64 protein-coding genes and 1 pseudogene are annotated in these 53714 nt (G+C 64.4%); 15 read left to right on the forward strand and 50 right to left on the reverse strand.

Features of this window, described 5'->3' with window-relative positions; translation table 11 throughout:
- Positions 1–346: 346 nt before the first annotated feature.
- Positions 347–694, reverse strand: a complete 348-nt coding sequence (locus ACFFWD_RS09130) for a hypothetical protein (RefSeq protein ID WP_376963921.1) — start codon at positions 692–694, stop codon at positions 347–349.
- A 433-nt stretch (positions 695–1127) separates the two neighbouring features.
- Here ACFFWD_RS09130 and ACFFWD_RS09135 point away from each other — a divergent pair, with 433 nt between their 5' ends.
- The 3 genes from ACFFWD_RS09135 (at position 1128) to ACFFWD_RS09145 (ending at position 2653) form a co-directional block, all read left to right on the forward strand.
- Positions 1128–1370 (forward strand): hypothetical protein, encoded by a 243-nt coding sequence (locus ACFFWD_RS09135; RefSeq protein WP_376963924.1) that lies wholly within the window; start codon positions 1128–1130, stop codon positions 1368–1370.
- Between the two features lie 208 nt (positions 1371–1578).
- The gene (locus tag ACFFWD_RS09140; RefSeq protein WP_376963926.1) at positions 1579–2040 is read left to right on the forward strand and encodes a VOC family protein; all 462 of its coding nucleotides are present in this window, start codon (positions 1579–1581) and stop codon (positions 2038–2040) included.
- 262 nt (positions 2041–2302) lie between these two features.
- Positions 2303–2653: a cupin domain-containing protein gene (locus tag ACFFWD_RS09145; RefSeq protein ID WP_376963929.1), complete on the forward strand. Its 351-nt coding sequence runs from the start codon at positions 2303–2305 to the stop codon at positions 2651–2653.
- Positions 2654–2765: 112 nt separating this feature from the next.
- Here ACFFWD_RS09145 and ACFFWD_RS09150 read toward each other — a convergent pair whose 3' ends face one another.
- Positions 2766–4298, reverse strand: coding sequence for an acyl-CoA carboxylase subunit beta (locus tag ACFFWD_RS09150; protein WP_376963932.1), 1533 nt, complete (start codon positions 4296–4298; stop codon positions 2766–2768).
- A gap of 141 nt (positions 4299–4439) precedes the next feature.
- Between ACFFWD_RS09150 and ACFFWD_RS09155 the strand changes: the two genes are divergently transcribed.
- Positions 4440–4841 (forward strand): DUF4260 domain-containing protein, encoded by a 402-nt coding sequence (locus ACFFWD_RS09155; RefSeq protein ID WP_376963934.1) that lies wholly within the window; start codon positions 4440–4442, stop codon positions 4839–4841.
- Here ACFFWD_RS09155 and ACFFWD_RS09160 read toward each other — a convergent pair.
- Both ACFFWD_RS09160 and ACFFWD_RS09165 read right to left on the reverse strand, forming a co-directional pair.
- On the reverse strand, positions 4834–4959 hold the full coding sequence (locus ACFFWD_RS09160) for a hypothetical protein (RefSeq protein WP_376963937.1): 126 nt from the start codon (positions 4957–4959) through the stop codon (positions 4834–4836). The genes ACFFWD_RS09155 and ACFFWD_RS09160 overlap by 8 nt on opposite strands.
- A 21-nt stretch (positions 4960–4980) precedes the next feature.
- Positions 4981–5850 carry a DMT family transporter gene (locus tag ACFFWD_RS09165; protein ID WP_376963939.1) on the reverse strand — a complete coding sequence of 290 codons (870 nt, stop codon included), beginning with the start codon at positions 5848–5850 and terminating at the stop codon, positions 4981–4983.
- A 121-nt stretch (positions 5851–5971) separates the two neighbouring features.
- Between ACFFWD_RS09165 and ACFFWD_RS09170 the strand changes: the two genes are divergently transcribed.
- Together ACFFWD_RS09170 and ACFFWD_RS09175 are read left to right on the forward strand one after the other, a co-directional pair.
- Positions 5972–7372, forward strand: a complete 1401-nt coding sequence (locus ACFFWD_RS09170; RefSeq protein ID WP_376963942.1) for an aminotransferase-like domain-containing protein — start codon at positions 5972–5974, stop codon at positions 7370–7372.
- A gap of 159 nt (positions 7373–7531) precedes the next feature.
- The gene (locus tag ACFFWD_RS09175; protein ID WP_376963945.1) at positions 7532–8020 is read left to right on the forward strand and encodes a hypothetical protein; all 489 of its coding nucleotides are present in this window, start codon (positions 7532–7534) and stop codon (positions 8018–8020) included.
- Positions 8021–8106: 86 nt separating this feature from the next.
- On the opposite strand, the gene ACFFWD_RS09180 is transcribed toward ACFFWD_RS09175, so the two are convergent.
- The 5 genes from ACFFWD_RS09180 to ACFFWD_RS09200 all read right to left on the reverse strand — a co-directional run bounded on the left by ACFFWD_RS09180 (position 8107) and on the right by ACFFWD_RS09200 (position 12452).
- Positions 8107–8763 (reverse strand): carboxymuconolactone decarboxylase family protein, encoded by a 657-nt coding sequence (locus ACFFWD_RS09180; protein ID WP_376963948.1) that lies wholly within the window; start codon positions 8761–8763, stop codon positions 8107–8109.
- A gap of 85 nt (positions 8764–8848) precedes the next feature.
- Positions 8849–9661, reverse strand: a complete 813-nt coding sequence (blaOXA, locus tag ACFFWD_RS09185; protein WP_376963950.1) for a class D beta-lactamase — start codon at positions 9659–9661, stop codon at positions 8849–8851.
- Between the two features lie 84 nt (positions 9662–9745).
- Positions 9746–10009 carry an EscU/YscU/HrcU family type III secretion system export apparatus switch protein gene (locus tag ACFFWD_RS09190; protein ID WP_376963953.1) on the reverse strand — a complete coding sequence of 88 codons (264 nt, stop codon included), beginning with the start codon at positions 10007–10009 and terminating at the stop codon, positions 9746–9748.
- Entirely contained in the window at positions 10006–11604 is a 1599-nt protein-coding gene (gene fliK, locus ACFFWD_RS09195; protein ID WP_376963956.1) for a flagellar hook-length control protein FliK, read from the reverse strand. Before fliK ends, ACFFWD_RS09190 begins: the two co-directional genes overlap by 4 nt.
- A 62-nt stretch (positions 11605–11666) precedes the next feature.
- A complete protein-coding gene (locus ACFFWD_RS09200; protein WP_376963959.1) occupies positions 11667–12452 on the reverse strand; it encodes an ATP12 family chaperone protein in 786 nt (261 codons plus the stop codon).
- Positions 12453–12522: 70 nt separating this feature from the next.
- On the opposite strand from ACFFWD_RS09200, the gene ACFFWD_RS09205 reads away from it, so the two are divergent.
- On the forward strand, positions 12523–12978 hold the full coding sequence (locus ACFFWD_RS09205; protein WP_376963962.1) for a hypothetical protein: 456 nt from the start codon (positions 12523–12525) through the stop codon (positions 12976–12978).
- A gap of 103 nt (positions 12979–13081) precedes the next feature.
- Positions 13082–14140, forward strand: a complete 1059-nt coding sequence (locus ACFFWD_RS09210; protein WP_376963965.1) for an MBL fold metallo-hydrolase — start codon at positions 13082–13084, stop codon at positions 14138–14140.
- A gap of 43 nt (positions 14141–14183) precedes the next feature.
- Here the strand turns inward: ACFFWD_RS09210 and ACFFWD_RS09215 are convergent, their stop codons facing one another.
- The 3 genes from ACFFWD_RS09215 to ACFFWD_RS09225 all read right to left on the reverse strand — a co-directional run bounded on the left by ACFFWD_RS09215 (position 14184) and on the right by ACFFWD_RS09225 (position 17153).
- Positions 14184–14498, reverse strand: coding sequence for a hypothetical protein (locus tag ACFFWD_RS09215; RefSeq protein WP_376963968.1), 315 nt, complete (start codon positions 14496–14498; stop codon positions 14184–14186).
- 86 nt (positions 14499–14584) lie between these two features.
- Positions 14585–15805: an amidohydrolase family protein gene (locus tag ACFFWD_RS09220; protein ID WP_376963971.1), complete on the reverse strand. Its 1221-nt coding sequence runs from the start codon at positions 15803–15805 to the stop codon at positions 14585–14587.
- A gap of 133 nt (positions 15806–15938) precedes the next feature.
- Positions 15939–17153 carry an RluA family pseudouridine synthase gene (locus tag ACFFWD_RS09225; RefSeq protein WP_376963974.1) on the reverse strand — a complete coding sequence of 405 codons (1215 nt, stop codon included), beginning with the start codon at positions 17151–17153 and terminating at the stop codon, positions 15939–15941.
- A gap of 136 nt (positions 17154–17289) precedes the next feature.
- On the opposite strand from ACFFWD_RS09225, the gene ACFFWD_RS09230 reads away from it, so the two are divergent.
- The gene (locus ACFFWD_RS09230) at positions 17290–18231 is read left to right on the forward strand and encodes an alpha/beta hydrolase (RefSeq protein ID WP_376963977.1); all 942 of its coding nucleotides are present in this window, start codon (positions 17290–17292) and stop codon (positions 18229–18231) included.
- Positions 18232–18252: 21 nt separating this feature from the next.
- Here ACFFWD_RS09230 and ACFFWD_RS09235 read toward each other — a convergent pair whose 3' ends face one another.
- The 3 genes from ACFFWD_RS09235 to ACFFWD_RS09245 are packed head-to-tail and all read right to left on the reverse strand — an operon-like array spanning position 18253 to position 21722.
- Positions 18253–18918, reverse strand: coding sequence for a hypothetical protein (locus tag ACFFWD_RS09235; RefSeq protein WP_376963980.1), 666 nt, complete (start codon positions 18916–18918; stop codon positions 18253–18255).
- 51 nt (positions 18919–18969) lie between these two features.
- Positions 18970–20304: a replication-associated recombination protein A gene (locus tag ACFFWD_RS09240; RefSeq protein WP_376963983.1), complete on the reverse strand. Its 1335-nt coding sequence runs from the start codon at positions 20302–20304 to the stop codon at positions 18970–18972.
- On the reverse strand, positions 20301–21722 hold the full coding sequence (locus ACFFWD_RS09245; protein WP_376963986.1) for a DegQ family serine endoprotease: 1422 nt from the start codon (positions 21720–21722) through the stop codon (positions 20301–20303). The genes ACFFWD_RS09240 and ACFFWD_RS09245 overlap by 4 nt, the downstream gene beginning before the upstream one ends.
- A gap of 311 nt (positions 21723–22033) precedes the next feature.
- Here ACFFWD_RS09245 and ACFFWD_RS09250 point away from each other — a divergent pair, with 311 nt between their 5' ends.
- Positions 22034–23644, forward strand: a complete 1611-nt coding sequence (locus ACFFWD_RS09250; protein ID WP_376963989.1) for an OprO/OprP family phosphate-selective porin — start codon at positions 22034–22036, stop codon at positions 23642–23644.
- A 105-nt stretch (positions 23645–23749) separates the two neighbouring features.
- On the opposite strand, the gene ACFFWD_RS09255 is transcribed toward ACFFWD_RS09250, so the two are convergent.
- Positions 23750–24127 (reverse strand): winged helix-turn-helix transcriptional regulator, encoded by a 378-nt coding sequence (locus ACFFWD_RS09255; RefSeq protein WP_376963992.1) that lies wholly within the window; start codon positions 24125–24127, stop codon positions 23750–23752.
- Between the two features lie 122 nt (positions 24128–24249).
- Here ACFFWD_RS09255 and ACFFWD_RS09260 point away from each other — a divergent pair, with 122 nt between their 5' ends.
- From ACFFWD_RS09260 to ACFFWD_RS09270, 3 genes are all read left to right on the forward strand, one after another.
- A complete protein-coding gene (locus tag ACFFWD_RS09260; protein ID WP_376963995.1) occupies positions 24250–25263 on the forward strand; it encodes a zinc-binding alcohol dehydrogenase family protein in 1014 nt (337 codons plus the stop codon).
- Positions 25264–25480: 217 nt separating this feature from the next.
- Complete coding sequence (locus ACFFWD_RS09265) at positions 25481–26560, forward strand: phosphotransferase (RefSeq protein WP_376963998.1); 1080 nt, start codon at positions 25481–25483, stop codon at positions 26558–26560.
- A gap of 123 nt (positions 26561–26683) precedes the next feature.
- A complete protein-coding gene (locus ACFFWD_RS09270; RefSeq protein WP_376964001.1) occupies positions 26684–27814 on the forward strand; it encodes an Rv3169 family protein in 1131 nt (376 codons plus the stop codon).
- A 51-nt stretch (positions 27815–27865) separates the two neighbouring features.
- On the opposite strand, the gene ACFFWD_RS09275 is transcribed toward ACFFWD_RS09270, so the two are convergent.
- Entirely contained in the window at positions 27866–28162 is a 297-nt protein-coding gene (locus tag ACFFWD_RS09275; RefSeq protein WP_376964004.1) for a DUF1330 domain-containing protein, read from the reverse strand.
- A 10-nt stretch (positions 28163–28172) separates the two neighbouring features.
- Positions 28173–28286: pseudogene (locus ACFFWD_RS09280) on the reverse strand (oxidoreductase); the annotation flags it as partial.
- Between the two features lie 469 nt (positions 28287–28755).
- Here ACFFWD_RS09280 and ACFFWD_RS09285 point away from each other — a divergent pair.
- A complete protein-coding gene (locus ACFFWD_RS09285) occupies positions 28756–30741 on the forward strand; it encodes a methyl-accepting chemotaxis protein (RefSeq protein ID WP_376964007.1) in 1986 nt (661 codons plus the stop codon).
- A gap of 63 nt (positions 30742–30804) precedes the next feature.
- Here the strand turns inward: ACFFWD_RS09285 and rplQ are convergent, their stop codons facing one another.
- The 31 genes from rplQ to rpsL all read right to left on the reverse strand — a co-directional run bounded on the left by rplQ (position 30805) and on the right by rpsL (position 49789).
- Positions 30805–31221 carry a 50S ribosomal protein L17 gene (gene rplQ, locus ACFFWD_RS09290; RefSeq protein ID WP_376964010.1) on the reverse strand — a complete coding sequence of 139 codons (417 nt, stop codon included), beginning with the start codon at positions 31219–31221 and terminating at the stop codon, positions 30805–30807.
- Between the two features lie 114 nt (positions 31222–31335).
- Complete coding sequence (locus ACFFWD_RS09295; protein ID WP_376964013.1) at positions 31336–32367, reverse strand: DNA-directed RNA polymerase subunit alpha; 1032 nt, start codon at positions 32365–32367, stop codon at positions 31336–31338.
- A 114-nt stretch (positions 32368–32481) separates the two neighbouring features.
- A complete protein-coding gene (gene rpsK / locus ACFFWD_RS09300; RefSeq protein ID WP_006021048.1) occupies positions 32482–32871 on the reverse strand; it encodes a 30S ribosomal protein S11 in 390 nt (129 codons plus the stop codon).
- Positions 32872–32994: 123 nt separating this feature from the next.
- On the reverse strand, positions 32995–33363 hold the full coding sequence (gene rpsM / locus ACFFWD_RS09305) for a 30S ribosomal protein S13 (protein WP_376964021.1): 369 nt from the start codon (positions 33361–33363) through the stop codon (positions 32995–32997).
- Positions 33364–33551: 188 nt separating this feature from the next.
- Complete coding sequence (locus ACFFWD_RS09310) at positions 33552–34397, reverse strand: adenylate kinase (protein WP_376964024.1); 846 nt, start codon at positions 34395–34397, stop codon at positions 33552–33554.
- Positions 34398–34473: 76 nt separating this feature from the next.
- Positions 34474–35805 (reverse strand): preprotein translocase subunit SecY, encoded by a 1332-nt coding sequence (secY, locus tag ACFFWD_RS09315; RefSeq protein WP_376964027.1) that lies wholly within the window; start codon positions 35803–35805, stop codon positions 34474–34476.
- Positions 35806–35952: 147 nt separating this feature from the next.
- Complete coding sequence (rplO, locus tag ACFFWD_RS09320; RefSeq protein WP_376964030.1) at positions 35953–36441, reverse strand: 50S ribosomal protein L15; 489 nt, start codon at positions 36439–36441, stop codon at positions 35953–35955.
- Between the two features lie 21 nt (positions 36442–36462).
- Positions 36463–36654 carry a 50S ribosomal protein L30 gene (rpmD, locus tag ACFFWD_RS09325; protein ID WP_376964033.1) on the reverse strand — a complete coding sequence of 64 codons (192 nt, stop codon included), beginning with the start codon at positions 36652–36654 and terminating at the stop codon, positions 36463–36465.
- 39 nt (positions 36655–36693) lie between these two features.
- Entirely contained in the window at positions 36694–37269 is a 576-nt protein-coding gene (gene rpsE / locus ACFFWD_RS09330) for a 30S ribosomal protein S5 (protein WP_016843761.1), read from the reverse strand.
- Positions 37270–37341: 72 nt separating this feature from the next.
- On the reverse strand, positions 37342–37701 hold the full coding sequence (rplR, locus tag ACFFWD_RS09335; RefSeq protein ID WP_376964036.1) for a 50S ribosomal protein L18: 360 nt from the start codon (positions 37699–37701) through the stop codon (positions 37342–37344).
- A gap of 11 nt (positions 37702–37712) precedes the next feature.
- Positions 37713–38246 (reverse strand): 50S ribosomal protein L6, encoded by a 534-nt coding sequence (gene rplF, locus ACFFWD_RS09340; protein WP_376964039.1) that lies wholly within the window; start codon positions 38244–38246, stop codon positions 37713–37715.
- A 14-nt stretch (positions 38247–38260) separates the two neighbouring features.
- A complete protein-coding gene (gene rpsH, locus ACFFWD_RS09345; protein WP_376964042.1) occupies positions 38261–38659 on the reverse strand; it encodes a 30S ribosomal protein S8 in 399 nt (132 codons plus the stop codon).
- Between the two features lie 16 nt (positions 38660–38675).
- Positions 38676–38981 carry a 30S ribosomal protein S14 gene (gene rpsN, locus ACFFWD_RS09350; RefSeq protein WP_376964045.1) on the reverse strand — a complete coding sequence of 102 codons (306 nt, stop codon included), beginning with the start codon at positions 38979–38981 and terminating at the stop codon, positions 38676–38678.
- A gap of 45 nt (positions 38982–39026) precedes the next feature.
- Positions 39027–39584, reverse strand: a complete 558-nt coding sequence (gene rplE, locus ACFFWD_RS09355; RefSeq protein WP_376964048.1) for a 50S ribosomal protein L5 — start codon at positions 39582–39584, stop codon at positions 39027–39029.
- Positions 39577–39891 (reverse strand): 50S ribosomal protein L24, encoded by a 315-nt coding sequence (rplX, locus tag ACFFWD_RS09360; RefSeq protein ID WP_376964051.1) that lies wholly within the window; start codon positions 39889–39891, stop codon positions 39577–39579. Before rplX ends, rplE begins: the two co-directional genes overlap by 8 nt.
- Positions 39891–40259 (reverse strand): 50S ribosomal protein L14, encoded by a 369-nt coding sequence (rplN, locus tag ACFFWD_RS09365; protein ID WP_011473865.1) that lies wholly within the window; start codon positions 40257–40259, stop codon positions 39891–39893. Before rplN ends, rplX begins: the two co-directional genes overlap by 1 nt.
- A 75-nt stretch (positions 40260–40334) precedes the next feature.
- Positions 40335–40583 carry a 30S ribosomal protein S17 gene (gene rpsQ, locus ACFFWD_RS09370; protein ID WP_066499426.1) on the reverse strand — a complete coding sequence of 83 codons (249 nt, stop codon included), beginning with the start codon at positions 40581–40583 and terminating at the stop codon, positions 40335–40337.
- A 10-nt stretch (positions 40584–40593) separates the two neighbouring features.
- Positions 40594–40800: a 50S ribosomal protein L29 gene (gene rpmC, locus ACFFWD_RS09375; RefSeq protein WP_376964057.1), complete on the reverse strand. Its 207-nt coding sequence runs from the start codon at positions 40798–40800 to the stop codon at positions 40594–40596.
- A 5-nt stretch (positions 40801–40805) separates the two neighbouring features.
- Positions 40806–41219 carry a 50S ribosomal protein L16 gene (gene rplP, locus ACFFWD_RS09380; protein WP_376964060.1) on the reverse strand — a complete coding sequence of 138 codons (414 nt, stop codon included), beginning with the start codon at positions 41217–41219 and terminating at the stop codon, positions 40806–40808.
- A 30-nt stretch (positions 41220–41249) separates the two neighbouring features.
- On the reverse strand, positions 41250–41948 hold the full coding sequence (gene rpsC / locus ACFFWD_RS09385; protein ID WP_212397861.1) for a 30S ribosomal protein S3: 699 nt from the start codon (positions 41946–41948) through the stop codon (positions 41250–41252).
- Positions 41949–41968: 20 nt separating this feature from the next.
- Positions 41969–42355: a 50S ribosomal protein L22 gene (gene rplV / locus ACFFWD_RS09390; RefSeq protein WP_376964063.1), complete on the reverse strand. Its 387-nt coding sequence runs from the start codon at positions 42353–42355 to the stop codon at positions 41969–41971.
- A gap of 10 nt (positions 42356–42365) precedes the next feature.
- Entirely contained in the window at positions 42366–42644 is a 279-nt protein-coding gene (gene rpsS / locus ACFFWD_RS09395) for a 30S ribosomal protein S19 (protein ID WP_008136357.1), read from the reverse strand.
- Between the two features lie 12 nt (positions 42645–42656).
- A complete protein-coding gene (rplB, locus tag ACFFWD_RS09400) occupies positions 42657–43490 on the reverse strand; it encodes a 50S ribosomal protein L2 (RefSeq protein WP_376964077.1) in 834 nt (277 codons plus the stop codon).
- A 12-nt stretch (positions 43491–43502) separates the two neighbouring features.
- Positions 43503–43802, reverse strand: coding sequence for a 50S ribosomal protein L23 (locus ACFFWD_RS09405; RefSeq protein ID WP_376964080.1), 300 nt, complete (start codon positions 43800–43802; stop codon positions 43503–43505).
- Entirely contained in the window at positions 43799–44419 is a 621-nt protein-coding gene (gene rplD / locus ACFFWD_RS09410) for a 50S ribosomal protein L4 (RefSeq protein WP_376964083.1), read from the reverse strand. Before rplD ends, ACFFWD_RS09405 begins: the two co-directional genes overlap by 4 nt.
- A gap of 1 nt (position 44420) precedes the next feature.
- Positions 44421–45140 (reverse strand): 50S ribosomal protein L3, encoded by a 720-nt coding sequence (rplC, locus tag ACFFWD_RS09415; RefSeq protein ID WP_376964086.1) that lies wholly within the window; start codon positions 45138–45140, stop codon positions 44421–44423.
- A 53-nt stretch (positions 45141–45193) separates the two neighbouring features.
- Entirely contained in the window at positions 45194–45502 is a 309-nt protein-coding gene (gene rpsJ / locus ACFFWD_RS09420) for a 30S ribosomal protein S10 (RefSeq protein ID WP_002712302.1), read from the reverse strand.
- A 95-nt stretch (positions 45503–45597) separates the two neighbouring features.
- Complete coding sequence (gene tuf / locus ACFFWD_RS09425; RefSeq protein WP_376964096.1) at positions 45598–46788, reverse strand: elongation factor Tu; 1191 nt, start codon at positions 46786–46788, stop codon at positions 45598–45600.
- Between the two features lie 40 nt (positions 46789–46828).
- The gene (fusA, locus tag ACFFWD_RS09430) at positions 46829–48901 is read right to left on the reverse strand and encodes an elongation factor G (protein ID WP_376964099.1); all 2073 of its coding nucleotides are present in this window, start codon (positions 48899–48901) and stop codon (positions 46829–46831) included.
- Positions 48902–48931: 30 nt separating this feature from the next.
- Entirely contained in the window at positions 48932–49402 is a 471-nt protein-coding gene (rpsG, locus tag ACFFWD_RS09435; protein ID WP_376964102.1) for a 30S ribosomal protein S7, read from the reverse strand.
- A 15-nt stretch (positions 49403–49417) separates the two neighbouring features.
- The gene (gene rpsL, locus ACFFWD_RS09440; RefSeq protein WP_006611834.1) at positions 49418–49789 is read right to left on the reverse strand and encodes a 30S ribosomal protein S12; all 372 of its coding nucleotides are present in this window, start codon (positions 49787–49789) and stop codon (positions 49418–49420) included.
- Between the two features lie 687 nt (positions 49790–50476).
- Here rpsL and ACFFWD_RS09445 point away from each other — a divergent pair.
- Positions 50477–51688: an FAD-dependent monooxygenase gene (locus ACFFWD_RS09445; RefSeq protein ID WP_376964105.1), complete on the forward strand. Its 1212-nt coding sequence runs from the start codon at positions 50477–50479 to the stop codon at positions 51686–51688.
- Here the strand turns inward: ACFFWD_RS09445 and ACFFWD_RS09450 are convergent.
- Positions 51643–53670: an ABC transporter ATP-binding protein gene (locus ACFFWD_RS09450; protein ID WP_376964108.1), complete on the reverse strand. Its 2028-nt coding sequence runs from the start codon at positions 53668–53670 to the stop codon at positions 51643–51645. The two genes, ACFFWD_RS09445 and ACFFWD_RS09450, sit on opposite strands and share 46 nt — an antisense overlap.
- Positions 53671–53714: the final 44 nt, after the last annotated feature.

Here is a 53714-nt window from a genome sequence, read left to right on the forward strand (position 1 = left end):
TTTTGCCACCGTCGTTCGCAAGACGCGTTGGCCTCCTGCGAAGAGACACCAGCCACTGGGGCGTCAGGACCACACGACTTTACCGTCCGCATCGCTCGCGCTTCGTCGTTTCGCGCACTTTGCGTCCACCGCATCTCACACCACGTTCGTGACGATCGCGAGCCGCCCCTCATCCGGGTGAGACCGCGGAGTCCTAGTGCTGATTTGCCCGACGAGGGAAGCGGAATATTTTCTTGCAACGGGCTTGACGGGTTTTAGGTGATTTGCCCGTCGGGTTGATGTGTCGCAGGCGGCTCAGCCGGATTTGACTTGCCTGAGCGGCGAGTCAGTCACATCGCCCCGCCCGTCACATCAGCTTCAGCGGTGCATCGTGAACCACGCGAAGGTCGATCCTGCCGATCAGCTCCGAACGGCGCATCTCGGCGGCGCTGATCGCGGCCTCGGTCTGCCGCAACGTGCTGACATTCGATCCAAGCGACACGATCCCGCCGAGCACCAGCGCAATCGATCCGAGTGCGGCGACCTGACCCGCGCCAAACAGGCCGAACAGCGTGATGAGCAACAATGCAAAACCGCCGACGATCGCTGCCTTCGAACCCAGAATGATCCTCCGGCATCGTTCGGCGCTCTCGGCAAGCTCCTTGATGCGCTCTTCGATGTCTGAAATCTCGTCGGCCGCGTCGTCTTCGGTCATCAGATTCGAGTCCCGCAGGGCTGTTCAGGTGCAGCGCAAACCGCCACCGGCCACTCTTTAGACCGAAATTTGCCAAACTGCTGTTGGTTTCTCAGTCCGGGGGCAGGATCTTCAGTTTGGAGCCCTGCATGTTCAAACGAGTATTTGTTGCGTCTTTTTTTTTGTCACCGGATCCGTTGCTTCTGACGCGCGCCCCTTCCGCATTACCCAAAGTCCAGAATGCAATGTGACCATGCCCTGCGACCTGCCGCTTTCGCAAGCGCGCCGCGAGAGGGTTTCGCAGCAACCACGACAGCCGCAGCCTCTGGAGCGACGCGCGCCATTGGACAGCTATAACGCACTGGTCGAGACGAATGTCCCTCGTGCTCAGACTGTCGGCGGCCGACCGACCGGTTGCCCTCGGTCGTTCTGCGGTTGTGGCGCGGCGATACGGGTGTTTGGTCGCATCGTACCGGAATTGAATCTCGCGGCGAACTGGCTGCGCTTTCCGCGGACGTCGCCCGCACCTGGAATGGTTGCAGCAAGACACGGCCACGTCTTCGTCCTGGAACAGCACCTTGAGGGCGACATGTGGATGGCCTACGACGCCAACTCAGGCGGGCGCGCCACGCGAATTCACGCGCGCTCGCTGCGGGGTTATGCGGTCGTCAACCCGCACGGTGCTCGCAATTCGTGACGTGATCTACCCCACCCTGCTCTCCCGGATATGGGAAGCCGGAAGCCCTCGGCAGCGGACAAGCATTGACGCTCCCGGGTTGCACCGCAATGCGCGGGACGGCCGTCATACTTTGTACAAAGAACCGGTCGAACATCTCAGAACAAGACAAAAGCGGGCTGGGTCGTCCTGCATGGATCAAAATCCATCAAACCGGAGGAACAAAGCCATGGCAACAAAAGTAAAGCCGATTCCCGAGGGATACCACACCGTCACGCCCTACCTCGTCGTCGATGGCGCCGAGCGGGTCATCCGCTTCATCAAAGAGGCCTTCGGAGCCCAACCGGTCTTCGAGACGATGATGCGGCCTGACGGCAAAGTCATGCATGCGGAGTTCAAAATCGGAAACTCCATCGTGATGATTGCCGACACCTCGGAGCGGGCACAGGCAACATCCACCATGCTGTATGTCTACGTGCCCAATGTCGACGCGGTCTATCAGATGGCGCTCAAGGCCGGCGCCACCTCGTTGATGGAGCCCGCGGATCAGTTCTACGGCGACCGCAGCGGCGGCGTGAAGGATCCGGCCGGCAATCGCTGGCACATCGGCACCCACGTCGAGGATGTATCGCCGACCGAACTGAAGAAGCGCGCCGCTGATTTCATGAAGCAGCAGAACAAGGCGGCGTAGGCCAACGCGTGGTCTACGCGGGCGGGCTCAGCGCTGGCGCAATCCGCCCCAGTGTCCCTCGACCGGCAGCGGATTAGCTTCGCTAACCCGCCGTGCACGCTAGCTCCAGATCGTCATTGCGAGCGAAGCGAAGCAATCCATAGCGCCACAAGCTGAGATATGGATTGCTTCGTCGCTTCGCTCCTCGCAATGACGGCGGAAGACGGTTAGCCTGCTGCCGCCCGACCACGCGATCGGGCCAAAAACTCCGAGGGAGGTCGACATGAAGCAAGGGCAGCCGGTCCGGGATGCAAGTCACCTTTACGACGTCGAGCGTCGCGCCGAGCACGCCACCCGCCCCGGCTTCCGCATCACGGAGTTGCAGCTTTCACCGACGCAGAAGGTGCCGTGGCACACCCACAGCAATATCTCCGATACGTTTTACGTGCTCGAAGGTCAGATGAGGCTGTTCCTGCAGGAGCCCAAAGAGGACGTGCATCTGAAGCCCGGCGAAGTCTATGTCGTCCGGCCGACGCGACCGCACCTCGTGACTAACGGCGGCACGACATCGCTCACCTTCCTGGTTCTGCAAGGTGTCGGCGAATACGATTTCGTTCCGCTGGCGTCCCGTTAGGTGGCCGCCCCGCTTAAGGTCCGTAGGGTGGGTTAGGCGAAGCCGTAACCCACCGCGGATCGCGCGGAACGAGGGTGGTGGGTTACGCTTCGCTAACCCACCTACGACACTTCTACAACGGCAAATTGTCGTGCTTCTTCGCGGGGATCTCGACCTTCTTGTCCCTGAGCATCGACAGCGCACGCGCGATCCGGCGGCGGGTCGAATGCGGCATGATGACGTCGTCGATGTAGCCGCGTTCGGCGGCGATGAAGGGAGAGAGGAAGCGGTCTTCGTATTCCTTGGTACGCGCGGCGATCTTGTCGGGGTCGCCGATGTCAGAGCGGAAGATGATTTCCACCGCACCCTTGGCGCCCATAACCGCGATCTGCGCGGTCGGCCAGGCGTAGTTCATGTCGGCGCCGATCTCCTTGGAGGCCATGACGTCGAAGGCGCCGCCATAGGCCTTGCGGGTGATGACGGTGACGAGCGGTACCGTGCACTGCGAATAGGCGAACAGGAGCTTGGCGCCGTGCTTGATCAGGCCGCCATATTCCTGCGCGGTGCCCGGCAGGAAGCCCGGTACGTCGACGAAGGTGACGATCGGGATGTTGAAGGCGTCGCAGAAGCGGACGAAGCGCGCCGCTTTTCTTGACGCATCGCTGTCGAGCACGCCGGCCAGCACCATCGGCTGGTTGGCGACGAAGCCGACGGTGCGCCCGGCAATGCGGCCGAAGCCGGTGACGATGTTCTTGGCGAAGGCTTCCGAAATCTCGAAGAAGTCGCCCTCGTCCACGACCTTCAGGATCAATTCCTTCATGTCGTAGGGCTTGTTCGGATTGTCGGGGATCAGCGTGTCCAGCGATTCGTCGATGCGCTCGATCGAATCGAAGCTCGGCCATTCCGGCACGCCGTCGGTGTTGTTCGACGGCAGGAAGTCGATCAGCCGGCGCATCTGCAATAGCGCATCGACGTCGTTCTCGAACGCGCCGTCGGCGATCGAGGAGCGCGTCGCGTGTACCGAGGCGCCGCCGAGCTCTTCGGCGGTCACAACTTCATTAGTGACGGTCTTCACCACGTCGGGGCCGGTGACGAACATGTAGCTCGTGTTCTTCACCATGAAGATGAAGTCGGTCATCGCCGGCGAATAGACGTCGCCGCCGGCACAGGGGCCCATGATGACGGAGATCTGCGGGATCACGCCGGAGGCCTGCACGTTGCGGCGGAACACGTAGGAATAGCCCGCGAGCGCGGCGACGCCTTCCTGGATGCGCGCGCCGCCGGCGTCGTAGAGGCCGATGATCGGCGCCCGCGCCTTCATCGCCATGTCCTGCAGTTTTGTGATCTTGAGCGCGTGGGTCTCGGAGAGCGAGCCGCCGAACACCGTGAAGTCCTTGGCAAAGACGAAGGTCTTGCGGCCATTGACGGTGCCCCAGCCGGTGACGACGCCGTCGCCGGGGACCTTGGACTTCTCCATGCCGAATTCGGTCGAGCGGTGCTCGACAAACATGTCGAATTCCTCGAAGGAGCCCTTGTCGAGCAGCAGCTCGATTCGTTCACGCGCGGTGAGCTTGCCACGGGCGTGCTGCGCCTCGATGCGCTTTTCGCCGCCGCCAAGCCTGGCCCCGGCGCGCCGTTCTTCGAGAGTGTCGAGGATCTCTTTCATTTGCTCCCGCCCGTATTAGCTACTGTTCCGCGTAAAGGATTGGGCCGGGTTCTAACACGGCCGTTTCCGATCCGGAAACCGGGTTCTGGGCGGCCCGGGGCGCAAAAACGGTAGTATTTTCTGACTTTTGGGGAGACGACGATGACCGACACGACCACGCCAGAGACCGGCGCACCGACCGGCGGGGTGCGCACCCTGCTCCGCCTCGAGGGGCTTGGGCTGTTCCTCGGCATGACCCTGCTCTACGGCGTGTGGGACGGATCGTGGCTCGTCTATGCGTTGCTGTTCCTGGTGCCGGATCTGAGCTTTGCCGCCTATCTGGCCGGCCCCCGCGTCGGCGCCTTCGTCTATAACGCCGCCCACGCCTATCTGGCGCCGATGGCGCTGATGACGCTCGGATTTGCCACCTCGGCGCCGCTGGTGCTCTCGATCGCGATGATCTGGCTCGCCCATATCGGGATCGACCGCGCGCTCGGATACGGGCTGAAATATTCGGCCGGATTCGGCTTCACCCATCTCGGGCGAATCGGGAAGTTCAGCTGAACTGAACGCCGATCCGGCTCTTCCTGCGCCACACCACGCGGCAGCGCCGCTCGGTCGTTTCCATCTCCAGCACCAGGCGGAAGCTGTCGGGGATGGCCGCCAGGTTGCCCGCCTCCACCGCGGCGCAGCGCCGTCGCGCTCACGCGAATCTGCGGGCGAACACCACGCAGGCCACCACGAGGCCGGTGGCGGCGATCATCGTCCAGGGCACCTGCTCGTGCAGCAAGAGGCCCGCGAGCCCGAGGCCGAAGAACGGCTGCAGCAATTGCAGCTGGCCGACGCTCGCGATGCCGCCGAGCGCCAGCCCGCGGTACCAGAACACGAAGCCGACCAGCATGCTGAAGACCGAGACATAGGAGAGCCCAAGCCAGGCCGGCGCGCCGATGTCCTGCCACGACACCGGCAGCGTCATGATCGTCAGCAGCAGCACCACCGGCGCCGCGAGCACCAGCGCCCAGGAGATGACCTGCCAGCCGCCGAGCCGTCGCGACAGGATCGCGCCCTCGGCATAGCCGAGGCCGCAGACGATGATGGAAGCGACCATCAGGAGGTCGCCGGTCGGGGACGCCGAGCCGCCGTTGAACAGGGCAAAGGCCGCGACCGTCGCGCTGCCGAGCGACGAGAACACCCAGAACGGCGGCTTTGGCCGCTCGCCGGCGCGCAGCACGGCGAAGATCGCGGTCGATAGCGGCAACAGGCCGATGAAGACGATCGAATGCGCCGAGGTGATGTGCTGAAGCGCGAGCGCCGTCAGTAGCGGAAAGCCGATCACGACACCGAATGCAACGATCACGAGCGACACCAAATCGCCCCGATCGGGCCGCGCCTGCCGCAACAGCAGGAGCAGCGCCGCCCCGAGCAGTGCCGCGATGATCGCGCGCGCCGAAGTCAGGAACAGCGGCGAGAAGCCCGCGACCGCAACCCGCGTCGCCGGCAGCGAGCCACTGAAGATGATGACGCCGAGCAGGCCGCTGCCCCAGCCGTCGATTGAAGCCTTCACGTCGTTCATCGCACCTTGCCTTCCCGAGTCGGGACGATAGCCGGCGACGGCTGGCCAAGGCAGCAACAGATCAGTACAATATGACCAAACTGTATGGATACAGATCAGCATACACTTGAGGCACGCGGCGATGGAACAGTCCGACAGGGGCAACACGACGCGGACCGCCCACGTGATGAAGGCGATCCGGGCCAGGATCGCGAGCCGGGCGCTCGCCGACGACGACCGGCTGCCGTCGATCCGCAGCTTCGCTGCCACGATGGGCGTCTCGCCCTCCACGGTGGTCGAAGCCTATGACCGGCTGGTCGCCGAGGGCCTGATCCGGGCACGGCCCGGCTCCGGCTTCTACGTCTCGTCGACCGCCCTGCCCCCGCTGGCGCTCGCCAAGGACCAGCCGCAGCGCGATCGCGCGGTCGATCCGTTCTGGGTGTCGCGCCAGTCGCTCGACGCCGACGCAAGCGCGCTGAAGCCGGGCTGCGGCTGGCTGCCGGCCGACTGGATGCCGACCGAGGCGCTGCGCCGCGCCTTTCGAAGCCTCGCGCGCGCCGAAGGCGCCGCACTTTCCGACTACGGCAGCACGCGCGGCTCGCCGGCGCTGCGCCGGATCCTGATGGCGCGCTTTGCCGACGAGGGCCTGGAGCTTGCCCGCGACCAGCTGATGCTGACCACATCAGGCACCCAGGCCATCGACCTCGTCTGCCGCTTCCTGCTGCGCGCAGGCGACACCGTGCTGGTCGACGACCCCTGCTATTTCAACTTCCGTGCGCTGTTACGCGCGCATCAGGTGAAGATCGTCAGCGTACCCTACACGCCGTCGGGCCCCGACGTCACAGCCTTCGAGGCGATCCTCGAAGCCGAGCGCCCGCGCCTCTACGTCACCAATTCGGCGCTGCATAATCCGACGGGTGCGACGCTCTCGGCGCAAACCGCGCACCGCCTGCTGAATGCGGCGACGACATACGACTTGACGATCGTCGAGGACGACATCTTCGCCGATTTCGAACCGGAGCCGTCGGCGCGGCTCGCCGCGCTCGACGGGCTCAACCGCGTCATCCGCATCGGCAGCTTCTCCAAGACGCTGTCGGCGTCAGTGCGCTGCGGCTACATCGCCGCGCGGGTGGACTGGATCGAGGACCTCGCCGATCTCCAGGTCGCAACCGGCTTCGGCGGGCCGAGCGCGGTCGCAACCGAGGTGATCGCAAGCGTGCTGGCCGGCGGCAGCTATCGCAAGCACATCGAGGAACTGCGCCGGCGGCTGACCCGCGCCCGCCGCGACATGGCCGAGAAGCTCGAGCGCCTCGGGATCGAGCCGTGGCTGATGCCGCGCGGCGGCTTCTATCTGTGGTGCCGCCTGCCCGCGGCGTGCGACTCCGCCGACGTGGCACGGTCAGCGCTTGCGGCGAATGTCGTGCTCGCGCCCGGCAACGTCTTCAGCGCGTCGCAATCGGCCGCCGCCTTCATGCGCTTCAACGTCGCGCAAAGCCGCGATCCCAGGGTGATGTCGACCTTGCAAAAGGCGATCAAGGCATAGACGCGGCGCGTGACGCCGGTCACGGCCCGGCGTATCGGCGCATCGCTTCGTTGTGCATCACGGCATGAACGTATTAGCATTTTGCGCGCCGCGGCGCGCAGGCGCGAGAACCTTCACAACCGTCACGCGTTGACTAGCGATAGACCATAGGAGGCCAAGATGTCTGGATCCCATCTCGCGAGGACCGGCCTCGTGCTGTTGTCGCTTGGCGTGTTCGCATCGCCCTTGCAGGCCGTGCCGGCGTCGCCCTTCCTCGCCATGGCAGGCTCGTGGACAGGTGGCGGTACGCTGACCACGTCAGACGGAATGCAGGAACGGCTGCGCTGCCGCGCGACCTACAACGTCGCCGGGGCCGGCGAGCAGCTTCGCCTGTCGCTGAAATGCGCGAGCCAAAGCTACACCTTCGACCTGGCGGGCGAGATCCAGTATCAGGGCGGCGCGATCTCCGGCGCATGGACCGAAAGCAACCGCAACGCGTCCGGGACGATCACCGGCCGCGGCGCCGGCGATCACGTCGAGGCGGCCGCGCGCGGCAACAATTTCTCCGCCAACCTCTCGCTGACGACGCGCGGCAGCCGGCAGAGCGTGTCGATCCGCCCGCAAGCGAGCAACGTGACGGCGGTAACGCTCGCGCTCGAACGGCGCTAGCGCATTAGCACAGACGGCCGTCCGCGGCGTGATGACGCTCCTGTGGCGATCATCACGCCGATCGCCGACGCGGCGACATACCTTGGCTACTTCTCGCCTGTCTTGAACGGCTCCTCCTTGCCCGGCGGCACGTTCTCCTCCGCCATCGCGAGGATCATCGCAACCATCACGTAGTTGCCGGCGACCGCGGTGAGATCGACGATCTGCTGGTCGCTGAAGATCTTCTTCGCCCGCGCATAGGTCTCGTCGGAAACCTTCTTGGTCGTGGTGAGCTCGGTGACGAAATCGTACACGACGACTTCATCCTCAGCCATCTTCGACGGGCGATTGCCGGCCTTCAGCTCGGCGACGACCTCAGCCGACAATCCGGCCTTCACCGCGAGCGGCGCATGCGCGAACCATTCGACCTGCGAGCGCCACTGCCGGCCGATGATCAGGATCGCGAACTCGTTGAGCCTGGTCGGCACCGAGGTCTGCCAACGCAGATAATAGAACAGATCGTACAGCCGCTGGCCGAGCACGGGGCTGCGGATCATCGGATTGTAGGGCCCGCCGAGGCCAACGCTCGACACCTTCATGATCTGCTCGCCGAGCGGCTTCTGCTGCTCGTTGAGCTGATCCATGGTGAGCTGCGGAAAGCGCGGCTCCTTGCTGGTGGCGGGTGCCGTGAACATCGTGGCCGCGAACCAGCCGCCGGCGGCCGCAAGCGCGAGCGACGACAACCAGACTGACGCTGAATGCATGGTCTCCTCCGCATCTGTTCTTATCGGAGAGATGCTAATCGAGCCGCGCGCCGCCTGCCAGCCGCGGCGCGCGCAGATCAGCCCGTCACATCGCGACGATGTCGGTCAGGCATTGCTGCGTCACGGGCATCCGCGCGTCGACCAGCTCTTTTGTCTTGCAGTCCATGTTCATCGCGAACACGGTGACTGCGCTGCCCTTCTCGAGCCAGCCGACCAGCCAGCCGAGCGAGCCGTGTTCCTTGTCTGTCAAGCCGGTCTTGGCGCGGATGACGGCGTCGCCGGCTTTTGTGACCGGGAGGATGTCGCGCACCAGCTCCTGGCTGCGCTTGCCGACCGGCAGCACGCCACGCCGCAGGCGGTCGACGAAATCGACCTGCTGGACCGGATCGATCCGCAAGTGACCCGACACCCAGAAGGTGTCGATGCCGCCACCGATATCGCGGTTGCCGTAGTCGAGCATGTCGACATACTTTTGCATCCGTTCCGCGCCGATGCGGCGGGCGACCTCCTGAAACACCGGGAAGGCCGACACCGCCATCGCCGAGCGTAGCGTGTGATCTTTGTTCCAGCCCTCGATGCTGCGCGTCACGCCGTCCCATTTGAAGACGTCCTTGTCGGGATCCTGGACGACGCCGGTCTCGAGCGCGATCAGCGCGTTCGGAATCTTGAAGGTCGAGGCCGGCAGCCTGCCCTCGCCTGAGCGGTTCTTGTCGCTCGCAATGATCAAATAGTCGTCGACCTTGTAGCCGACAAAGGTGCCCTCGGTGCCGAGCGCGAAGAAGCGTTTTGAAAGGTCGTCGCGAAACTCGCTGCGCTGGTAGGAGACGTTGGCAAGGGCGCGAGACGGCAGGATTCCGGCTGCAGCAAGCAGACCGAGCGCATGGCGGCGATTGATCACGGCGGGACCTGAACTGGTTCTCGAGGCGGGCAACGATGCTGATGCCATCATGGTGAAACGATGGCAACCGGCTTCGCCGCAATGCTAGCGCACCCGGCCCGACAGCCGCAGCACGAAGATCAGGACCTCGGCGACCGCCTTGTAGAGTTCGGCCGGAATCTCGTCGCCGAGTTCGACATTGGAGAGTGCGCCGGCCAGCACCTCGTTCTCCTCGATCGGGATGTCGTTGGCCTTGGCGATCTCGATGATCTTGGCGCCGATCGTGCCCTTGCCTTTTGCCACCACGCGCGGCGCGCCGAGATGGTCGTAGTGCAGCGCGACGGCAAGCTGGGTCTTGGTCTCGCTCATAGCGCGCGGTCCAGGAAATGGCCGGCGCGTGCCGGCGACGCTTGCGGCGGCGCGCCGTCGCGGATGTCGATCTCGCCGGGTATAAGCTCGGCGCTCGCCAGCGCCTGGCTCAGTTGCGCGGCGCCGGCGCGCAGCTGGGCTGCCGTCGCCGGCCGCTCCGCCCACATCCGCACCGTAGTACGCTCGCCTGTCAGCGCGACCAGCGCATGCACCGGGCCGGCCGGCTCGACATCCAACGTAAAGCGCGCCTTCCACACCCGCTTCGCCGCTTCGACCTCTTGCCCGCCATCGTCGCGGGAAATCTCGAACTGCGCCATCGCCGTGCCCAGCGGCGTCAGGAACGGAATCTCGAAATTCCAGCGTGGCGTCGTGACGTCGATCTGCGGGCTTGTGGTGTCGATGCGGTCGGGCAGCGAGGCGACCTGCAGCAGCGTCTGCCGCGCCAGCGCCGCATCGGTGTTTTCGAGCAAATGATGCGCGGCGGTCGCAAGCGGCGCGCCTGACACGATCGAGGCTTGCGCGACGGCCTGCGCAGCCGGCAACGATCCGCGAAAGGGCGGCGGCGGCACGTTGCTGTGCGCGAGAGCGTCGCCGTTCGGCAGCTCACGCGGCGCGACGCCTTGCCGTGCGGGGCCGGGACTGCCGAGCTCCTGCAGCGCCTCCTGAATCAAATTGAGCGCGCCGCCGGACGACGGGCCAGCGTCGAGCGCATTGGCGAGCGCGCCGGCGAGATGTGCGCCGGGGCTCCTGACATCGTCGGCCAACGCCAGGCGCGCCTGCGGCAACAAAATCTCTTGCACGTCGAAATCGGCCGGGCCCGATGGCACGAGGCTTGGCGCCGCGCCGGCGTGCGGCAGCTCCGCCTGCTGCGTCGACGCCACGGGCACTGCCTTGGCTGCATCGGTCGTGCCGAGCGAGGATTGCAGCGCCTGCCGCAGCACGATCAGCGCGGCCTTGAGATCGGGCACGCCGCCTGACGGCGTGGCGCCCGACGCCAGCGATGCTTCGAGGAACAGACCGGATTTCTGGAACGCCGCCTTGACGTCATCGCCGCCGAGCGTTGGGTCGAGGCTGGTCTGCTGGGCCAGCACCTGCGCGATCGCGGCCTGCAGCTTCGGCGGCAGATTGGCCGACGAGGCCACCGCGCCGAGATTGGCGAACAGCGGCGCCTGGCTGCCCTGCACCGTCGCGGCACCCTGCGCCGCGGCCGTGATCACGACGCGCTCCTGCGGCGTCAGCACGGCCTTGGGCGCCGTCGCGGCAGTCTGCAAGTTGGCCGCGACATCGACCGCCGCATCCGGCGCGAGCGTCACCGCATCGCCGAGCGCCCCGGCGCCCTGCCCGACCAGTTGCAGGCGGATGCCGTCCTGGGTCTGCGAGACCGCGAGTTGTAGCGTCTGCCCCTGCTGCAACGGCACTTCGGACTGCACGTCGATCGAGAGGCTCGCAATCGCGATCCGCACAAGGTCGGCGGACAACACCTTCAACACCTGCGCGGTGACGACGCTGCCAAGCTGCAGCGCGAGCTCAGGCGAGACGCTGCCCGTCTCTCGGGCGGCAACCACCGGCAATACGGGATTGACTGATATCGGCATGTCAGGGGTCTCGGCCAGGCCGCAACAAGCCGCAACGCTAACCCGGCGTCGTAAACCCGGCGTTAACCGACCTCGGACTTCAGCCCCTTCAGGACGCCCGCGGCGGCCTTGAAATCGACCAATCGGGCCGCACGGCGCGATGCGACCTCCTCGTCGACGCCCCATTTCTCGATGTTCCAGTCCTCGTCCACATGCGCGGCCGCCCAGACCTGATCCTCGTCGCGGAAGCCGTGCGCCAGCGCCAGCGCGAGCAGCGCCGATCCGGTAAGCGTCGTCACCACATGCAGCGCCGCGACCGACCACGGATCGGTCGGAAACGCCGCGCGCGCCGCACGGATCGCGGCGTCGGGCTGGCCGACATGCATGATCCCCTCGGCGAGGATGAAACGGGCGCCGAGCACATCGGCCGCCCAGAACAGGATCGGGTCCCAATGCTGCGCCTCGCGCGCGACCAGCGCCTCGGGATGGCCGGCGCGATAGAACAGCAGGTCGCTGCCGAGGAATTTTGCGGCGTCCGCGGCGACCTCGTCGACGCGATCGACCACACCCTCGACGACGCTGTTGGCGAGGCGCGTCAGCGGCATGGTCACAGGATCGATGCTCTCGGCCTGCGCCTCCCACTCCGCCGCGATCGCTTCGGCGATGGCGCGCATCGGCACGACGATCGGCTTGCCTGACGGCGAGCGGATCGGCCGGCCATCCAGCGTGACGGAGAAGCCGCCGTCGGCATCCGCGACGCCGGCGCCGGCATAGAAGCGCTTGCGCAGGGGCGCGCGCGTCTGGCGTCGCACCGCCTCCTGCGGATCGAGCTGGGATTGTCCAGCGACTTCATCGAAGAGTTCACGCATCGCGACGGCCGGCTTTCGTTCGGAAGGATTTGCCTGCAAGATATGTCAGGGATCACGGCAAATAAAGCTGATGCGACACGCCAAAATCCGGGCAGGCCTTTCGCTTGTGATGGCCGGTTTCGCGGTGGCCCCGGCCAGCGCCGGGTTCCGCTCGCCGGAATCGGTGGTCCGCAACGTCTACGCCCACTACGGCCAGGGCAGCGCCGACCTGTCGAACGGCCTGCCGCGCGACGCCGGCACCGCGCGGCAATTCTTCGATCCAAGCCTCCGTGGCGCGTGGAGCGCGCCGCACGATGCGCCCTATGATTTCCTGGTGCAGAGCCCATCCTGGCGGATCGGCCCGGTCGCGATCACAGTTGTGCGCCGGCAGTTCGACAAGACCTACGTGGCGGCAAGCTTCGACAATCAGGGCCGTGCGATCACGCTCAACTTCATCGTCGTCAACGGGCCCGAGGGCTGGGTGATCTCTGACGTCGAGAGCCCGCACGATTCCTTGCGGATGTTCCTGGCCGAGTTCAGACGCTAGTTTCGCGATCACAACATCTCGATGTGGTGCGGCCGAGCGCTTGTCGCGCGGCGCGGAGTTAGGCAGTCTCGGCGATCATCGGAACGACATCGGAGCCGACTGCATGCGGCGCTACTTTCTTCCGACGGCCTTGCTGGCCGCCATCTGGCTCCTCGTGCCGCTTCCCGCCCAATCCGCGCCTTGCCTGCTCGTCACCTTGACCGGCACCATGAGCGGCCCTGCTCTGCTCAATGGTGTCGCCGGCGCCGGTACCCTCGTGCGCTATGGCGATGACAGCGCCGACTGCGGCGCGGTGAAGCTGCAGTTCGACGCCGGCCGCGGCACCGTCTTGCGGCTATCACAGCTGAACGTCGATCCCAGCCAGATCGATGCCGTCTTCTTCACGCATATGCACTCGGACCACACCGAAGGCTTCATCGACCTCCTGCTTGCACGCTGGAACTGGAGCTCCCGCGGAGCCCGGCTCGATGTCGTTTGCAGCAGCGATGCACCTTCACCACTCGGCTTCACCATGAGCTGCGGCAAGTTCGTGGCGCATATCGGCGACGCCTTTGTTCTTTCAGGCGAGATCGCGCAACGGGTTTCGGAGGACAAGACACGATTGGCGGGCGGACCTGCCGAGCTCACGCATCTCATCACATTTGAGCCGAATGACGAGCCGCAGGTGATCTGGTCGAAGGGCGATGTCAAAGTGAGCGCGATCCGTTCGACCCACGTCGCAGGCCATGCCTCCTATCGCGTCGACACGCCGGCCGGCAGCGTCGTTATCGGCGGCGACGCCAGCAACGACAGTCCGAGCCCGCCACGCCCGACCTCGACCTCAGCGCAAGTCGAGAAGCTCGCTCAAGGCGCTGACGTGATCGTGCACTCGACCATGCATCCCGTCATGGGTCCGGGGCGCGACAGCGGCATGCCGTCCCCGGTCTTCCACCGCCAGAGCCTGACGCCCGACCTTGGCGCCATGGCGAAACGCACCGGCGCCAAATTCCTGATGCTGACCCACCTGGCGCCCCAGGTCGGGGCGACGCACCACGGCCCCTACAAGGTGCCCGGTGGTGCGCTAACGGAGGCCGACTACCGCGCCGCCGCCGAGACAGGCGGCTTCGCCGGCACGACGATCGTCGGCTCCGACCTCGCCACGTTGCGCCTCCCCGCCAAATAGACCGGCGAGACGCGACGACGGATGGGCGCGAAGCCCTCGCGCTTCAGTTGCGGGTGTTGGCGCAGGAGCGTGAATAGGCGGCGCGATCGGACTGGCTCAAGCCGGCGGCGGCGGCCTCATCCAGGCATGTCGATATCCGGTCGCCGAATGAGCTGCGTCCGGTAGAGCGGACGCTCGGGGACACCGGAAGTGCGTCCATCTTGGGTATTGGAGGCACCTCGATCCTCGGAGGCGGCGGAGGCGCCGGCGGCGGTGGATTGAAGATCGAGCCACCCGGCGGCAGAATAATTTGCGCCAGCGCGCTGCCGGGACCTAACGCCCAGACCAGCACGCAACTCAGGATCAATGCTCGTTTCATGCCTCGTAATGTCGTCGCTTGCCGGCCTATGCGCAACCCGCATGACAAGCACGACCGTTCACGAATCCGCGTCCGGCCCCCGCTATTCACGGCTTCTGGTAGATGATGTGTCCGGCACGAATGGTGTATGCGACCTTGGCAAGGTTGCGGACGTCGGTCATGGGATCGCCGTCGAGCACCACGATATCAGCGTCGAACCCCTTCTCCACCCGGCCCTTCGTCGCCGCCTTGAAATATTGCGCGGGGTCGGTCGTCAGCGATGCCAGCACCTGGCGCTCGGACAGCGCGCGATGCATCAGCTCGTATTCGCGCGTGGTGTCGTAGAGCTTGATGAATCCGACGTCGGTTCCGAACAGCACCGGCCCGCCATTCTCCGAAAACTGCTTGAGCTGGTTGACGGTTGCCGCAACCAGGCGATCCGTCACCGCGGGGTCGAGAACAACGGTCGTAAACAGCGACAGGGTCGGAATAAGTGCAATTCTCTGCGCCTTGAAACGCGCGAGCTGTTCTGCCGTATAACCACCCTCAGAGGGGATGGTGTGCGCGAGGACGTCAACGCGCGCCGCGATCACCGTCTCCGCGCCGATCTTGTTTTGCGGGTGGGCGAACACTGGTTTGCCCTGCGCATGGGCCATGTCGACCGCAGCCTTGGCGATGGCCAGATCCATGTTCACGACAGGCTTGTCGCCCATGAACACACCCGTGAACAGCTTTACGCCATCGAGGCCCATGCCCATGTAGGCGCGCACCATCTGCGCGGCTTCGTCGGGCGTGGCGGCCTCGGGCAGTCGCATCTTGGCCGGGAGATAGGCCGGATGGCCGTCCCTGGGAAAGATGCTTCCCAAGAGAAAAATGTCGGGCCCGGCAACCTCGCCTGCCGCGATGCGCCGGCGCAGCGGCAGCGAGTCACGGGGGTCCGAACCGAGATCCCACACCGTCGTAAAGCCCCAGCGCGTCAGCATCTCCCGCATATGTTGCGTGAGCGGAGCCGCCGGCGCATTGGCCGCGTTACGCCAGATTGATTCCGTGAAATGAACGTGACTGTTCCAGAAGCCGGCAACGATGGTCTTGCCGCTGCAATCGATCACGCGTGCGTCGGGTGGGAGCTGGATTTCGCTCGCCCTGCCGACCGCGCTGATCACGCCGTCCGTCATCACGATGACGGCATCGGGTAGCGGAGCCGCGTCGGGCGAAGCGTAAAGGCTCCCTCCCTTGAGCACGACGGTGTCGGCATTGGCTGAGCCTGACAGGACGGCCGAGCCAACAAGCCCGAGGAAAAGCGCGGTGCGGAGCCAGGTCCCGGTCATACACAACCCCTTCGATCCATCATGATTGCACGCTGGCCGGCGGCCAGTGGCGGCAAGCTATAGCCGCGTCGCGCGACCGCGCTTTGATCGTTGTTGCTGTGCCCTGGGTTTATTCGCGCCCGCGCCTCCGCTGTCACTCCTCGGGCGCGTTCTCGATCGGATCGAACCGGTCGGCCTCGAGCCCGAGCAGGTTCCAGGATTGCTGCATATGCGGCGGCAGCGGTGCGCTGACGTCGATGACGCCGCCGCGCGGATGCGGGATCACGATGCGGCGCGCCAAGAGATGCAGCCGGTTCTGCAGGCCGCCCGGCAGCTCCCAATTCTCCTTGTTGAAATATTTCGGATCGCCGACGATCGCGTGATCGATATGCGCCATGTGCGCGCGCAGTTGATGCGTGCGCCCGGTCACCGGCTTGAGCGACACCCAGGCGAGCTTCTGCGCCGAGGTCTCGACGACCGCGTAATAGGTCACCGCATGGCTTGCTCCCTCGTCGCCATGCGCGGCGATGCGCATGATGGTGTCGTCCTCGCTCTCCTCCTTCGCAAGGTAGGTCGAGATGCGGCCCTGCTTCGGCTTCGGCACGCCCGCGACCAGGGCCCAGTAGATCTTGCGCGCGGAACGATGGCGGAATGCGCCGGTCAAATGCGTCGCGGCAAAGCGGGTCTTGGCGACCAGGAGGCAACCCGAAGTCTCCCTGTCGAGGCGATGGACGAGACGCGGCTTCTGCCCCTTGGCATCGCGCATCACCTCCAGCATCTGGTCGACATGGCGCGTCATGCCCGAGCCACCCTGCACGGCGAGGCCTGCGGGCTTGTTCAGCACCAGCACGTCATCGTCCTCGTACAGGGTCATTTCCTTCAGCGCCTGCAGCGTCCGGGTCTGGGCCTCGGACAGCGCAGTGGCCGCCTTCGGCGCATCGAGCCGCAGCGGCGGGATGCGCACGCTCTGGCCCTCCTCCAGGCGATCCTTGGAGTCGGCGCGCTTGCCGTTGACGCGGAGCTCGCCCTTACGGACGATGCGCTGGATGTGGGAGAACGACAGGCCGGGAAACCGCGCCTCGAGGAAGCGGTCGACGCGCATGTTGTTCTCGTCGGCCGTCACCACGACGGTCTGCACCTTGGTCGGCAGCGGCAGCTCGCTCGTCGCCTTTTCAGGCCGTGATACGGCCGGCTCGGGCTTTTCGCGGCGTTCGCGCCGCGGCTCGGCGAGCCGCGGCGGCTTGCCGCCCGCGCGGTGCGCCGGCGGGCGGTCGCTTTTGATGCGATCGTCCGGCTTGCGCTTGCTGCGCCCCGATCCGCCCTTGGCGCGATCGCCCGGCGATACTGTTCTCTTGATGCGGCGGCTCATGGTGATTTTTCGGCTCCAAACCAGCATTGTGCCTAGCGCAAATGCCGCGAATCGTCACGGCGAATTCGGTATAAATCCCGCGCAACATCGGCCATATTGTACTACCTGCGCGGGCAATCGGTTGGGGGGACTTCCAATGAGACTGGCGAAATCGGCCCTGGCCGCAGCTGCGCTGATGATCGCAAGCACGGCCCTGGCGCAGCAGAGCCCAACGCCGGAAGAGCTGGCGGGGAAGCTGCTGGAGCTTGGCCGTGTGATCGACCCACCGAAGACGGCCGCGCTTTACGCGCCACTGCAGCAGAAGGAGCCGTATGAAGGCGTGAAGGTCGAGCGCGACGTCAAGTACGGCCCCGCCGATCGTCACCTGCTCGACGTCTTCACACCAGAAGCCAATTCGACGGCGCGGCCGGTGCTGATCTACATTCATGGCGGCGGCTTTGTCGCCGGCAACAAGCGCAATCCCGGTAGCCCGTTCTATGACAACATCATGTCGTGGGCGGTGAAGAACGGCTTTGTCGGCGTGAACGCCACCTATCGTCTGGCGCCCGCCTTCCCCTGGCCGGCCGGCGCCGAAGACATGGGCGCAATCGTGCAATGGGTGTCGGAGATGATTGCAGCGCGCGGCGGCGATCCCGCGCACATCTTCCTGATGGGCCAATCCGCCGGCGCGATCCACGTCGCAAGCTACGTCTCACACCCCGAATTCCACAAGGTGAAGGGCGGCGGCCTCGCCGGCGCCATCATGGTCTCCGGCATCTATGACTTGACGGCATCACCAGCCGGTGACGCCGAGCCCGCCTATTACGGCTCAGATCCGTCGCGCTATGCCGAACGCTCCTCGCTGCAGGGGCTGGTCGCGAGCCCGATCCCGCTGATGGTCACCGCCGCCGAACTCGATCCGCCGCGCTTCGTCGAGCAATTCCAGCTCTTGAAGCAGGCGATCTGCAAGCGGCCGAGCGGCTGCGCCCGCACCTTCATGCTGCCGCAGCACAGCCACATGTCGGAGGTCTATTCGATCAACACGTCCGACACGCGGCTGACTAATGAAGTGCTGGAGTTCGTGAAGACCGAGAAGTAGCGGAGCGGTCAGAGCGGCCGCTCAGAACAACCGCACTTGAACGGCGGTGCTGGCGAGCTTCGGCGCGCTGGCATCGACCACCTTCTGGACCTGCGGGAATTTGGCACGCAGCACCTTCTCGACCTCGTTGCGCAGCGAGGAATCGCTCTCGCCCGACACGAACGCGACCGTGCCCGACGGCAGACGATTGGCATCGCTGAGCTCGGTGAAGTCGGTATAGACCGCGTTGGCGCTATAGCCCTGCTGCAGCAGATAGTCCTGCATCTGCGACGCCAGATCCTTGCGGTCGGCGGTGTAGAGCACGACGACGACCTTGTTCTTGTTGGCGTCGATCTGCTGCTTCTCCGCAGGCGTCACCGCGGCGCCCGCGCCCTTCTCCAGCGCGTCGACGCGCTTGCGCAGCGCCACGATCTGCCGCCGGACGTCGGCGCCCTGCTCGCCGATCTGCTGGGTCTGCGACTGCAGCTGCTCCCGAACCAGGCTGATCTCGGTGCCGCCGGGCAGTTTCACCGCGAGGTTGAGGATGGTCGGTGCGACGCACAGCAAGGCCGCGACGCCGAGCACGATCGCGTTGCCGTTGGGCACGTTCGGATTGTTGAAGATGCCGCGCGCCAGCACCCCGATGAGGCAGAGACCTGCCAGCAGCGGCACGACGACGATGGCGCCAGTCAGCCAGGCATTGTCCACGCGATACCTCCGGAAGTTGCCGGGATATCATATGGCTATTTCAGCGAGATGTCAGCCGTTTCCGCGCTCCTTCCGCAGCCTGGCCCAATAGTCCAGCCGCTTGCGGATCTCGCGTTCGAAGCCGCGGTCGGGCGGATCGTAGAAGGTCTGGCGCCCGAGCGCCTCCGGGAAGTAGTCCTGGCCGGAGAAGGCGTCCGGCATGTCATGGTCGTATTGATAGCCTGAGCCGTAGCCTTCCGACTTCATCAATTTCGTCGGCGAGTTCAGGATGTGCTTCGGTGGCAGCAGCGAGCCGCCCGCTTTCGCGGTCTGCATCGCGGCGCCAAAGGCGGTGTAGACCGCGTTCGACTTCGGCGCGGTGGCGAGATAGACCACGGCCTGCGCGATCGCGAGCTCGCCCTCGGGCGAGCCGAGGAAGTCATAGGCATCCTTGGCGGCGTTGCAGATCACCAGCGCCTGCGGATCGGCAAGCCCGATATCCTCCACGGCCATGCGCACCACGCGCCGCGCCAGGAACAGCGGGTCCTCACCGGCGTCGAACATCCGCGCGAGATAGTACAGCGCCGCATCCGGATCGGAGCCGCGCACCGACTTGTGCAGCGCCGAGATCAGATTGTAGTGGCCGTCCGCCGACTTGTCGTAGATCGGCGCGCGGCGCTGCAGAATGTCCTGCAATTGTTCGGCATTGAATATTTCGCCCTTGCGTGCGGCGCGCCAGACCTCTTCGGCCAATGTCAGCGAGGCCCGGCCGTCGCCGTCCGCCATCCGTACCAGTACGGCGCGCGCCTCGGCGTCGAGCGGCAGCTTCCTGCCCTCGACCGTCTCGGCATTGGCAAACAGTCTTTCGATCGCGGCGGCATCGAGCGAATGAAACACCAGAACGCGGGCGCGCGACAGCAGCGCCGCGTTGAGCTCGAACGACGGATTTTCGGTGGTGGCGCCGACCAGCACCACGGTGCCGTCTTCCATCACAGGCAGGAAGGAATCCTGCTGCGCGCGATTGAAGCGATGCACCTCGTCGACGAACAGCAGCGTGCCCTTGCCGGTCTCGCGGCGGGCGCGCGCGGCGTCGAACGCCTTCTTGAGATCGGCGACGCCGGAGAACACCGCCGAGATCTGCTCGAAATGCAGCTCGGTGGCGTCGGCGAGTAACCGTGCCACGGTGGTCTTGCCGGTGCCGGGAGGCCCCCAGAACACCAGCGAGCCGAGCGTGCGGGTTTCCAGCATGCGCGTCAGCGCACCGTCGGGGCCGAGGATGTGGTCCTGGCCGACGACGTCGGCGAGCGAGCGTGGCCGCAGCCGGTCCGGCAGCGGATGCGGCGCGTCCTGCTCCATCCCTGCCGCGGCAAACAGGTTGGCAGCTTCGCGAGGTTGCTTGGGGCTCATCCGCCGAGGGTCACGTTGATCTGCTGGCCGGCGCGCACCAGCGTGATGCGCCAGATCCGCGTCCCCGTCTTCGACGCCTTGTCGAGGTCGCTGGTGCGCGCGATCTTCTGGTTGTTGACGGCCAGGATGATGTCGCCCTTCTGGAAGCCGACATTGGCGGCGGTGGCGTCATCGGTGAGCTCGGTCACCACGACACCCTCGGCGCCGGCGTCGAGATGCAGTTCATCGGCGAGCGCGGGCGAGATGTTGGCGACCTTGGCGCCCTGGAACGGCGAGCGCGCGGTCAGCACGATCTCGTCGCGGTTGGTGTCGGGCGCGGTCTCGAGCGGCACGGTGAGCTTCACGGCCTTGCCGCCGCGCTGCACGTCGACCTGCGCGGAGCCGCCGAGCGGACGGGTCGCGAAGCGGTAATCGAAGGCGTTGGGATCGTCGATGGCCTGGCCGTCGATCGCGACGATCAGGTCGGACAGCTTCAGCCCTGCCCGCGCCGCCGGGCTGTTCGGCGAGACGTTGGCGACGAGCGCGCCGCTCGGCAGCTTGAGCCCGAGCGTCTCGGCGATCTCGGGCGTCACCGCCTGCAGCCGCGCACCGAGCCACGGCCGCTTCACCGCCTTGCCGCCGCCCTTGGCGGAGGTCACCACCACGCGCACCATATTGGCCGGGATCGCAAACCCGATGCCCTGCGAGCCGCCGGAGCGCGAGAAGATCGCGGTGTTGATGCCGGCGAGCCGCCCGGTCATATCGACCAGCGCGCCGCCGGAATTGCCGGGATTGATCGCGGCATCGGTCTGGATGAAGAACTGATAGTCGGTAATGCCGACCTGGGTGCGCGCCAAGGCCGAGATGATGCCGTGCGTGACGGTCTGGCCGACGCCGAACGGATTGCCGATCGCAAGCACGACATCGCCGACCATCAACTCGTCGGAATTGGCGAAGTCGAGCGTGGCGAACTTCTCCTTGGTGTCCTTGAGGCGCAGCACCGCGAGATCGGTGCGGCCGTCCTTCAGCACGATCTCGGCTTCGAACTCGCGCTTGTCGGCGAGCGAGACCTTCACCTGATCGGCGCCTTCGATCACGTGATTGTTGGTGACGACGAGGCCGGAGGCGTCGACCATCACCCCGGAGCCGAGCGAACGCTGCATCTGCTCGGGCTGCTGGCCCGGCACGCCGAAGAAGCGGCGGAAGATCGGATCATCCAAGAGCGGATTACGGTTCTGCACGGTCTTGGCGGCGTAGACGTTGACCACCGCCGGCTGCACCCGCTGCACGATCGGCGCGTAGGAGAGCCTCAGCTCCGCCTGCGAGGACGGCACGCGGCGATCCTGCGCCTGCCCTTGCGCCTGGGCGGGCCCAGGACTTCCTGCGAACGACAGCGTGCAAAGGACGGCAATTGCGGCAAAGCGGATGGATTGGAGCATTCTTACCTCTCGCGGAAAACGCCGGAATATAGGCGCGTTCGTGCGGCAATTGAAGGGTGCCCGCCGCCAATATCTGCCCCTCCCGGCGCGCTTGCGGACAACCGCTCGGAGCAGGTTGAACCGCGCCCTCGAAATTCTATGATGGTCATCATCTCACTGTACCGCCGCAGCATGTTGCGTGTGCACAACAGACGGAACTGCGATTTCGGACCGCGCCGTCGTGCGCCATTCACGATAGGCTTCCAGACTCAATAAGCTTTCGGACTCAGGGTTCAGTGAGTGGGGACTTCAATTCAACAGGGGAGCGTCACATGGGTGCGACAAGACTGGGTGCAATCGCCGTCGGGCTGGCAGGAGCTCTGGCCACCTCGCCGGCCTATTCGGAATCGGGTGGCGGCGCTGACGCAGAGATCGCGCTGCTGAAGCAGCAGCTTCGCATGCTCGAGCAGAAGATCGACAAGCTGCAGAAGCAGACCAACGCAAATGCCGCAACCGCCGCCACTGCAAACGCCCATGCCAAGGCCGCCGACACCAAGGCGGCCGAGGCAAAGGCTGCAAGCGTCGCGAACGCGCATGCTGCCGTCCCGGTCAAGGGTCCGGTCGCGACGTCGGGCGTCGTGGTGACGATGCCGAACAACCGGCCGACGATCTGCACCGCGGACGAACAGAACTGCGTCGCCATCACGAGCCGCGTGCATTGGGATGTCGGCGGTTACAATTATCGTCCCGTCACGGCAGCGACGTCGCCGCAAAAGCTCGACAGCGGCGAGAACCTTCGCCGCGCGCGTATTGGCATCGTCGGCAAGTTCTTTGGCGACTGGAATTACGCCCTGATCTACGACTTCGGCGGCTCATCCGACGGCTTCGGCGGCACGGCGCCGGGCTCTTTGCCTGGCGGCGGCGTCTCGGGCGTCGAAAACGCCTATCTGAGCTACACCGGCTTCAAGCCGTTCGGCGGCAAGATGGCGATCGAAGCCGGCATCATGGATCTGGCCTGGACGCTCGATGAATCCACCAGCTCCAACGACATCATGTTCATGGAGCGCGCCTCGGTTGGCCTCATCGCACAAAACATCGCGGCCGGTGACTTCCGTTCGGCCTTCGGCACCCGCTGGTGGAACGACCAGCTCTGGATCGGCGGCTATGTCACCGGTCCAGCCACCGGCGCGATCCACTCGGCATCCAGCGTCGCGCCGGCCGGAACCACAGAGCAATATGGCGCAGTCGCCCGTATCGCCGGCAACCCCATCAGCGGCAAGGACTACTCGGTGCATATCGGTGCCGATGCGGAGTGGCTGATCCAGCCGCCGCGCAATCTGGTGACGCAGGCGCAGACGCTCACGCTCAGTGACCGGCCTGAGCTGCGGATCGATCCGACGTCGCTGATATCGACCGGTGCGATCGCCAACGTTTCCGGGGCGCAGGTCTACGGCGTCGAAGCTGCGGCGACTTATGGCTCGCTCATCGCGCAGGGCGAATACTACTGGTTCAATGTCGACCGCTCTGCGAATACCGGCCTGCCGCCATTCGGCGCGCCGAGCCTGAAATTCGAGGGCGGCTACGCGCAGGTCGGTTATGTGCTGACGGGCGAGACTCGCGCCTACAATCCGGCGTCGGCCTCCTATGGCGGCATCAAGCCGGCACATCCGTTCTCGCTCGACGGCGGCGGCTGGGGCGCCTGGGAAATCGCCGGACGCGTGAGCACGATGAACCTGAACGATCAGCTCGCGACGGCAGCCGGCATCGCGGGTGGACGACAGACCGTCTACACCGCCGCGCTGAACTGGTATGTCAACGGCAACGTCCGCTTCATGCTGGACTACCTGCATGGCGACATCTCCAGGCAGGCGAGCCCCACCTCGACAGTGAATGCGGGTTCGAAGTTCGACGCAGTTGCGATGCGGACCCAGGTCGCCTTCTGATCTGAAGTCGCTTTCTGATCCAAGGTCGCTTTCTGGTCTGAAGTCGCGTTCTGTCGATGACACGCAAAAGCCGGGAGCGGCCCGACCGCTCCCGGCTTCTTGCTTTCAGGCCGCGCGTTTCGGCTTCTTCACCACCTCAGGCGCCGGCGCACAGGACAGCCGCTCCCGATGGCTCTCGCCCCACGCCTTCAGGATATCGATCACAGGCCGCAAGCTCTCGCCGATCGCGGACAGCGTGTATTCGACCCGCGGCGGCACCTCGGCATAGACCTTGCGGATCACGAGACCATCGTCCTCGAGCGCGCGGAGCTGCTTGGTCAGCATGCGCTGGGTGATGCCCGGCATCCGCCGCCGCAATTCGCCGAAGCGCTGGGTGCCGGCCTGCAGATGAAACAGGATCACGCCCTTCCATTTGCCGTCGATCAAATCGAGCGTCGCTTCGACCGCGCAGCCCGGCCGATGGGCGAAATTCTTCCGTTTCATCAGGATTTTCCCATTAGTATCCAAATAGGGACTAGTTCCCCGTATTTACAGTACTTGCCAATCTGGTGCCAGCTGGACAATTACGCTGATGGCACGGACACGCCAGCAGATGGAGAGAAGCCATGAAGGCCGTCGGATACCAAAAATCGCTGCCGATCGAGGCGGCGGATTCGCTGATCGATTTCGAGACCGCAAAGCCGGAGCCGAAGGGCCGTGACATCAGGGTCGCGGTGAAGGCGATCTCGGCCAATCCGGTCGACTACAAGGTGCGCAAGCGCGCCGCCCCGCCGGCGGGCGAATACAAGATCCTCGGCTTCGATGCCGCCGGGATCGTCGATGCGGTCGGTCCCGAGGTCGGCCTGTTCAAGCCGGGCGACGAGGTGTTCTACGCCGGCTCGATCCAGCGCCAGGGGACCAATTCGGAGTTTCATTTGGTCGATGAGCGCATCGTCGGCAGGAAGCCGTCATCGCTGTCATTCGCGCAGGCCGCGGCGCTGCCGCTGACCTCGATCACCGCGTGGGAGTTGCTGTTCGACCGCCTCGGCGCGGTGCCGGGCAAGAGCCTCGACCCGCGCACGCTCCTGATCACGGGCGGCGCCGGCGGCGTCGGCTCGATCCTGATCCAGCTCGCGCGCCGCCTCACCGGCCTCACGGTGGTTGCGACCGCGACGCGGCCGGAGTCGCAACAATGGTGCCGCGATCTCGGCGCGCATGCCGTGATCGACCATTCGAAGCCGATGAAGGAGCAGATCGAGGCGCTGAAATTGCCGCCGGTCGGCCTCGTCGCCAGTCTCACCTTCACCGACCAGCATTACAAGGCGATCGCCGACTTCATCGCGCCGCAAGGCAAGTTCGGCCTGATCGATGATCCGCCGGAGTTCAACGTCGCCGTATTCAAGGGCAAGGCGGTCTCGGTGCACTGGGAATCGATGTTCACGCGCTCGTCGTTCCAGACGCCTGACATGATCGCGCAGAATCATCTGCTCAACGACGTCGCCGACCTCATCGACAAGGGCGTGCTGCGCACCACGCTCGACCAGACGTTTGGCACCATCAATGCCGCCAACCTCAAGCGCGCGCACGCGCTGCTCGAAAGCGGCAAGTCGCGCGGCAAGATCGTGCTGGAAGGGTGGTAGGACGTTCCGGCATCCGCCTTGTCATGCCCGGGCAAAAGCGCGAAGCGCCGCTTCGCCAGATTCTCGGGCATGATTTCCCCATGGACCGGCGCATCGGTTTTGCCAAAGGCGCGGCATAGCCTGTATAACTTGCGGAACGATCACCCCGTCCTCAATCCGGCCGACGCAAGAAGCGGCTGGAGCGGCGGTGAGCCCCTACGGGGATGGGAGGAAGCCGATGAGTTTGCTCACGGCCGATCCGTCGCGGATCGATCCGGAGTGGATGACGCGGGCGCTGCGCGAAGCCGGTGTGATCGACCAGGCCAGGGTCGTCGATCTCGCGTGCAAGCCGGTCGGCAATGGCCTCGTCGGCGACAGCTATCGCTTTCGCCTGACCTATGACGGTGATGAGCCAAAAGCGCCGCCGAGCGTCATCGGCAAATTCCCAGCCGCAAATCCGGAGAGCCGCAGGTCCGGCTCCGCGCACATGCTTTATGTCCGCGAGGTCGCATTCTATCGCGAGCTGGCGACGACGGTCGCAATCCACACGCCGCGACCGATCCTCGCGGAAATCGATCCGGCGACCGACGACTTCACGCTGATCCTGGAGGATCTGGCGCCCGCTCGCCAGGGTGACCAACTCGCCGGATGCTCGGTCGCGGACAGCCAGACGGCCATGGCCGAAGCTGCCGCATTGCATGCACCGCGCTGGAGCGATCCGACCCTGGACGCGGTGCATTGCTTTGCAGCCAACGCAAGCAGGCGCAAGGATTTCCGCGCGACGCTGCCCGCCATCATCGGCCACTACAAGGATCGATATCGCGACGCGATCGAGCCGGAATTCCTGGCGCTCGTCGACCGACTTCCGGACGCGATGTCGCGCTACCAGTCAGATCGGTCGACGCCGCGAACGCTGCAGCATGCTGACTTCAGGCTGGACAACATCCTGTTCGACGTGCGGGGCAACACCCGCCCGATGGCGACGCTGGACTGGCAGACGCTGACGGTCGGGCCAGGAATCGTCGACGTCGCCTATTTCCTGTCGGCCGGCATCGATCCGTCCGAACGGCGGCTTCACGAAGGCGACCTGGTGCGGTTCTATCATTCGGAACTAATCCGCCGTGGCGTACGGGACTATGGCTGGGACCAGTGTTGGCGGGACTATCGTCGCTACACCCTGCATGGGATCATGATGGGCGTTGTCTCGGCTCTCAGCGTCCAGCGCTCCGAGCGCGGCGATGCCCTGTTCCTGAAAATGACCCGAGGCGCATGCGCGCAGGCGCTCGATCACAACAGTTTTTCGTTCTGGCAGGACTAGAACGTTTTCGAGCGAGGTGGATACCGGTTCGCGTGAAGAAAACGCGTCGAAACAAGAATCCGGAGCTTGGGTTCTGATTCAATCAGAACCAAAGCACCGGGCAAAACAGCGAAAGGGAACGGCGTGCTCAGCAAATTTGACGACTTTCCAATCCACCAGACGCCCGAACCGATCGCGGTTCCCTTCAGCAGCGACCGCAACGTCTATGATCGGACCTGGTTCAATGGCTATGCGGCCGACGGCTCGTATTATTTCGGCATCGGCATGGCGATCTATCCGCACCGCAAGATCCTCGATTGCGCTTTCAGCGTCGTGGAGCGCGGCGGACGACAGCACTGCTTTTACGGCTCGCGGCGTGCCCCGATCGAGCGCACCGAGATGCAAGTCGGTCCATTCCGGCTCGAGGTCCTCGAACCGATGCTGCGGACCCGGGTCGTGCTTGACGACAATGCGACAGGCCTGGCCTGCGATCTGACCTTCTCCGCGCGCACCGCCGCGATCCAGGAAGCCCGCCAGACCCTTTGGTCGGGCGACCGCCGCGTCATGGACTCGACCCGGTTCGACCAGTTCGGCCGCTGGCGCGGCGTCGTTCGCCACCCCGACGGCGCGATCAAGGTCGACGATCGGTCATGCTACGGCACCAAGGATCGCTCATGGGGCGTTCGCAACGTCGGCGAACGGGACGTCGGAGGCGCGCCGATGCCGCCGCCGAGCGTGTTCTTCCTCTGGGCGCCGCTGTTTTGGGACGACCACATTTCGCACGCCATCTTTTTCGATGGGACGCATGGCGAGGCACTGGTCCGCGAGGGCTTCACCGCGCCGCTCTACCAAAGCGAGGCGGATATCCCCGGCGTCGTCGATGGGCTCGACCGCCGCATGGCGACCGCGCGGCACCGTGTGAAATACGTTCCGAACACGCGGCTTGCGCGTTCCGCGGAAATCGACCTTGTCGATATCGACGGCCGGACAAGCACGATCGCGCTCGACCCGATCCTCAAATTCCAGATGAAAGGCCTCGGCTACGGTCATCCGCAATGGGGCCAGGGCATGTGGAAGGGAGAGCTGGAGGTCGGGGGCGAGTCGTTCGATCCCATGACGCTCGACCCGCTGGCCCGGGAGAACGTTCATGTGCAACAGGTTGTGCGCGCCCGCCAGGGCGGCCAGACCGGAATCGGCGTCCTCGAGCAATTGTGCTTCGGCCCCTACGCACCCGCCGGCTTCGGCGGTTTCCTCGACGGGGCCAAGGATAGCTAGCAATGGATAGCCAGCAAGACTGGCGCGCGCGTCTGCCGACGGACCTGCAGCTTAGACCGGCGGCACGCCCTCGACGAAGATCAGCCGGCGGTCCAGCGCGGTCCGCCGATGCTTGAGCGCCTCGGCATATTCCGGCGACGCGTACCATTCACGCAGGCGCGCCATCGACGGAAATTCGACGACGATGATGTTCTTCGGCGGTGGTCCGCCTTCGGCCACATCAGCGGCACCACCGCGCACGAGATAACGCCCGCCATATTGCGTGATGGTTTTGGCCGCGAGGGTCCGATAGGCCTCGAAACCCGCCGCATCCCGCACGTCCACTTCGGAAATCACATAGGCCGGCATACGCGGTCCCTCACGCGATGGTGTTGATGATACCGCCCTCGGCGCGCAGCGCTGCGCCGTTGGTCGGGGAAGCCTTCTTCGAGCACACGTAGACAACGAGGTTGGCGATCTTACTAACCTCGGCGCCGGTCGCCGCCAGCCCCTTGGCAATCGCGTTGCCGAGATCTCCTGTCGGTCCTGGAGCAGGATATCTGCGCGTGATCGCGCCGCTGCAACCGCGGCTCGAACACGGCAGATACGCAAATAATGCGCGGCCACGGGATACCGTGCTGGTCCAAGCCCAGGCAGCGCGATCAACCTCGCGCGAACGACGGCACCGAACAAAAGCCGCGCCTGCGGTGCCATCTTCAGCGCGTCGAAGAGCGAGATGAGACTTCTGTTTGATCCACCTTTGTTTGATCCACCTTGCATTGCTGTCTTGCTGTCATCCAGCGGTCACATAAAGCACCGCGCGCGCACTGATCCTTTTCACAGATTGTCAATTCAACGCCGGTAAGCCTCACCGCAAATTGGCAACCGGACACTGACCTTCTCACGCGGGACAACGACGTCAGAGCCCGGTGTCGACGGGAACGCAGGATCACATGCTCGCAATGTCCACAACGAAACTGCTCGCCGCGAAAGTCCTGAAACGATTCCGCCCAAGCCTCAAAACCCAGATCGCGCTGCTTGGCATCGGCGGGGTGGCCATCGTCAGCGTAACCTCTCTCGGCGGCCTCGACTACGCCGCGCGCGTCCAACGCTATTCGGACGACAGCATGCGCTTCAGAACACAACTGTCCGAGCTGTCGGACAGCTTTCTGGAGACGCAGCAGATCGCAGCCAAATTTCTCCGCTTGCACGATGAAGGTCTGGCAAAGAAGCTCGTCGATCGTGTTCAGGACGAGGTTGCAGTGCTCGACAAGCTCGAAGCTTTCGCGATGGCCGCGCCGGAGGGCGATCCAGTCAGGCAGGTGTCTTCCCTGCGGAGCGGCATCAATCTTTACGCGACGAGATTCCAGAACATCGTCGGCGCTCAACGCGTGCTGGGCTTGAGTGAAAATGATGGCTTGCAGGGAAAGTTGCACAGTGCGGTCCGGCAAATCGAAGCCCGGCTGGGGCAGATCGACCAACCCCGGCTCACCGTCCTGCTGCTCACGATGCGCCGTCACGAGAAGGATTTCATCCTGAGCGGCGAAGAACGATTTGGCGACCAGCTCAACGAGCGCGAAGCCGAGTTCGAGACCGCGCTGGCCGCGTCCGCCTTATCCCCGGAGGTGAAATCCGAAGTCCTAGCTCTCGTTCGATCCTACAAGCTTGCGTTCGCCGGCTTCCTCGTTACGCGCCAGACGCTCGATGATCAGATGGACGACCTCAATCAGATCTTTGACCGGACCCGGCCGGTGCTGATCAAGGCCGCCGAGGCTGCCAACTCCCGCGCCGAGTTCGCGCAGCGCCGGGCCGATGAGTTCAGGCAGACGCTGACCTGGCTGATCGGGCTGACCGCGTTCGTTCTCACTCTGTTTGCCGTGTTTTTCGGCCGGCACGTCGCCGGACTGATCAGCCGGATGAGCGCTGCGATGCGCCAATTGGCTGACGGGCGATTTGACGTCGTTCTGCCTGGTCTGGAACGCACGGACGAGATCGGCGAAATGGCGCAGGCCGTCGAATCCTTCAAGGTCAAAGCGAAGGAAAAAGCCGACCTCGAGCTCGAAGCCAGGCGAGAGGAAGACCGCCGCGCCGCGGATCGGCACAAGGCCGAGCTGGCGCGACTGGCCGGAGCATTCGAGGCCAGCGCCGACAGCGTCATCGAGACGGTTTCAGCCGCATCCGAGGACCTTGCCGCCTCTGCCCGAGGCTTGAGCGACACAGCCCACCAGACCCAGGACATGTCAGCAAATGCCGCTGCGGCGTCCGAAGAAGCGTCCGGCAATGTCAGGCTGGTCGCGGCCGCCACGGAGCAGATGATCGCCTCCGTTTCCGAAATCGGTCGCCAGGTGGAAGAATCGGCCAGCATCGCCAAGGATGCCGTTCAGCAAGCGAAGCAAACCGACGATCGCATGGCACTCCTGGCATCCGCTGCCGACCGCATCGGCAGCGTTGTACAGTTGATTGCAACAATCGCGCAGCAGACAAACCTGCTCGCCCTGAATGCGACGATCGAGGCCGCCCGGGCCGGGGCGGCCGGCGCCGGCTTCGCCGTGGTTGCCCAAGAGGTCAAGACGCTGGCCAAGCAGACTGCGGAAGCAACCGAGGACATCCGGGACCAGATCGCAGGCATCCAGTCCGCGACAAGGGAGTCCGCCGGCGCGATCAGCGATATCGTCGGCATCATCAGCCGGATGTCCCAGATCGCCTCGCGTATTGCGAAGGCCATCGAGGAGCAAGGCAGCGCGACACGGAGCATCGCGCAGAACATCCAAATCGCTTCGGAACGAACGTCCCAGGTCGCCGCCAGCATCGGACAAGTGGCAAGCGGCGCCTCCAGGACGGGCAGCGCCTCTTCCCAGGTCCTGAACTCGGCAAGGCTACTCTCGGACGGCAACAATCGTCTCAAGCACGAGCTCGAGAGTTTCATCGCCACCATCCGCGCCGGCTAGCAGAATGGGCACAAAAAAACGGCGCCCGAAGGCGCCGCTTTCGAAATCCGTGCTGAGACCGGCTTACGCCGCCTCGGCCTCCTTCTCCTGGGTCGGACCGGAGTCCTGGCCCTTGGCATCGACGTCGCGGTCGACGAACTCGATCACGGCCATCGCCGCATTGTCGCCGTAACGGAAGCCGGCCTTGATGATGCGGGTGTAGCCGCCCTGGCGGTCCTTGTAGCGGGTGGCCAGGGTGTCGAACAGCTTCTTGACCTGATCGACGTCACGCAGCTCCGAGATCGCCTGACGGCGCAGCGCGAGCCCGCCCTTCTTGCCGAGGGTGACGAGCTTCTCGACGATCGGCCGCAGCTCCTTGGCCTTCGGCAGCGTGGTGACGATCTGCTCGTGCTTGATCAGGGCCGCCGCCATGTTGGCGAACATCGCACGCCGGTGCTCGGCGGTGCGGTTGAGCTTCCGATGAACCTTGCCGTGACGCATAGTCTATTCCTTACTTTCTATCTGCCGCGACGGTTCGTCGGACATGTTGCTCAGGTGGGCTGCCTGCGTTCGCCCGCGAAAAATGACGGCCGGACCAGCCGGCCGTCACGGTACTCAGTAGTGATCCTCGAAGCGCTTGGCGAGCTCGTCGATGTTCTCCGGCGGCCAACCCGGCACTTCCATGCCGAGGTGCAGACCCATCTGGGCCAGCACTTCCTTGATCTCATTCAGCGACTTGCGGCCGAAGTTCGGGGTGCGGAGCATTTCCGCTTCCGACTTCTGCACGAGGTCGCCGATGTAGACGATATTGTCGTTCTTCAGGCAGTTTGCCGAACGCACCGACAGCTCGAGCTCGTCGACCTTCTTGAGGAACGCCGGGTTGAAGGCGAGATCGGGGATGATCTCCTGCGCGACTTCCTTGCGCGGCTCCTCGAAGTTGACGAACACGTTGAGCTGATCCTGCAGGATGCGCGCGGCGTAGGCCACCGCGTCATCCGGCGTGATCGCGCCATTGGTCTCGATCGTCATGGTCAGCTTGTCGTAGTCGAGGATCTGGCCCTCGCGGGTGTTCTCGACCTTGTAGGAAACCTTGCGGACCGGCGAGAACAGGCTGTCGACCGGGATCAGGCCGATCGGCGCATCCTCGGGACGGTTGCGCTCGGCGGCGACGTATCCTTTGCCGGTCGTGACCGTGAACTCCATGCGGATCTCGGCGCCCTCGTCCAGCGTGCAGAGCTGCAGGTCGGGGTTGAGCACGGTGACGTCGCCGACGGTCTGGATGTCGCCGGCGGTGACGACACCCGGGCCCTGCTTCTTCACGACCATGCGCTTCGGGCCTTCGCCCTGCATCTTGATCGAGATGTCCTTGATGTTGAGCACGATGTCGGTGACGTCCTCGCGGACGCCGGCGATCGAGGAGAACTCGTGCAGCACGCCGTCGATATGCACCGACTGCACCGCCGCGCCCTGCAGCGAGGACAGCAGGATTCGGCGCAGCGCGTTACCCAGCGTCTGGCCGAAGCCGCGCTCGAGCGGCTCGGCGACGACGGTGGCGAACCGGGTCGCGTTAGAGCCCGGCGTCACCTGCAGCTTGTTCGGTCGAATGAGTTCTTGCCAATTTTTCTGGATCGTCACTGTTTCACCCATTTGCCGGTCGTTCGGGCCAGTCGAATGGCCGTACCTGGCGTTGGAGATCGCGGAACAGTCCGCGCGGTCAATTCCAAAAACGATCGCGAGCGGCCCGGCCGCTCGCGACATCAATCAGACGCGCCGGCGCTTGCGCGGACGGCAACCATTGTGCGGGATCGTGGTCACGTCGCGGATCGAGGTGACGGTGAAGCCCGCAGCCTGCAGCGCGCGAAGCGCCGATTCGCGGCCCGAACCGGGGCCGGCCACTTCGACTTCCAGCGTGCGCATGCCGTGCTCCTGCGCCTTCTTGGAGACGTCCTCGGCCGCAACCTGCGCGGCATACGGGGTCGACTTGCGCGAGCCCTTGAAGCCCATCGTGCCGGCCGACGACCAGGCGATGGTGTTGCCCTGCGCGTCGGTGATGGTGATGGTCGTGTTGTTGAACGACGAATTCACGTGCGCGATGCCGGAGGCGATGTTCTTGCGTTCGCGGCGGCGCACGCGGGTGGCTTCCTTGCCCATTCCTAAACCTTTCCTGTGATCTCAAGCGCCGCCGTAGTGCCAGCGGCTACACCTCAAAAAGCGATCAGCGGATGGGGAGCAGCGAATAGATATTCGCCACTCCCCATCCGCCATTCGCGAAACTTACTTCTTCTTGCCGGCGATGGCCTTGGCCGGCCCCTTGCGCGTGCGCGCATTGGTGTGGGTGCGCTGGCCGCGCACCGGCAGACCGCGGCGATGACGCAGGCCGCGATAGCAGCCGAGATCCATCAGCCGCTTGATGTTCATGCCGACCTCGCGACGGAGATCGCCCTCGACGAGATAGTCGCGGTCGATGACTTCGCGGATCTGCAGGACTTCCTGGTCGGTCAGCTGGTTGACGCGACGGTCCAGCGGAATCTTGACCTTCTCCATGATGTCGGCCGCGTTCTTTTGGCCAATGCCATGGATGTACTGAAGCGCGATCAGCACGCGCTTGTTGGTGGGAATGTTCACGCCGGCAATACGGGCCACGGACTTCTCTCCTGTCGCCGATCCCTCACGGATACGGGCTGTAAGTTCTTGCTATCTCGGGCAAGTGTCCGCAAACGCGAACACGACGCCCTTCCCCTTGTGTCCTTCGGGGCCCGGCATCGTCATAAAACTATCCGACTTGGATGCGGGGCTTATTAAAGGATTCATGTCGGTTTCGTCAACCGCTCCTAGCGCTTAGCTCGCTTTTTCGTGAGCTTTTTTGCCGGCTTCTTGACTGCCTTCGCGACCTTCCGGGCGCCCCCGACCTTCAACGCCCTCCTAGCCTTGGAGACGCTCTTGGCGGCCTTGGCGGCCGGTTTGGCGGCCTTCTTGGCCCCCTTGGCGGCTTTCTTGGCCGCTTTGGCCGGCTTTTTGGTCCCCTCTGCAACCGTCTTGGCGACCGCTTTGGCAGCCTTCTTGACCGGCGCTTCGGCCTTCGGTTCCAGGGCCCCGATGGCGCCCAGGATTCGGTTAATTTCGCGGGTGACGTGCTCGATGGTCATCATGCCATCGACGGTCAGGAGCTTCCGCCGCTCCGAGTAGTAATGAATCAGGGGTTCGGTCAGGGAGCGGTACTGCGCCAGGCGCTTGGTCAGCACCTCAGGCGTGTCGTCGAGGCGGACCTCCTCGCCGCGCGCCCGGGTCTCCTCGGCACGCCTCTCGACGCGGTCGAGCAGCGCGCTCTCGTTGACGCGGAGCTCGATCACGGCGTCGAGCTTGAGGTGCTTCTTCTTCAGCAGCTCGTCGAGCGCGGCCGCCTGCGGCACGGTGCGCGGGAAGCCGTCGAGGATGAAGCCCTTCTTGGCGTCAGGCAGCTCGATCCGGTCGGCGATGATTCCGACCACGACCTCGTCGGGCACCAGCCCGCCATTGGCCATGATCTCCTTGGCCTGCAGGCCGATCGGCGTTCCGGCGGCAACCGCCGCGCGCAGCATCTCGCCGGTCGAGAGCTGCACGATGCCGTGCTTATGCACCAGCCGCTGTGCCTGGGTCCCCTTGCCCGAGCCCGGCGGCCCCAAAAGGATCAATCTCATGATTATTCGCCCCCCGGCTTGGTGAGCGAGATCCGCACACCTGTGTTTTGGAGTTTGAGACCGCCGCGTGCCGCGATCAGCGGCGGCGGCCCCGGAGTTTGGACTTCCTGATCAGCCCTTCATACTGGTGGGCCAGCAGATAACCCTGAACCTGCGCCACCGTGTCCATCGTAACGCTGACGACGATCAGCAGCGAAGTGCCACCAAAGTAGAAGGGCACCGAGGCGTAGGAAATCAGAATTTCCGGGATCAGACAGACGATCGCGAGGTAGATCGCGCCGAGCACGGTGATGCGCGACAGCACATAATCGATGTACTCGGCGGTGCGCTCGCCCGGACGGATGCCCGGGATGAAGCCGCCATGCTTCTTCAGGTTGTCCGCAGTCTCGGTCGGGTTGAACACGATCGCGGTGTAGAAGAACGCGAAGAACACGATCAGCGCGAGATAGAGGATCAGGAACAGCGGACGGCCATGGCTGAGCTGGGTGGTGATCCACTGGAACCACTCCGGTCCCTTGCCGGCGTAGAAGTTCGCCACCGTGGTCGGCAGCAGGAGCAGCGACGAGGCGAAGATCGGCGGAATCACGCCTGACGTGTTGAGCTTGAGCGGCAGATGCGAGGACTGGCCCTCGAACATCTTGTTGCCGACCTGGCGCTTCGGATACTGGATCAGGAGCCGGCGCTGCGCGCGCTCCATGAACACGATGAAGGCGATCACGGCGACCGCCATCACGATGACGATCAGGATCAGCCCGGTCGACATCGCGCCCTGGCGGCCGAGTTCCAGCATGTTGGCCAGCGCTGACGGTAGCTCGGCGACGATGCCGGCCAGGATGATCAGCGAGATGCCGTTACCGATGCCGCGCGAGGTGATCTGCTCGCCGAGCCACATCAGGAACATGGTGCCGCCGGTCAGCGTGATCGTGGTCGACAGCAGGAAGAACATGCCGGGATCGCTGACGACGTTGCCGGCGCCCTGGAGGCCAACCGCGATGCCGTAGGACTGCGCCGCGGCGAGGAACACCGTCAGGTAGCGGGTGTACTGGTTCAGCGTCTTGCGGCCCGCCTCGCCTTCCTTCTTCAGCGCTTCGAGCTGGGGCGAAACCGTGGTCAGGAGCTGGATGATGATCGATGCCGAGATATACGGCATGATGTTCAGCGCGAAGATCGCCATGCGGTGGATGCCGCCGCCGGCGAACATGTTGAACATGCCGAGGATGCCGCCGGCCTGCGAGCGGAACACCTGCTCCCAGATGTTGGGATCGATGCCCGGCAGCGGGATGTAGGTGCCGAGCCGATAAACAAGCAGCGCACCCAGCGTGAACCAGATGCGCTTCTTCAGCTCGTCGGCCTTGCCGAGGGCGGCGAAATTCAGGTTGGCTGCAAGTTGTTCCGCTGCTGAGACCATGTTTGGCTTTCTCCCGGAGCCCCGTTCGCCGATCCCCTCCAGGAGGGGAAATCGGCAGACGCCGGACATTATCTGGTGCTCGGCCTCGATAAGTCCATCGTTCGATCCGCGGATTGCCCGCGCCGTGCGCGGGCAATGACGCAGATGTTACGCCGCCTCGCCTTCTTCCTTCTTGGCGGGCGCCAGGATCTTGACCGAGCCGCCGGCCTTCTCGACCGCGGCAACGGCCGACTTGGAGGCGCCGTGCACCTCGATGGTCAGCTTGGCCTTGATCTCGCCGCGGCCGAGCAGCCGCACGCCGTCCTTGGCGCGGCGCAGCACGCCGGCCTTGACCAGCGATTCGGCGTTCACGGTGCTGGCGGCGTCGATCAGCTTGTTGTCGATCGCGTCCTGCAGACGGTCGAGGTTGATCTCGGCGAAGTCGAGCCGGAAGATGTTGTTGAAGCCGCGCTTGGGCAGACGGCGATGCATCGGCATCTGGCCGCCTTCAAAACCCTTGATGCGGACGCCCGAACGCGCGGTCTGGCCCTTGCCGCCGCGGCCGGAGGTCTTGCCCTTGCCGGAACCGATGCCACGGCCGACACGCATGCGCTTCTTGCGCGAGCCGGCGTTGTCGGCGATATCGCTGAGCTTCATCGCCCTTCTCCTATCTTCTGCTTACTCGCCGACGACGCGGACGAGATGCTGGACCTTGTTGATCATGCCACGAACTTCAGGGGTGTCCTGCAGCTCGGCAACCCGGCCGATCTTGTTGAGCTTGAGGCCGATCAGCGTCGAACGCTGCGAGTGATGGCGGCGGATCGCGCTGCCGGTCTGCTCGACCTTGATCGTCTTGCTGGCCTTGGCCATGACAGTAACTCCGAATAGCGCTTGGAGAAGCGCGCGTTATTATTCCGCCACCACTTCGGCGTCGCCGCCGACGCGGCGCGACTGCAGGGTGGAGACCTTGATGTTGCGGCGGGCGGCCACCGAGCGCGGCGAATCCTGATGCTTCAGCGCGTCGAAGGTCGCGCGAACCATGTTGTAGGGATTCGACGAGCCGATCGACTTCGCCACCACGTCCTGGATGCCGAGCGTTTCGAACACCGCGCGCATCGGGCCGCCGGCGATGATGCCGGTACCGGCCGGAGCGGCGCGCAGGTAGACGCGGCCGGCGCCGTGACGGCCGGCGATGTCGTGATGCAGCGTGCGGCCTTCGCGGAGCGCGACGCGCGTCAGGTTGCGCTTGGCCGATTCGGTCGCCTTGCGGATCGCTTCCGGCACTTCACGCGCCTTGCCGTGGCCGAAACCGACCCGGCCCTTCTGGTCGCCGATCACGACCAGCGCCGCGAAGCCGAAGCGCTTGCCGCCCTTGACGACCTTCGCCACGCGATTGATGTGGACGAGCTTGTCGACGAACTCGCTGTCGCGCTCCTCGCGCTCCCTGCTCCGTTCGCGTCCGCCGCGTTCGCGTTCACCTGCCATGGTGTTTTCCAATCTCTAGGAGGCCTACGCCTCTTTCCTCGTAATCGTTCAATTCGGTTAGACGCAGAACTCTTAGAAGCTCAGTCCGCCTTCGCGCGCCGCATCCGCGAGCGCCTTGACGCGCCCGTGGTAGATGTAGGCGCCGCGATCGAACACGACTTCCTTGACACCCTTCTGTGCCGCGCGCTCCGCGAGCAGCTTGCCGACCGCCTTCGCCGCGTCGATGTCGGCGCCGGTCTTGCCGGCGTCGCGCATCGCCTTCTCCAGTGACGAGGCGGACGCGAGCGTCTCGCCCTTCTGGTCGTCGATCACCTGGGCGTAGATGTGCTTGGACGAGCGGAACACCGACAGCCGCGGACGGCCGCCTGCCGAGCGGCGAAGCGCAAGGCGCACGCGCTGCTTGCGCCGGGCATTCGTAACCTTGAGTGACATGACCGGCTCCGTTACTTCTTCTTGCCTTCCTTGCGGAAGATGAATTCGTTGGCGTACTTCACGCCCTTGCCCTTGTACGGCTCCGGCGGACGGTAGGCGCGGATCTCGGCGGCGACCTGGCCGACGCGCTGCGGATCGTTGCCGGTGATCGTGATCTCGGTCGGCTTCGGCACCGCGATGGTGATGCCTTCCGGGATCACGTAGACAACGTCGTGGCTGTAGCCGAGCGCGAGCTGCAGGTTCTTGCCCTGCATCGCGGCGCGGTAACCGACGCCGGTGATCTCGAGTTTCTTCTCGAAGCCCTTGGTGACGCCCTCGACGAGGTTGGCGACCTGGGCGCGCGCGGTGCCGTACATCGCCTGCGCGCGGTTGGTCTTGACGCGCGGCGCGACCTTGACCTGGCCGTTCTCGAACTTCACCTCGACGTCGTCATGCACGACGAACTGAAGCTGGCCCTTCGGCCCCTTCACCTTTACCGTCTGGCCTTCCACGGTCGCCGTCACACCCGACGGGATCGTCACCGGCCGCTTGCCGATACGTGACATCGTAAATTCCTTCCTCAGAACACCGTGAAGAGAACTTCGCCGCCCACGTTCGCCTCGCGCGCCTCGTGGTCAGCCATGATTCCCTTCGGCGTCGACAACACCGAAATGCCGAGACCGTTGTTCACGCGCGGCAGGTTCTTCACCGAGGCGTAAACGCGGCGGCCGGGCTTCGACACCCGCTCGATCTCGCGAATGACGGGCTCGCCGTCGAAATACTTCAGCTCGATCTCGAGCTCGCTGCGGCCGGACGCATGCTCGACACTGGCGTAACCGCGGATGTACCCCTCGGTCTTCAAAACCTCGAGCACGTTGGCGCGCATCTTCGAGCCCGGGCTCGAGACCTTGGACTTCGAACGCATCTGCGCGTTGCGGATGCGGGTGATGAGATCGCTGATCGGATCGTGCGTAGACATTGTTCCGACCCTCCCCTTACCAGCTCGACTTCACGAGCCCGGGAACCAGGCCCTTGGAGCCGAGTTCACGCAGCGCGATGCGGGAGAGCTTGTTCTTGCGATAGTTCGAGCGCGGACGGCCGGTGAGCTCGCAACGGTTGCGGATGCGCGTCGGCGACGAGTTGCGCGGCATCTCGGCGAGCTTCAGCGTCGCCGCGAAGCGCTCTTCCATCGGCTTGGTCTTGTCGGCGATGATCGCCTTCAGCTTCGCGCGCTGCGGGGCGGCGTTCTTCGCCATCCGCTTGCGCCGGTTGTTCTTCTCGATTGAACTCTTCTTTGCCATGCTTGGCTCCTGGGTATCCGCGTTTGAGTGGCCTTGTTCAGCTACTCACTGCCGGAACGGGAAATTGAAAGCGGTCAACAAGGCGCGCGCCTCGTCGTCGGTCTTGGCGGTGGTGCAGACCGTGATGTCCATGCCACGCGCTTCCGAGACCTTGTCGAAGTCGATCTCGGGGAAAATGATGTGCTCCTTGATGCCGAGCGAGTAGTTGCCGCGGCCGTCGAAGCTCTTCGGGTTCAGGCCGCGGAAGTCGCGGACGCGGGGCAGCGCCACGTTCACCAGGCGGTCGATGAACTCGTACATGTGGGCCTTGCGCAGCGTGACCTTGCAGCCGATCGGCTGGTTCTCACGCAGCTTGAAGGTCGCGATGGCGATCCGCGAATAGGTCACGATCGCCTTCTGGCCGGCGATCTGGGAGAGCTCGGCAGCGGCGGTCTCGGCCTTCTTGCGGTCGTTGACGGACTCGCCGACGCCCATGTTGAGCACGACCTTGTCCAGGCGCGGAACCTGCATCACGTTGGCATAGCCGAACTTCTCGGTCATCATGCCGCGGATCTTCTTGTCATACTCCGCGCGCAGGCGCGGAACGTAAGCGGTATCAGCCATCGATCTCTGCTCCCGAGCTCTTGGCAATACGGACCTTCTTGCCATCGGCCTGAATCTTGAACCCAACGCGGGTCGGCTTTCCGTCCTTGCCGACATACGCAATGTTGGACAGATGGATCGGCATCTCCTTGGAGATGATGCCGCCCTCCTGGGACTGGGTCTGCTTCTGGTGACGCTTCACCATGTTGATGCCACGGACGAGCGCCTTGTTCTCGTCCGGACGCACCTCGAACACCTCGCCGGTGCGGCCCTTGTCGCGGCCGGTCAGCACGATGACCTTGTCGCCTTTGCGGATCTTGGCAGCCATCACAGCACCTCCGGCGCGAGCGAAATGATCTTCATGTGGTTCTTGGCGCGAAGCTCGCGCGGCACCGGCCCGAAGATACGGGTGCCGACCGGCTCCGACTGGTTGTTGATCAGCACCGCGGCGTTGCGGTCGAAACGGATGACCGAACCGTCGGCGCGGCGGATGTCCTTGCGGACGCGCACCACGACGGCCTTCATCACGTCGCCCTTCTTCACCTTGCCACGCGGAATGGCTTCCTTGATCGACACAACGATAACGTCGCCCACGGTGGCATAGCGGCGCTTGGAACCTCCAAGAACCTTGATGCACATGACACGGCGTGCGCCTGAATTATCGGCCACGTCGAGGTTGGTCTGCATCTGAATCATTGATGCACCTCGTCCTCTTTCTGCGCTTTAGCGCGCTCAAAATTTCCCTGAATTGCTCCGGCCAAGCCGAAGTAATCAGGCCGTTTTCTTGTGTTCGCCCCGGACCACGGTCCAGCGCTTCAGCTTCGAGATCGGCTTCGATTCCTCGATCCAGACCATGTCGCCCGGCTTGAACTGGTTGTTCTCGTCGTGCGCGTGATAGTTCTTCGAACGGCGGATCGTCTTCTTGTAGATCGGATGGGTGAAGCGGCGATCGACGCGCACCACAACCGTCTTGGCTTGCTTGTCGCTGACGACCACGCCCTGCAGAGTACGTTTCGGCATAGCTGGCCCCTTACTTCTTCTTCGCGCGCTGCTGGGCAGCGATGGTCTTGATACGGGCGATGTCGCGGCGGGCTTCCCGCATCCGCGAGGTGTTCTCCAGCTGCCCGGTGGCGCGCTGGAAGCGCAGGTTGAAGCGCTCCTTCTTCAGGTTGAGGATCGCGTCGTCCCGCTGGTCGTCGCTCATCGCGCGGATATCTTCGACTTTCATCTCGGCCATGGCGATTACTCCGCAATGCGCGCAACGAAGCGCGTCTTGATCGGCAGCTTGGCGGCGGCGAGCGTCAGCGCTTCCTTCGCGGTCTGCACCGGCACGCCGTCGATCTCGAACATCACGCGGCCCGGCTTGACCCGAACCACCCACAATTCCGGCGAACCCTTGCCGGAGCCCATGCGGACTTCGGCGGGCTTCTTCGACACCGGCACGTCGGGGAACACGCGGATCCAGACGCGGCCGGCGCGCTTCATGTGACGGGTCAGCGCGCGGCGGGCGGCCTCGATCTGACGGGCGGTGACGCGATCAGGCTCCATCGCCTTGAGGCCGAACTGGCCGAACGCCAACGTCGCGCCAGAGGTCGCAACGCCGTGGATACGGCCCTTATGCGCCTTCCGGAACTTCGTTTTCTTAGGTTGCATCATGGCTTTAAGCCCTCAAATTCCTGCTTTGCCTCAAGCGGCGTCGCGGCGCGAACGCGGCGTGTCGCCCTCGGCCATCTTCTTGTCCTGGGCCATCGGATCGTGCTCGAGGATCTCGCCCTTGAAGATCCAGACCTTGACGCCGCAGGTGCCGAAGGTCGTGAACGCGGTGGCAACGCCGTAGTCGACATCGGCGCGCAGCGTATGCAGGGGCACGCGGCCCTCGCGGTACCACTCCATGCGCGCGATTTCGGCGCCGCCGAGACGGCCGGAGCAGTTGATGCGGATGCCTTCGGCGCCGAGGCGCATCGCCGACTGCACGGCGCGCTTCATGGCGCGGCGGAACGCGACGCGGCGCTCGAGCTGCTGGGCGATCGATTCAGCGACCAGGGTCGCGTCGAGCTCCGGCTTGCGGATTTCGACGATGTTGATCACGACATCCGACGAGGTGATGTCGGCGACCTTCTTGCGCAGCTTGTCGATGTCGGCGCCCTTCTTGCCGATCACGACACCCGGACGCGCCGAGTGGATCGTCACGCGGCACTTCTTGTGCGGGCGCTCGATCACGATGCGCGCCACAGCCGCCTGCTTGAGCTCCTTGTGCAGGATCTCGCGGATCTTGACGTCTTCGTGCAACAGCTTGCCGTATTCCTGCTTGCCGGCGAACCAACGGGAATCCCAGGTCCGGTTGATCCCGAGACGCAGCCCGATTGGATTGATCTTTTGACCCATCGTCTTCTCCTGCGCCCTGTTTAAGCGCTTGCCTCGGCCTCGACCTGACGAACCACGATGGTCAGGTGCGAGAACGGTTTGTACACACGGCCCGAACGGCCACGGCCGCGCGGGGCAAAACGCTTCATCACGATGCCGTTGCCGACATGCGCCTCGGCGACGACGAGATCGTCGACATCGAGATCATGATTGTTCTCGGCGTTCGCGATCGCCGATTCCAGGCACTTCTTGACGTCGACCGCGATCCGCTTGCGCGAGAACTGCAGGTCGGCGAGTGCAGCGGACGCCTTGCGGCCGCGGATCAGCTGCGCCACCAGGTTGAGCTTCTGCGGGCTGACGCGCAGCATGCGGGCGACGGCCTTGGCCTCATTGTCCGCGAGGCTACGTTCGCGCTTTGGTTTGCTCATCGCTTAATCCTCAAGCCTTCTTGGCTTTCTTGTCGCCCGAGTGGCCGTGGAAGGTACGGGTCGGCGAGAACTCGCCGAACTTGTGACCCACCATTTCCTCGTTGACCGCCACCGGCACATGCTTCTGGCCGTTGTAGACGCCGAACGTCAGGCCGACGAACTGCGGCAGGATGGTCGAGCGACGGCTCCAGATCTTGATGACGTCGTGACGGCCGGACGCGCGGGCGGCATCTGCCTTCTTGAGCAGAGAACCCTCGACGAACGGGCCTTTCCAGACTGAACGAACCATGTCCGGCGTTCCTTACTTCTTCCGCTTGTGGCGGCTTAGGAGAATGAATTTGTTGGTCGACTTGTTGGTGCGGGTCTTCTTGCCCTTGGTCGGCTTGCCCCACGGGGTGACCGGGTGACGACCGCCCGAGGTACGACCTTCACCACCGCCGTGCGGGTGATCGATCGGGTTCATGACGACGCCGCGGTTGTGCGGGCGCCAGCCGAGCCAGCGGGTACGACCGGCCTTGCCGATCGAGATGTTCATGTGATCGGGATTGGAGACCGCGCCGATCGTGCCGCGGCAACGGCCATGCACGAGACGCTGCTCGCCCGAGTTCAGGCGGATGATCACGTAGTCCTGGTCGCGGCCGACGATCTGGGCGTAGGTGCCGGCGGAGCGCGCCAGCTGGCCGCCCTTGCCGATCTTCAGCTCGATGTTGTGCACGATCGTGCCAACCGGCATGTTGCCGAGCGGCATGACGTTGCCGGGCTTGACGTCGACATAGCTGCCGGCGACCACCGTGTCGCCCGCCGCCAGGCGCTGCGGCGCCAGGATATAGGCCTGCTCGCCGTCAGCATACTTGATCAGCGCGATGAACGCGGTGCGGTTCGGATCATACTCCAGCCGCTCGACGGTCGCGGGCACGTCCACCTTGTCGCGCTTGAAGTCGACGGTGCGGTAGGCCTTCTTGTGGCCGCCGCCGCGGAAGCGCACGGTGATGCGGCCGGTGTTGTTGCGGCCGCCCTTGCCGAGCTTGCCCTCGGTCAGCGCTTTCACCGGCTTGCCCTTGTAGAGCGCCGAACGATCGACCATGACCAGCTGGCGCTGGCCCGGCGTCGTGGGATTGTAGGTTTTCAATGCCATCGTCGTTGCGCCTTATAGTCCGGTAGTCACGTCGATGCGGTGGCCCTCTTCCAGGGTCACGATCGCGCGCTTGGTGTCCGACTGCGAGCCGAGATTGCCGCGGAACACCTTGGTCTTGCCCTTGCGAACGAGGGTGTTGACGCTCTTCACCTTGACGTCGAACAGCTTCTCGACCGCTTCCTTGATCTGCGGCTTGGTCGCCTTGCTCGCGACCTTGAACAGCACCTTGTTGTGCTCGGAGGCGAGCGTCGCCTTTTCCGTCACGACAGGAGCGACGATCACGTCGTAATGGCGCGGGTCGATATTCTTCATTTGAAGCGCGCCTCCAGCGCATCAACCGCAGCCTTGGTCAGCACGAGCTTGTGGCGGCGGAGAATGTCATAGACGTTGATGCCTTGGATCGGCAGCACGTCGATGTTGGGGATGTTGCGGGCCGCAGTCGCGAAACCGGTGTTGAGCTCGGCGCCGTCGATGATCAGCGCGTTGGTGAGCCCGAGGCCGGAGAAGTGACCGATCAGGGCCTTGGTCTTGGCTTCCTTCACCGCCGCAGCGTCGATCACGATCAGCCCGCCGTCCTTGGCCTTGGCCGACAGCGCATGCTTCAGCGCGAGCGCGCGCACCTTCTTCGGCAGGTCGGTCGCGTGCGAACGAACGACCGGACCGAACGCACGGCCACCGCCGCGGAACTGCGGCACGCGGGCCGAGCCGTGACGGGCGCCGCCGGTGCCCTTCTGCTTGTACATCTTCTTGCCGGTGCGCCAGACGTCGGCGCGGCCCTGGGCTTTGTGCGTGCCGGCTTGCCGCTTGTTCAGCTGCCACTGCACGCAGCGCTGAATGATGTCGGCGCGCGGCTCGAGACCGAAGATCGCGTCCGAGAGCTCAACCGATCCGGCGTCCTTGCCTTCAAGGGTCGTGACTTTCAGTTCCATCTCACGCACCCTCCTTCTCGGCCGAAACCTCGGCAGCCTCGCCGCCGGCAACCTTGAACTTGCCGGGCTTCGGGGCATCCTTCGGCAGCGGCTTCTTCACCGCGTCGCGCACCGAGATCCAGCCGCCCTTGGAGCCGGGAACGGCGCCTTCGACGAGGATCAGGCCGCGCTCGACATCGGTCTGCACCACACGCAGGTTGAGCGTGGTGATGCGATCGACGCCCATGTGGCCGGGCATCTTCTTGTTCTTGAACGTCTTGCCGGGGTCCTGACGGCCGCCGGTCGAACCGATCGAGCGGTGCGAGATCGACACGCCGTGCGTGGCGCGCAGACCGCCGAAGTTCCACCGCTTCATACCGCCGGCGAACCCCTTACCGATCGAGGTGCCGGTGACGTCGACAAACTGGCCGACCACGAAATGGTCCGCCTGGATTTCCGCGCCGACCGGGATCAGCGCATCCTCGGACACGCGGAATTCGGCGACCTTGCGCTTGGGCTCGACCTTGGCGACCGCGAACTGGCCGCGTTCGGCCTTGGGCATGTACACGGTCTTGCGGGCGCCCGCGCCGAGCTGAAGGGCGACATAGCCGTTCTTCGCGGTCGTGCGGTGGCCCAGCACCTGGCAGTTGCCCAGCTTCAGCACGGTCACAGGGATATGCTCGCCGGTCTCCGTAAAGACCCGCGTCATCCCGACCTTTTGTGCGATCACTCCGGAGCGCATCGGCGTGCTTCCTGTCTTTCTGTCCGCAACCGCGGACGTAAAAATCCAAAACCTTAGAGCTTGATCTCGACGTCGACACCGGCGGCCAGGTCGAGCTTCATCAGCGCATCGACGGTCTGCGGGGTCGGATCGACAATGTCGAGAAGGCGCTTGTGGGTGCGCATCTCGAATTGCTCGCGGCTCTTCTTGTCAACGTGCGGCGAACGGTTGACGGTGAACTTCTCGATGCGGGTCGGCAGCGGAATGGGTCCGCGAACCTGCGCACCGGTGCGCTTCGCCGTGTTCACGATCTCACGGGTCGACGTATCGAGGATCCGATGGTCGAACGCCTTGAGACGGATGCGAATGTTTTGGCCGTTCATTGCCGTATCTCTTTCTTCGTCGCTCTATTAGCGAATAGCGAGTGGTGAGCAGCGGGTGGGTGAACCCACCCGCTGCCAACTTGACTAGTCCACCCTTACTCGATGATGGCGGCGACGACGCCGGCGCCCACGGTGCGGCCGCCTTCGCGGATCGCGAAGCGCAGCTTTTCCTCCATCGCGATCGGCACGATCAGGTGCACTTCCATCGCGATGTTGTCGCCCGGCATCACCATCTCGGTGCCTTCGGGCAGGTGCACGACGCCGGTCACGTCGGTGGTGCGGAAGTAGAACTGCGGACGGTAGTTCGTGAAGAACGGGGTGTGACGACCGCCCTCTTCCTTGGTGAGGATGTAGGCCTCGGCCTTGAACTTGGTGTGCGGCTTGACCGAACCCGGCTTGCACAGCACCTGGCCACGCTCGACTTCCTCGCGCTTGGTACCGCGGAGCAGCGCACCGATGTTGTCGCCCGCCTGGCCCTGATCGAGCAGCTTGCGGAACATTTCGACGCCGGTGACGATGGTCTTCTGGGTGTCGCGGATACCGACGATTTCGATTTCCTCGCCGACCTTGATCACGCCGCGCTCGACACGGCCGGTGACGACGGTGCCGCGGCCCGAGATCGAGAACACGTCTTCAACCGGCATCAGGAACGGCTGGTCGATCGGACGCTCCGGCTGCGGGATGTATTCGTCGACATTGCGCATCAGCTCGAGGATGGCGTCGTGGCCGAGCGTCTTGTCCTTGTCTTCGAGGGCGGCGAGCGCCGAACCCTTGATGATCGGAATCTTGTCGCCCGGGAATTCGTACTTCGAAAGCAGCTCGCGGACTTCGAGCTCGACGAGCTCGAGCAGCTCCGGATCGTCGACCATGTCGCACTTGTTGAGGAACACGACGAGCGCGGGCACGCCGACCTGGCGGGCGAGCAGGATGTGCTCGCGGGTTTGCGGCATCGGGCCGTCAGCGGCGGACACGACCAGGATCGCACCGTCCATCTGCGCGGCGCCGGTGATCATGTTCTTCACGTAGTCGGCGTGGCCGGGGCAGTCGACGTGGGCATAGTGGCGGTTCTTCGTCTCGTACTCGACGTGAGCGGTCGAGATGGTGATGCCGCGGGCCTTCTCTTCCGGCGCCTTGTCGATCTGGTCGTAGGCGGTGAACGTTGCACCACCGGTTTCTGCGAGCACCTTGGTGATCGCTGCGGTCAGCGAGGTCTTGCCATGGTCGACGTGACCGATGGTTCCGATGTTGCAGTGCGGTTTAGTGCGTTCAAATTTTGCTTTGGCCATTTGACTCTCCGTTCAATCGTTAGTTGCCAACCAACGATAATCAGGCAAACTTCTTCTGGACTTCAGCCGACACGTTCGCCGGTGCTTCGGCGTAGTGATCGAACTGCATGGTGAAGGTCGCGCGGCCCTGGCTCATCGAGCGCAGGTTGTTCACGTAACCGAACATGTTCATGAGCGGTACCATCGCGTTGATCACGTTGGCATTGCCGCGCATGTCTTGGCCCTGGATCTGACCGCGCCGCGAGTTCAGGTCGCCGATGACCGAACCGGTGTAGTCTTCCGGGGTCACCACCTCGACCTTCATGATCGGCTCGAGCAGAACGGACTTGCCCATCTGCAGCGCCTCGCGGAAGCAGGCGCGCGTGGCGATTTCGAAGGCCAGCGCCGACGAGTCGACGTCGTGGAACTTGCCGTCGATCAACTGCACCTTGACGTCGACCACCGGGAAACCGGCGACCACGCCCGAGGACAGCACGCTCTCGAGACCCTTTTCGACGCCGGGGATGTATTCCTTCGGCACCGCGCCGCCGACGATCTTGGACTCGAATTCGTAGCCCTTACCCGGCTCGTTCGGCTCGACGATGATCGTCACCGCCGCGAACTGGCCGGTACCGCCGGTCTGCTTCTTGTGGGTATAGCTGTGCTCGACCCGCTTGGTGACACGCTCGCGGAACGCCACCTGCGGCGCGCCGATGTTGGCGTCGACCTTGTAGGTACGCTTGAGGATGTCGACCTTGATGTCGAGATGGAGTTCGCCCATGCCCTTGAGGATGGTCTGGCCGGACTCGTGATCGGTCGTCACGCGGAAGGACGGATCCTCCGCGGCGAGCTTGGCCAGCGCCACGCCCAGCTTTTCCTGGTCGGCCTTCGACTTCGGCTCGATCGCGATCTCGATCACCGGCTCCGGGAATTCCATCTTCTCGAGGATCACCTGATGGGTCGGATCGCACAGCGTGTCACCGGTGCGCGCTTCCTTCAGACCGGCCAGCGCGACGATGTCGCCGGCATAGGCTTCCTTGATGTCTTCGCGGTTGTTCGCATGCATCAACAGCATGCGGCCGATACGTTCCTTCTTCTCGCGGGTCGAGTTCACCACGCCGGTGCCCGACTGCAGGATGCCGGAATAGATGCGGCAGAAGGTGATGGTGCCGACGAACGGGTCGTCCATGATCTTGAACGCGAGCAGCGCCAAGGGCTCCTTGTCGTCCGCCTTGCGCACGACCTCGTTGCCCCTGTCGTCGGTGCCCTTGATCGCGGGCACGTCGAGCGGCGACGGCAGATAATCGACGACGGCGTCGAGCAGCGGCTGCACGCCCTTGTTCTTGAACGCGGAGCCGCACAGCACGGGATAGAAGGCGCCGGTCAGCACCGCCTTGCGGATCAGGCGCTTTAGCGTCGCCTCGTCCGGCTCCTTGCCGTCGAGATAGGCGGCCATGGCATCGTCGTCGAGCTCGACGGCGGCTTCCACCATCTTCTCGCGGTATTCCTTGGCCTGGTCGACGAGATCGGCCGGGATGTCGACATAGTCGAACTTGGCGCCGAGCGATTCATCGTTCCAGATGATGCCCTGCATCTTCACGAGGTCGACGAGACCCTTGAAGTTGTTCTCGGCACCGATCGGCAGCTGGATCGCGATCGGCTTGGCGCCGAGGCGGTCGACGATGTCGGACAGGCATTTGAAGAAGTCGGCGCCGGTCTTGTCCATCTTGTTGGCGAAAACGATGCGCGGCACCTTGTACTTGTCGCCCTGGCGCCAGACGGTCTCGGTCTGCGGCTCGACGCCCTGGTTGGAGTCGAGCACGCACACGGCGCCGTCGAGCACACGCAGCGAACGCTCGACCTCAATGGTGAAGTCGACGTGGCCGGGGGTGTCGATGATGTTCAGGCGCTTGCCGGCCCAGAACGCCGTGGTCGCAGCCGAGGTGATCGTGATGCCACGCTCCTGCTCCTGCTCCATCCAGTCCATCGTCGCGGCACCTTCGTGCACTTCGCCGATCTTGTGGCTCTTGCCGGTGTAATAGAGGATGCGCTCGGTGGTCGTGGTCTTGCCGGCGTCGATATGCGCCATGATACCGAAGTTGCGGTAGTCCTCGATGGCATGTTGGCGGGGCATGAGACTGTTCCTTAGATTCCGTTGTTCGCCTTACCAGCGATAGTGCGAGAAGGCGCGGTTGGCTTCCGCCATCCGGTGCACGTCTTCGCGCTTCTTGACGGCGTTCCCGCGGTTGTTCGACGCATCAAGCAGCTCCGCCGAGAGCCGCTCGGTCATGGTCTTCTCGTTACGCTCGCGCGCGGCGGCGATCAGCCAGCGGATACCGAGCGCCTGGCGGCGCACCGAACGCACCTCAACCGGCACCTGGTAGGTCGCGCCGCCGACGCGGCGGGAGCGAACCTCGATGGTCGGCATCACGTTCTCAAGCGCCTGCTCGAACACGCCGAGCGGGTTCTGCTTGGTCTTGGCCTCGATCATGCCGAGCGCACCGTAGACGATGCCTTCGGCGACCGACTTCTTCCCGGCATACATCACCGAGTTCATGAACTTCGTAATGATGATGTTCCCGAACTTCGGATCGGGAAGAACTTCACGCTTCTCAGCAGAATGGCGACGCGACATCTGATCGGTTCCCGCTTACTTCGGACGCTTCGCGCCGTACTTCGAACGACGCTGCTTACGGTTCTTGACGCCCTGGGTATCCAGCACGCCGCGGAGGATGTGATAGCGGACGCCGGGCAAGTCCTTGACGCGGCCGCCGCGGATCATGACCACCGAGTGTTCCTGCAGGTTGTGGCCCTCACCCGGGATGTAGCCGATCACCTCGAAGCCGTTGGTCAGGCGCACCTTGGCGACCTTACGAAGCGCCGAGTTCGGCTTCTTCGGGGTCGTGGTATAGACGCGCGTGCACACGCCGCGCTTCTGCGGCGACTGCTGCAGCGCCGGCACCTTCTTGCGCGACTTCTGCACTTCACGTGGATTTGCGATCAGCTGGTTGATCGTCGGCATGTAGCCTTCACCCTTTAGTTCGCGCGAAGCCTTGAATGACTTCGCCAATTCTTCTCGGGATCAGCCGTCCCGTACGGCCCGTTCGACGCGGGAACAAACACCCGCGCAAAACGAAATCGCGCCAACCACTCATCGCTGAGCGGAAAGCGCTTCGACGCCACAGAGGACCGCGATTCCCGGACCGATCAGCGTTCGCTGTTCAGCCCGCCACCGAGGTCATGCATCCGAATTCACTCTCAAGAGGACGTGCTCAAGAGAACTAATATCGTCCTGGCATTGCCTAGCTATAGTCGACAGCGTTTGAGCGGCATTCGTCGAGGTTGGTGCCCGATCCGGTCGCAAAAGACTGAATGGGTGTTCCGTTCCGACGCTGGCGTAGCTCACCGCCTGTCGTTAAGTGGGCGCGTTGTATAAGCGAGAAATAGTGAAGTCAAGCAAAACGACAGGCAAAGAAACGCCTCTGGCGCCTGCGGATTTCGCATTTCCCCCGCGCTCGACGCGCCGACAATTGTGACGCTCGCCCCGTCCCCAGACACCGGCCCTCGCGCGCCAAGAGGGCATATTACACCCGGGTGAAATAAACTCAGAAACAACTCTCCTCGCCTTCGACTTCAAGGCTGCCTCCGAAACTAAGCCTTTATTTGCCATTCGCAGCGCAAAAAGGGCGTTCGGAGGCCTGGAACCCCCATGCAGTACACCGACATCGCAATCATCGGCGGAGGCCTTGCCGGCTCGACGGCGGCCGCCATGCTCGGCCGCGCCGGTATTCCGAGCCTCCTGATCGACCCTCACCAGGTCTATCCGTTCGATTTCCGCGTCGAAAAGCTCGGAGGCGACGCCCAGCTCGAGCGATTCGAGAAGACGGGGATCGCCGAATCCGTGCTGCGCTCGGCCACCCATGACGGCGAGAACTGGATCGCCCGATTCGGCCATCTCCTGGACAAGACGCCGAGCCGGCAATTCGGCATCATGTACGACGCGCTGGTCAGCGCGATTCGTGCCGAGATCGTCCCGCCGGCGGAATTCATCTGCGCCAAGGTCACCAAGGTCGCGACCAGTGCCGAGCGGCAGACGCTTGTGCTCTCCAGGGGCGAGACGGTCTCGGCGCGGCTCATCGTCCTCGCCAACGGATTGAATGTCGGGCTGCGACGGATGCTCGGCATCGAGCGCCAGCTCGTCAGCGCCTGCCATTCGATCTCGATCGGCTTCGATCTCGTCCCGGTCGGCCGGGCGGCCTTTCCGTTTCCGGCGATGACCTACTTCTCGGAGCGGCCGAGCGACCGCATCCCCTACCTGACGCTGTTTCCCGTCGAGCAGCGGATGCGCGCCAACCTCTTCACCTATCGTCAGGCCGACGACCCCTGGCTGCGGGCGATGCGGCGCGAACCGGTCAAGACGCTGAACGCCGCGTTGCCGCGGCTGCACCGGATCACCGGCGACTTCGACATTGCCGGCGACATCAGGATCAGGCCCGCCGACCTTCATGTCAGCACCGGCTATCAACAGGCCGGCATCGTGCTGGTCGGCGATGCCTTCGCGACCACCTGCCCCGTCAGCGGCACCGGCTCCGACAAGGTGTTCGCCGACGTCGCCCAGCTCTGCAACGTTCACATCCCGGCCTGGCTTGCGACCGATGGCATGGGCGCGGACAAGATCGCGACGTTCTACGACGACCCGGTCAAGAAGGCGTGCGACGCCTGGTCAAACGCCAAGGCGTTCAATTTCCGCTCGGTATCGATCGACACCGGGCTCTATTGGAAGGCCCAGCGCTGGGCGCGCTTTCTCGCCTATTATGGCGGGGGCCTGCGGCGACGGCTGCGCAAGGCAATCAGCTCGGACGCAAAGGTCCGCGCTCATTCCTCGTCGTCGTCATCGTCATCATTGTCGTCGTCGGCCTGATCGTCCCCGCCATGCAGCGCGTGGCTTTGGTCGTCCCATAGCCTGCGGTAGACGCCGTTCTTCGCGAGCAGTTCGGCGTGCGAGCCGCGCTCGATCGCCTTGCCGCCGGAGATCACGATGATCTCGTCCATCTCGACCACCGAGGTGAGCCGGTGCGTCGACCAGATCATGGTGCGGCCCTCGGCGACCTTGAGCAGCGTGCGGTTGATCGCGGCTTCCGTGGTCTGGTCGAGCGCCGACGTCGCTTCGTCCAGCAGCAGCACCGACGGATTGCGGATGATCGCGCGCGCAATCGCGATGCGCTGGCGCTGGCCGCCCGACAGCGTGTCGCCGCGCTCGCCGACCGGCGTGTCGTATTTCTGCGGCAGGCTCATGATGTAGCGGTGGATCTCCGCCTTCTTGGCGGCGTCCACGACCTCGTCGTCCGTCGCGCCCTCCTTGCCGAGCCGGATGTTCTCGCGGATCGACATGTTGAACAGCATGTTCTCCTGGAACACCACCGCCATGCTCCGCCGCAGCGATTCGCGCGTCACGCGACGGATGTCGACGCCGTCGATGGTGACGCGGCCCTCGTCCGGCACGTAGAGCCTGAGGATCAGGTTGAGCAGCGTGCTCTTGCCCGAGCCGCTGGGGCCGACGATCGCGACGCTCTTGCCGGCGTTGAGCTTGAGGCTGAGATTGTCCAGCACCGGCGTCAGCGCGCCCTCATACTGGAAGGTGACGCGCTCGAAGGCGATATCGTTGGTGATGCGCGGCAGATCGGGCGCGCCGGGACGGTCGGCGCCGCGGGTCGGTTCGTCGAGCAGCTCCTGGATATGGCGCACGGCGGCCGCCGCCTGGATCGACACAGGGATGAAGTGCATCACATGGGCGATGTTGTAGGACACCTCCCAGAATGCACTCTCGAAGGTGACGAAGGTGCCGATCGTGATCTGGCCCTTGGTCGCGAGATAGGCGCCGATCGCGAGCACGACGAGGTGCAGCAGCAGCACCGCGATGGTGACCGTGCGCTCCACCATGGTCGACAGGAAGTTGGCGGAGGCCGTCTTCGTCCTGACGTCGAAATTGCGCATGCTGAACCAGCCGAGCGCGCGGCGCTGCAGGTTGAACGCCTTCACCACCGCTTGCGCGGCGACGTTCTCCTGCACGGTCGCCAGCAAGGCCGATTCGTTGAGCTTCTGTTCGTAATTGGCCTGCACCGCCTTCGGCGTCAGGATGCGCGGACCGATCAGCGTGATCGGAAACACCAGCAGCGCGACCACCGCAAGCTGCCAGTTCAAGAAGATCAACAGGATGATGCCGGCGATCAATTCCAGGAACGGCAGCGCCGCGCTGTTGGCGAAGCTCTTGATCGCGCCCTCGAACGCCGAGAGGTCGATCGAGAAGCGCGACAGGATCTCGCCGCGTTTGGTGCGCGCGAAATAGGCCGACGGCAGGTTCTGGACATGGTCGAACAGCCGGGTCCGCACGTCGGCCACGATGCCGGCGGCAAGCCGCGCATCCCAACGCTCGTACCAGACCGCGATGATCGAGGTGACGATGCCGGCGACCGCGAGCACGCCGAGGATCTTGTAGAGGGCCTGAAAATCCTCCTCGCCGAGCGCGTCGTCGATCAGGAACTTGAGGCTGAGCGGCATGATGACGTTGAACAACGTCTCGACCATCACGCCGAAGGCGACGAAGGCGAACAACCGCTTGTAGTTGGCCAGGATCGGCTTGACGAAGGCAAAGATCGTGGACAGCGCGCCGGCGGCCTCCTTGGCGGTGAAGACGACGAGATCCTCGTCATCATCATCGTCGTCGAGCTCAAGCTCGTCGCCGTCTTCGTCCTCTTCCTCGTCGTCATCATCGGGCGCGGCGGACGCCTTCGCCGACGGCACCGACGCGACCGAATCAGCCGCCGGCGCGAGCTTCTTCTTCAGCTCGGGATCGTCGCTATCGGTCAGATTCGGATCGTCAGATGCTGGAGGCTTGGGCGCCATGAAACCAACCGATGCTCCACGGCCGGCATGACCGCAAATCGAAA

Origin of the sequence: Bradyrhizobium erythrophlei, assembly GCF_042430365.1 — a bacterium.
Classification (GTDB): Bacteria; Pseudomonadota; Alphaproteobacteria; order Rhizobiales; family Xanthobacteraceae; genus Bradyrhizobium; species Bradyrhizobium erythrophlei.

Bases quoted from the DNA above. Each gene is read 5' to 3' on its own strand.
- ACFFWD_RS09210 (WP_376963965.1), top strand. From the start codon at position 13,082: ATGCGGCGCTACTTTCTTCCGACGGCCTTGCTGGCCGCCATCTGGCTC.
- ACFFWD_RS09180 (WP_376963948.1), bottom strand. From the start codon at position 8,763: ATGCATTCAGCGTCAGTCTGGTTGTCGTCGCTCGCGCTTGCGGCCGCC.
- rpsG (WP_376964102.1), bottom strand. From the start codon at position 49,402: ATGTCGCGTCGCCATTCTGCTGAGAAGCGTGAAGTTCTTCCCGATCCG.
- rplR (WP_376964036.1), bottom strand. From the start codon at position 37,701: ATGTCACTCAAGGTTACGAATGCCCGGCGCAAGCAGCGCGTGCGCCTT.
- ACFFWD_RS09310 (WP_376964024.1), bottom strand. From the start codon at position 34,397: ATGAGATTGATCCTTTTGGGGCCGCCGGGCTCGGGCAAGGGGACCCAG.
- secY (WP_376964027.1), bottom strand. From the start codon at position 35,805: ATGGTCTCAGCAGCGGAACAACTTGCAGCCAACCTGAATTTCGCCGCC.
- ACFFWD_RS09405 (WP_376964080.1), bottom strand. From the start codon at position 43,802: ATGAAGAATATCGACCCGCGCCATTACGACGTGATCGTCGCTCCTGTC.
- rpsH (WP_376964042.1), bottom strand. From the start codon at position 38,659: ATGTCTACGCACGATCCGATCAGCGATCTCATCACCCGCATCCGCAAC.
- ACFFWD_RS09130 (WP_376963921.1), bottom strand. From the start codon at position 694: ATGACCGAAGACGACGCGGCCGACGAGATTTCAGACATCGAAGAGCGC.
- ACFFWD_RS09140 (WP_376963926.1), top strand. From the start codon at position 1,579: ATGGCAACAAAAGTAAAGCCGATTCCCGAGGGATACCACACCGTCACG.
- ACFFWD_RS09190 (WP_376963953.1), bottom strand. From the start codon at position 10,009: ATGAGCGAGACCAAGACCCAGCTTGCCGTCGCGCTGCACTACGACCAT.
- ACFFWD_RS09145 (WP_376963929.1), top strand. From the start codon at position 2,303: ATGAAGCAAGGGCAGCCGGTCCGGGATGCAAGTCACCTTTACGACGTC.
- ACFFWD_RS09450 (WP_376964108.1), bottom strand. From the start codon at position 53,670: ATGGCGCCCAAGCCTCCAGCATCTGACGATCCGAATCTGACCGATAGC.
- ACFFWD_RS09225 (WP_376963974.1), bottom strand. From the start codon at position 17,153: ATGAGCCGCCGCATCAAGAGAACAGTATCGCCGGGCGATCGCGCCAAG.
- ACFFWD_RS09155 (WP_376963934.1), top strand. From the start codon at position 4,440: ATGACCGACACGACCACGCCAGAGACCGGCGCACCGACCGGCGGGGTG.
- rplP (WP_376964060.1), bottom strand. From the start codon at position 41,219: ATGATGCAACCTAAGAAAACGAAGTTCCGGAAGGCGCATAAGGGCCGT.
- ACFFWD_RS09255 (WP_376963992.1), bottom strand. From the start codon at position 24,127: ATGAAACGGAAGAATTTCGCCCATCGGCCGGGCTGCGCGGTCGAAGCG.
- ACFFWD_RS09285 (WP_376964007.1), top strand. From the start codon at position 28,756: ATGTCCACAACGAAACTGCTCGCCGCGAAAGTCCTGAAACGATTCCGC.
- ACFFWD_RS09245 (WP_376963986.1), bottom strand. From the start codon at position 21,722: ATGCTCCAATCCATCCGCTTTGCCGCAATTGCCGTCCTTTGCACGCTG.
- ACFFWD_RS09175 (WP_376963945.1), top strand. From the start codon at position 7,532: ATGTCTGGATCCCATCTCGCGAGGACCGGCCTCGTGCTGTTGTCGCTT.
- rpsQ (WP_066499426.1), bottom strand. From the start codon at position 40,583: ATGCCGAAACGTACTCTGCAGGGCGTGGTCGTCAGCGACAAGCAAGCC.
- ACFFWD_RS09230 (WP_376963977.1), top strand. From the start codon at position 17,290: ATGAGACTGGCGAAATCGGCCCTGGCCGCAGCTGCGCTGATGATCGCA.
- ACFFWD_RS09240 (WP_376963983.1), bottom strand. From the start codon at position 20,304: ATGAGCCCCAAGCAACCTCGCGAAGCTGCCAACCTGTTTGCCGCGGCA.
- rpmC (WP_376964057.1), bottom strand. From the start codon at position 40,800: ATGGCCGAGATGAAAGTCGAAGATATCCGCGCGATGAGCGACGACCAG.
- fliK (WP_376963956.1), bottom strand. From the start codon at position 11,604: ATGCCGATATCAGTCAATCCCGTATTGCCGGTGGTTGCCGCCCGAGAG.
- rpsN (WP_376964045.1), bottom strand. From the start codon at position 38,981: ATGGCAAAGAAGAGTTCAATCGAGAAGAACAACCGGCGCAAGCGGATG.
- rpsK (WP_006021048.1), bottom strand. From the start codon at position 32,871: ATGGGCAAGGAAGCCACCCGCGTGCGCCGCCGCGAACGCAAGAACATC.
- ACFFWD_RS09260 (WP_376963995.1), top strand. From the start codon at position 24,250: ATGAAGGCCGTCGGATACCAAAAATCGCTGCCGATCGAGGCGGCGGAT.
- ACFFWD_RS09275 (WP_376964004.1), bottom strand. From the start codon at position 28,162: ATGCCGGCCTATGTGATTTCCGAAGTGGACGTGCGGGATGCGGCGGGT.
- rplF (WP_376964039.1), bottom strand. From the start codon at position 38,246: ATGTCACGTATCGGCAAGCGGCCGGTGACGATCCCGTCGGGTGTGACG.
- ACFFWD_RS09215 (WP_376963968.1), bottom strand. From the start codon at position 14,498: ATGAAACGAGCATTGATCCTGAGTTGCGTGCTGGTCTGGGCGTTAGGT.
- ACFFWD_RS09165 (WP_376963939.1), bottom strand. From the start codon at position 5,850: ATGAACGACGTGAAGGCTTCAATCGACGGCTGGGGCAGCGGCCTGCTC.
- tuf (WP_376964096.1), bottom strand. From the start codon at position 46,788: ATGGCCAAAGCAAAATTTGAACGCACTAAACCGCACTGCAACATCGGA.
- rplV (WP_376964063.1), bottom strand. From the start codon at position 42,355: ATGAGCAAACCAAAGCGCGAACGTAGCCTCGCGGACAATGAGGCCAAG.
- rpsS (WP_008136357.1), bottom strand. From the start codon at position 42,644: ATGGTTCGTTCAGTCTGGAAAGGCCCGTTCGTCGAGGGTTCTCTGCTC.
- rplN (WP_011473865.1), bottom strand. From the start codon at position 40,259: ATGATTCAGATGCAGACCAACCTCGACGTGGCCGATAATTCAGGCGCA.
- rplX (WP_376964051.1), bottom strand. From the start codon at position 39,891: ATGGCTGCCAAGATCCGCAAAGGCGACAAGGTCATCGTGCTGACCGGC.
- rpsL (WP_006611834.1), bottom strand. From the start codon at position 49,789: ATGCCGACGATCAACCAGCTGATCGCAAATCCACGTGAAGTGCAGAAG.
- ACFFWD_RS09295 (WP_376964013.1), bottom strand. From the start codon at position 32,367: ATGGGTGAAACAGTGACGATCCAGAAAAATTGGCAAGAACTCATTCGA.
- rplB (WP_376964077.1), bottom strand. From the start codon at position 43,490: ATGGCATTGAAAACCTACAATCCCACGACGCCGGGCCAGCGCCAGCTG.
- rpsJ (WP_002712302.1), bottom strand. From the start codon at position 45,502: ATGAACGGCCAAAACATTCGCATCCGTCTCAAGGCGTTCGACCATCGG.
- rplQ (WP_376964010.1), bottom strand. From the start codon at position 31,221: ATGCGTCACGGCAAGGTTCATCGGAAGCTCAACCGCACCGCCGAGCAC.
- rplD (WP_376964083.1), bottom strand. From the start codon at position 44,419: ATGGAACTGAAAGTCACGACCCTTGAAGGCAAGGACGCCGGATCGGTT.
- rpsE (WP_016843761.1), bottom strand. From the start codon at position 37,269: ATGGCAGGTGAACGCGAACGCGGCGGACGCGAACGGAGCAGGGAGCGC.
- rpmD (WP_376964033.1), bottom strand. From the start codon at position 36,654: ATGGCCAAGGCCAGCAAGACGATCAAGGTCGAGCAGACCGGCAGCGCG.
- ACFFWD_RS09445 (WP_376964105.1), top strand. From the start codon at position 50,477: ATGCAGTACACCGACATCGCAATCATCGGCGGAGGCCTTGCCGGCTCG.
- ACFFWD_RS09220 (WP_376963971.1), bottom strand. From the start codon at position 15,805: ATGACCGGGACCTGGCTCCGCACCGCGCTTTTCCTCGGGCTTGTTGGC.
- ACFFWD_RS09265 (WP_376963998.1), top strand. From the start codon at position 25,481: ATGAGTTTGCTCACGGCCGATCCGTCGCGGATCGATCCGGAGTGGATG.
- rplC (WP_376964086.1), bottom strand. From the start codon at position 45,140: ATGCGCTCCGGAGTGATCGCACAAAAGGTCGGGATGACGCGGGTCTTT.
- ACFFWD_RS09170 (WP_376963942.1), top strand. From the start codon at position 5,972: ATGGAACAGTCCGACAGGGGCAACACGACGCGGACCGCCCACGTGATG.
- ACFFWD_RS09200 (WP_376963959.1), bottom strand. From the start codon at position 12,452: ATGCGTGAACTCTTCGATGAAGTCGCTGGACAATCCCAGCTCGATCCG.
- ACFFWD_RS09250 (WP_376963989.1), top strand. From the start codon at position 22,034: ATGGGTGCGACAAGACTGGGTGCAATCGCCGTCGGGCTGGCAGGAGCT.
- ACFFWD_RS09150 (WP_376963932.1), bottom strand. From the start codon at position 4,298: ATGAAAGAGATCCTCGACACTCTCGAAGAACGGCGCGCCGGGGCCAGG.
- rplE (WP_376964048.1), bottom strand. From the start codon at position 39,584: ATGGCTGATACCGCTTACGTTCCGCGCCTGCGCGCGGAGTATGACAAG.
- fusA (WP_376964099.1), bottom strand. From the start codon at position 48,901: ATGCCCCGCCAACATGCCATCGAGGACTACCGCAACTTCGGTATCATG.
- rpsC (WP_212397861.1), bottom strand. From the start codon at position 41,948: ATGGGTCAAAAGATCAATCCAATCGGGCTGCGTCTCGGGATCAACCGG.
- ACFFWD_RS09205 (WP_376963962.1), top strand. From the start codon at position 12,523: ATGCGACACGCCAAAATCCGGGCAGGCCTTTCGCTTGTGATGGCCGGT.
- rplO (WP_376964030.1), bottom strand. From the start codon at position 36,441: ATGAAGCTCAGCGATATCGCCGACAACGCCGGCTCGCGCAAGAAGCGC.